Raw genomic sequence first — 56,392 nt, 5'->3', positions numbered from 1 at the left:
GGCAGGCGCTCCAGCGCGACCAGGTTGATTTCCTCGAGCAGCAGCCGGTGGATGCGCACGCGGGCATCGAGCACCTTGTTGGCGCTTTTTCCCGGTGTTGTCTCCGGCTTCGGCGGCAAGGCCTTGCGGTTCGTCGGGATGACCACGGCGTGATGCGCGACCGGCGCCGCCTCGGCCGGCTTCAGCGCGCGGACGTCACGGTTCTGCAGGGTCGAGAAGCGGCTGGTCATCCGGCTTTCCTCTTCAGGAGGCCCCTGCCGATGCCGAACAGCGAGCGCGATTTCTCCGGCGTCACCACGGCTTCTTCCGGCAGGATGATCCTCTTCAGATCGTTGACGACATTGGCGTTCGGGTCGATCTCATGCAGCGGCACGCCGCGGTCGACAGCTTCACGCACAAGCCGGTAATTGTTGGAGATGCCGCCGACGAAATGCTCGCCCAGGATTTCCTGGACATCGGCCTGCTTGATGCCGTTGTCGAACATCTTCTGCTCGAAACGGTTGACGATCACGTTCGGCTTCACTTCCTTGCCTGCCGTCTCGTAGACCGCCTGGATCAGCCGCTGCGTATGGCGCAGGCATGGCACCGTCATTTCGGCGACGATGTAGAGCTTGTTGGAGCCGAGCAGCACCGTCTCCGTCCACGGAAACCAGGTGCGCGGCATGTCGATGACGACGTTATCGAAATAGGCCGAGACGAGATCGAGCATGCGCACCACGACATCGGTCTTGAACGAGCGCATTTCCGACGGATGCGTTGGCGCCGCCAGCACGCAGAGCCCGCTCGCATGCTTGGACAGCATCACGTCCAGCAGCTGACGGTCGAGGCGCTCGGGCTGGTTCTCGATTTCGGTGATGTCGAAGCGCGGCTCGAGGTCGAGATATTCGGCGCAGGCGCCTTGCTGGAAGTTGAGGTCGACCACGCAGGTCGACGCGCCGCGCGTCACCGAATGATGCAGCTGGAAAGCGGTCTGCAGCGCCAGCGTCGTGGTGCCGACGCCGCCGGCGGCCGGCATGAAGGTATAGATCTGCGACTCGGTGTTTTCCTCGCGCCCCGGCCCTTGCAGCGCGCGCACGACCGACCGCACCAGATCGGCGGTGGTGATCGGCTTGACCAGGAAATCGGCGACCTGGAGCTGCACCAGGATGCGCACCGCGGCGGCGTTGAATTCCTGGGTGACGACGACCACCGGAACGCGGCCTTCAAGCCGGCGCATGATGCGCTGCAGCGACTCGATCTCTTCCAGCTTTGCCGCATCCATGTCGACGATGAGCGCGCCGAAATCGGCTTCCTGGACCTCGCCGCGCAGTTCGGCAATGTTCTTCTCGACGGTCGAAAGCTGGATCACCTCCGAGGCCGCGAACGCGGTGCGCGTATCCTGCACAAAGGTCCGGTCGCTGGACACCAGCAGGATCTTCTTGGTCTTGATGCCGCTTGCCATTTTGTCAGCCTGTCAGGTCATTCCCGGTCAAATCACCGGGCAAATCAATCGGTTGTCGCTGTCGGTTGCACGGCCTTGGCAGCAGCAGCCTGGTCGGCGGCGTTGACTGCCGCCTCACTGCGCTGCGCCGGCACCAGCAGCCTGGTGTTCTGGACGCCGTATTTCCAGGGATCGACCATCTGCATGGCCGTATTGGCGGCCTGTGCGTTGCCGGCGGCAATCGTCGGCCCCTCGGAGCGGATATAGTCGTCGCTGGTGCAGCCGCTGGCGAGGCCGGCGAGCAGCAGGGCGATGCATGGTCGCAAGCGCATGGCTTCAATCCTTCGGCAGGTCGAGGAAATGCCCGACGGTGGTGACCGCAGCCGGCTGTGCCGTGCTGCCGCTGGCCATTGCCACCGCACGATTGGCGTCGGACGATTTCACTTCCTCGGTGTTGTTTAGGAAATAATCGACATTGCTGGCCGGCTGCGTGCCGTCGGTCGGCTCGAGCAGCTTCTTCGACGGATCGACCGGCTTGACCAGATAGGGGGTGACGATGATCACCAGATCGGTCTCGCGCCGCTGATATGATTTGGAGGAGAACAGCGAGCCGAGCACCGGCAGCTTGCCGAGGCCGGGAAGACGCGACGTGGTGATGTCGTTTTGCGACTGCAGCAGGCCGGCGATCATGAAGCTCTGGCCGTTCTTCAGGTCGACCGATGTCCTGGCGCGGCGCACGATAAAGCCCGGCACCGAGATATTGCCGATATTGTAGGAGGCCGAAGCATCGATCGAGGACACTTCCGGCGCGATGTCGAGGCTGACCAGCCCGTCCTTGAGAACCGTCGGCGTGAAGTCGAGGCTGACGCCGTATTTCTTGTAGCTGACGGAAATCTTGCCATTGTCCTCGGAGACCGGGATCGGGAACTCGCCGCCGGCGAGGAAGCTTGCCGTCTGGCCCGAGCGGGCGATCAGGTTCGGCTCTGCCAGCCGCCGGGCAAGGCCACGTTCCTCCAGCGCCTTGATGGCGACGTCGATCGACAGGCCGTTGGACAGCAGCCGGCCGATGATCTCGCCATTGCCGGCTCCCGGCACCGAGCCCGGCTCGATGGTGACGTCGCGCCCGCCAATGCCGTAAGCAAAATTGGCGCTGTATTTGGCGCCGAGATCCTGTCCGGCCTGGCGATTGATCTCGACGAAGCGGACGTTGAGCTGAACCTGCTGCGAGGACGAGATGTTGACCGAATTGATCACTTCCTCATTGCCGGAGAAACGGCTGGCGATCTTGCTTGCCTTCTCGGCGGCGACCGCGTCATCGGCCTCGCCCGACAGCACGACGCGGCCATTGGCCGAGCCGACCTTGATCTTGGCGTCCGGCACGCTGGCGCGAATGGTGCTGGCCAGCTGGTCGGTGTCCAGCGTCACCTCGATGTCGACGGTGCCGACCAACTGCTTGTTCTCGTCGAACAGTGCGATGCCGGTGGTGCCGAGATTGTTGCCCAGCACATAGAAGGATTTGTCGGTCAGCGGATTGACGTTGGCGATCTCCGGATCGCCGATGACGATCTGGTAGAAGGCGGCATTGGTCATGACCGTCTTCGGCTTGCCCTTGGCTACCTTGATCGACGCATTCGTTGTCGACGAGACATGGACGATATCGTTGTCGGCCTTGGCTGGCGCACTGAGGCCGAGCATTGCGGCCGCGGCGAGGCAAGCCCCCACCGCAAGCGCCCGCATTGTGCGCAGCCCTTTCGTCGTCTGAAATGCATGAAGTCCCGACATCTGTCCCGTCCCTCGCCCGGTCCCCACCGGCAGTTATTGCTGGTCCCGCGCAGGAACCTGGTATTCTTCGACCTGCGTGCCGCGCGTCACGATGATCGTCTTGAATTTCGGCTTCTCAGGCTCCTTGGTCGCGGCAGTGAACAGCGCGCCGGCAGCGGCCTGGACGCCGGAGGCGACCGATCCGCCGAAGGACGAGATGGTGGTGACGCCGTCCTTGGCGGCACCACCGTCGGCGGCCGAGCGGAGCGACAGCGACAAGGTGCCGACGGTGCGGGCAAGCGCCACTTTCTGCGCGCCTTCGGTCGTCACCTCGATGGTCACGGAATTGGCGATCTGCGGTGTGGTCTGGCGCTCGTCGGCGCCCTGCCCCACGGTCAGCACCTTGGCGTCGGAGACGACGATCTCGGAGGTAACGGTCGATCCGGCAGCGCCCTGCGCGTTCTTGGCCACTTCCTGGATTTCGCCCGCATCGCGTGTCAGCACCACGTCGACCCGGTCGCCCGGCATGACGAAGCCGCCGACACCGGCGATCTCGTCGGTGCGGATTGTCACCGCCCGCATGCCGGGCGTCATCATGTTGGACAGCGTCGCGCGGCCGTTCGGCCCCGACAATTTGCTGATCAGCACCGGCTCGTTGATCTCGATCGGCGACAATACCACGCGGCTGCCTTCGGCGAGCAATGCATTGACTGTGGTGAACGCGCCCTGCGGCACCGAATCCTCGGACCATGGGATTTCGCTGAGCTGCGCCCGGTCAAGCTCCATGCCGTAACGCAGCGGCGCGTTGGCCACCACGATGGTCTTGAAGACAACCTTGGGGACGGCGGGCGCCGGGATCGACGCCGTTTTCTCTTCGGCATCGGCCTTGGCCTGGCTTTTCACCCAGAAATCCGCGGCAAAGATTGAAAACGCGCCGAAGACGGCAGCGATGCCAATCATCGTTATGGCCTTGCCCCTCACAACCAACCCCTGACTCTCGTGGTCTTTTGTTTTGTTGGGGCGACGCTAGGCCGCTTTGTTAAAGATTCAGGAATCCCAGCGGCTCCGCACGGACCTATTTCCGCCGGCTTGGTTATCGAAAGGTTTTAGGATAAGAAGGGGTTAATCCCCGAACGTAACAGGAACTTCCGTCGCTTGGCGCCGAAAAGCGTGGCAGTATCGACGGGTGATTCGCGGCACCGGATTCTATGGCAGGCATGGACGACAACAACGATCTTTTCGGCAATCTGGAAAAGCAGCCGCAACCGGCTCGGACACCTTCGCGCCCGGCCGACCCGCTGGTGCAGGCCACGAAGCGTCCTGCCGCGACCAAGGACGGCAGCGAGGGCTATAGCGCCGCCGACATCGAGGTGCTGGAGGGGCTGGAGCCGGTGCGGCGCCGTCCCGGCATGTATATTGGCGGCACCGACGACAAGGCGATGCACCATCTGTTTGCCGAGGTCATCGATAATTCGATGGACGAGGCGGTCGCCGGCCATGCCACCTTCATCGATGTCGAGCTGTCGGCCGACGGGTTTCTGACCGTTACCGACAATGGCCGCGGCATCCCGGTCGATCCGCATCCGAAATTCAAGAAGCCGGCGCTCGAAGTCATCATGACGACGCTGCATTCGGGCGGCAAGTTCGATAGCAAGGTCTATGAGACCTCAGGCGGTCTGCACGGTGTCGGCGTCTCGGTCGTCAATGCGCTGTCGGACCATCTTGAAGTCGAAGTCGCGCGCGGTCGCCAGCTTTACCGCCAAAGGTTCTCGCGCGGCGTTCCGGTGAGCGGGCTGGAGCAGCTCGGCGAAGTGCACAACCGGCGCGGCACCAAAATCCGCTTCCATCCCGACGAGCAGATTTTCGGCAAGGGCGCCGCCTTCGAGCCGGCGCGGCTCTATCGCATGACCCGCTCGAAAGCCTATCTGTTCGGCGGCGTCGAGATCCGCTGGAGCTGCGACCCATCGCTGATCAAGGAAAAGGACCAGACGCCGGCCAAGGCGGAGTTCCATTTCCCCGGCGGCTTGAAGGACTATCTCAAGGCATCGCTCGGCGATGATTTCCAGGTGACCCGCGAAATCTTCGCCGGCAAGAGCGAGAAGCAGGGCGGCCACGGTTCGCTGGAATGGGCGGTGACCTGGTTCGGCGGTGACGGCTTCGTCAACTCCTACTGCAACACCATCCCGACCGGCGAAGGCGGCACGCATGAGGCCGGCTTTCGCAATGTGCTGACGCGCGGGCTTCGGGCCTATGCCGACCTGGTCGGCAACAAGCGCGCCTCGATCGTCACCTCCGAAGACGTGATGATCTCGGCGGCAGGCATGCTGTCGGTGTTTATTCGCGAGCCGGAATTCGTCGGCCAGACCAAGGACAGGCTGGCAACGATCGAAGCCATTCGCATTGTGGAGACCGCCATCCGCGATCCCTTCGACCACTGGCTGGCCGACAATCCGCAGGAAGCCTCCAAGCTGCTGGAATGGGTGATTGCGCGCGCCGACGAGCGGGTGCGCCGGCGCCAGGAAAAGGAGGTGTCGCGCAAGAGCGCGGTGCGCAAGCTGCGCCTTCCCGGCAAGCTCGCCGACTGCACGCAGAACGCCGCCGCGGGCGCCGAACTGTTCATCGTCGAAGGCGACTCGGCCGGCGGCTCGGCCAAGCAGGCGCGCGACCGTGCGAGTCAGGCGGTGCTGCCGCTGCGCGGAAAAATCCTCAACGTCGCCAGCGCCGGCAACGACAAGCTCGCCGCCAACCAGCAGATATCGGACCTGATTCAGGCGCTCGGTTGCGGCACGCGCTCGAAATACCGCGACGAGGATTTGCGCTACGACCGCGTGATCATCATGACCGACGCCGACGTCGACGGCGCTCACATAGCGTCGCTGCTGATCACCTTCTTCTACCAGGAAATGCCGAACCTGGTGAATGGCGGCCATCTGTATCTGGCGGTGCCGCCGCTCTATTCGATCCGGCAAGGCGGCAAGGTTGCCTATGCCAGGGACGATGCGCACAAGGACGAGCTGTTGCGCACCGAATTCACCGGCCGCGCCAAGGTCGAGATCGGCCGCTTCAAGGGCCTGGGCGAGATGATGGCCGCGCAGCTCAAGGAAACCACCATGGACCCGAGGAAGCGCACGCTGCTCAGGGTCGATGTTATCGACGCCGTGGCGGCGACCAAGGATGCTATCGACGCGCTGATGGGCACCAAGCCGGAAGCCCGCTTCCGCTTCATCCAGGAACGCGCCGAATTCGCCGCGACGGAAGTGCTGGATATCTGAGCGCCGGCCAACTCTTCGTTTTGACGCAGTTCCGGGCGGAAAACCGTTTCACACTTTTCCTGGAACTGCTCTAGCCTGCGCTTCCGATACGGAGACCAGCTTGTGATCTGGGCGCGGCTGAAGAGCGACTTCGAAACCAGTTTGGCGGGCCTGACGCAGCCGACGCGCTCGGATTGGATTTTCGCCCTGCGCACGGTTTCGGCCGGTCTGATCGCGCTTCTCGCTGCTTACGCGCTAAAACTCGACCACCCGCAATGGGCGATGATGACGGTCTTCATCGTCGCCCAGCCGGTCGCCGGCATGGTGCTGGCGAAAGGTTTTTACCGGCTGCTCGGCACGCTGGCCGGTGGACTTGCGGCGATCGGCATCACCTCGGTTTTCGGCACCAATCCCTGGCTGCTGGTCACGGCGCTATCCGTCTGGATTGGGCTGTGCACGCTGGTTTCGTCGCTGCTGCGCAATCCGGAAGCCTATGGCGCCGCACTTGCCGGCTATACCGCGATGATCATTGGGCTGCCGGCTTTCGGCCAGCCGCACGTGGTCGTCGATCTCGCTGTCGCGCGCTGCGCCGAGATCGTGCTCGGCATCGTCTGCGCCGGCCTGACCAGCCGGCTGATCCTGCCCAAGCTGGCCGCTGACGCCATCATCTCCAGGCTGAAGCGCAGCATCCTCGACCTTGCAACCTATGCGGGCGGCGCTTTTTCCGGCGGCGACCCGGCGAGACTGGCCGGCCTGCACGGCAAGCTGATCACGGACGCCCAGATGCTGGCCGAGATGCGCACCTATGCCCGGCTCGAAGCCCCGAGCTTCGCCACCCGCGCCCATCCGGTCCGCCTCACCATCGGTCAGCTTCTGTCGGCGCTGTCGGCGGCACGCGCGCTGCATTCTCACGCCGCGCCGAAAAACGCAGCGCTCATTCCGGTGCGCTCGGAACTGCAGTCGCTGGTCAGCGAACTGGCAGCCACGCCCGAGGCGCTGGAGGACACGTCGCCCTGGGTGACGCGGCTCGACGCGATTGCCGGCAAGGCCCGGCAAATGCCCGATGCCTCGACCGATCAGGACGACAGGGTCGGCACCATCACGCGCCTCACCATCGCCGCCGATTTCGCCGAAGCCTTCAAGCAGGTGCTGCGCGGCCTCGACGCCCTGCGCGCACCGGTGACGCGCCCGAGCCGGAGCAACAGGCAGCTGCCTGCGCTGGTGGTGCATCGCGATTATCCCGGGGCTTCGCGCAATGCCATACGCGCCGCCCTTGCCACGCTGGCGGTCGCCGCCTTCTGGCTGACGACGAAATGGTCCGACGCGGCCGGCACCGTTATCCTCGTTGCGGTCGTCTCCAGTCTTTTCGCCGCGCGGCCTGACCCGGTGCGGGTGTCCTGGGGCTTCTTCAAGGGTACGCTGCTGGCTTTGCCCTTTGCCTTCCTTGTTGGCCAGGTCGCGCTGCCTGCTTTGCCCGGCTTCGGCTGGTTCACGCTGTTTGTCGTGCCGATCCTGGTACCGACGGCGCTGGGCATGGCCAATCCGCGCACCGTCGGCGTGGCGACGGCCTTTGCAATCAATTTCCTCGCCTTCCTCAGCCCGCATCAAGCGATGGCCTATGCACCAGGCCCGTTCTTCGCCGGCTCGGCGTCGGTGCTGGTCGGCATCCTGCTGGCTATCTGCGTCTTCATCGTGGTGCTGCCGGTGGATCCATGGCGCGCGGCCAACCGCATCGTGCGCGCCATGCGCGAGGATCTGGCGCGGCTGTGCCTGCATGAGCGGGTGCCGCGGCGTTCGGCCTTCGAGAGTCTGGCCTATGACCGCATCAACCAGCTGATGCCGCTCTTGCAAAATGCCGGCAGGAAGGGCGATGCGATCCTGGGCGGCGGGGTCGCCGCCGTTACCGTCGGCCTCGAAATCCTGCGCCTGCGCGCCGCGCAGCAGAGGCCGTCCACTCCTACCGACACCGCGCTCTCGATCGCCAATTTCCTGCGCGGCCTCGCGCGTGAACTGCTCTTTCGCGCAACCGGCGATCCACAGACAGCAACTGTCACTGTGGCCCGGCAATATGCAGCCAGCCTTTCAGAGCGCAGCGGCGGTGCGGATATGCTGCAGATCGCAGCCTCGCTGCGCATCATCGCCGCCGCGATCGAGGATTTCCCGGATTTCTTCGCCAAGGACCGAGTTTAAGGCGTCAGGCCGCGGCTATCGCCAGCGCATGCCCGCGCGCGTTTTCCCGCAGCGCGTCGAGGTGGATCGACTTGACCAGGCCGGCGAGATCGCCCTCGGTGGCCGGACCGCCGAGCTCCTTCAGCATCAGCCAGCTGACCTCCTGCACGCCAGCGAGGCGCTTGCCGTTGGCGACTTCGCGCCAGATTTTGAGCGCGCGCAGGATGATGCCATGGGTGGAAGCGGCAAGGCCGGCGCCGCGGAACAGCGCCTGCAACGCAACGTCCTGGCCGCCTGCGAGCAAGGCCCGCACCCGCTGCTCCGACTGCTGGCTGAGCGCAACCAGGGCCGAGCCGAAAAAGTCGACCTTGCCGTGGGCAATGGCACGGATGATGAAACTTGCGGTCAGGTCGCCGCGCAGGCGCAGATGTTCGATAAGTGCCGCATGTTCCTCCGCGCGCGTGCCTTCGACCAGCCGCACCGAAGCCTTGACGCAAGCATCGCGCGTGACGCGCTCGGCTCTGGCCGCCCCCATCAGCGCCATCACCAGCGGCGAAGCCTTCAGCGTTTCGCCGAGCTTGACCAGTAGCATGTGCCGGCAGTCGGCCGGCAGCCGCACATCCGTGACCATTGCCTCGCGCAAATGAGCGATATGGCCATGCCGCTCGGCGATGCGGCGGAAGGAGAGCGAGGCTATGTCGGCGCCGTCATTGGCGAGCAGCGCCGCACACGCTTCCGGTTCGCCGATCTCGGCGATCGCCGCGGCAACCGCCATCGAAACGACCGGCCGGTCGGCGATCAGTTTTTGCGTCGCCTTGTGCCCGGCCGCGACGCGGTCGATCAGGTCGGCGTCCGTCAGCAGCGGGGAGCGCGCCAGCACCAGGGCTGCCACTTCCGGCTGATCGGAGGCAAGCGCGCTGATGATCTGCAGCGGCGCGTGATGGCTCATCGACAGCGCTTCGGCCATAGCCAGCCGCACCTTCGACGAGGCGTCGTCGAGCAGCAGCGTCAGCGCCGCTTCGGCCGCGCAACGGTCTTCGAAAGGCAGGTCGGAATTGACGTAGGCGCGGGCCAGCGCGCTCGCCGCCGCGGCGCGCTCCGAAACTCTCGCGGTGTAGATCCATTTGAGAAAATGCGAGACAACCATACTGCCTGCTACGCCCCTTGCCGGAAAGCTTCCGGCCCCAGGAATGACCCTAGGCAGAAATGGTTTACGAACGGTTCACCATGTTTATTAACTGGCTTGCGGGTGGCATGGGCAGCGCCTATCAACCGTCAGGCAGCGGAGGAGAAAAACGATGCCCGGGCTTTATCTCGAAGAGTTCGTCGTCGGACATGTCTTTCGGCACACGCTGCGCAAGACCGTCACCGAAAGCGATAACATGCTGTTCTCGGTGATGACGCTGAACCCACAGCCGCTGCACATCGACTTCGACTTCGCCGCCAAGAGCGAATGGGGCAGACCGCTGGTCAATTCGCTGTTCACGCTCGGCCTGATGATCGGCATTTCCGTCAATGACATCACCGTCGGCACCACAATTGCCAATCTCGGCATGAAGGAGACGGTGTTTCCGCACCCGGTCTTCCACGGCGACACCATCCGTGTCGAAACGACGGTGCTCTCGGTCAGGGACTCGAAATCGAAGCCGGACCGCGGCATCGTCGAGTTCGAGCATCACGCCTACAATCAGAACGATGTGCTCGTTGCCAAATGCACGCGCCAGGCGATGATGATGAAAAAGGCGGCCTGATGCGCTCGCTGCTGTTTGTGCCCGGGGATTCCAAAAAGAAACTGGAGAAGGGTTTTGGCGCCGGCGCCGACGTGGTCATCGTCGACCTTGAGGATTCCGTGGCGCCACAAAACAAGCCGTCGGCACGCGACATCGCAGCACGCTTTATTGCCGGCAACAGGCAGCAGACAAGCTCCGCCATCTATATCAGAGTCAACGACCTATCGACCGGGTTGACCGACGATGATCTGGCCGCCCTGGTTCCGGTCAAACCCGACGGCATCATGCTGCCGAAGTCGAACAGCGGCCAGGATGTCCAGCAGCTATCCGTAAAGCTCCGCGTACATGAGGCCGAAAACGGATTGCCGGATGGCGCGATCAAGATCCTGCCGATCATTACCGAGACCGCTGCTGGGTTGCTGGCCGCCGCGACCTATGCCGGGGCAAGCGCCAGGCTTGCCGGCCTCACCTGGGGTGCCGAAGATCTGTCGGCGGCGATCGGCGCGCAGGCTGCGCGCGACGACAACGGCCGCTACACCGATGTCTTCCGCCTTGCCCGCACCATGACCATCCTTGCCGCCGGCGCAGCTGAAGTCGCGGCGATCGACACGGTTTTCCCTGCCTTTCGCGACATGGCCGCCTTCGAAGCCGAATGCACGGAGGCCGAGCGTGACGGCTTTGCCGGCAAGATGGCGATCCATCCGGCGCAAGTGCCGGTCATCAACGCCGCCTTCACGCCATCGGCGGAGGCAGTGCAACGCTCGCAGGCCATCGTCGCGGCCTTCGAGGCGGCCGGAAATCCCGGCGTGGTCGGCATTGACGGCAAGATGTATGACCGGCCGCATCTCAGGCTCGCCGAACGGCTTCTGGCTCGCGCCAAGGCAGTCGGGGTTTAGTCCCGCGCCAGCACGATGACCCGGTCCTCAGGCAGGTAGGCCAGCGCTTGCGACTTCAACGGGTTGACGGTGACGCCGCCCAGAGCCCGCTCATCACTCTGCGCAGCGCGAACGCGCCTATGTCCGATGGCGATCTCGCCGCGCAGCCGCGCCGATTCCGCGATCGTCCAGAACGTCACCGGCTGATCGATGGCGACATAGTGGCCGACCGGACGCATGTAGATTTCGGAGCCCTCCTCGTCGAGCAGGTCATCGAAGATCGCTGCGAGATGCTGGTTCTCCGATGCCTGCGCCAGCATCAGGCTGACCAGCCGGTTGCTGACGACGAAGTCATCGGCCTTGGTCACCGCCGCCAGCTCGCGGTTGCGCACGTCGATCATTTCGCTGACAATCGAGATATGCGTGCCGGCATCGTCTGCGATTTTGCGCAGATGCAGCAGCGTCACCAGCGTGCGCGTATCGGCGGGCTGCGCTGCCATGGTCTCGCTGTAGCCGAGGACGAGCACGTGGTCGTAGGAAGGCACGTCCAGGCTTGCCAGTGCTGTGCTGCTCGACGTGTCGGTGATCCGGCAGGAAACCGACAGATTGTCGCCGACGACCGGCAGCCCGGCAACTTCCTGTTCGAGGCCTGGCGTATCGGCGGCGATGGTCAGGATCGAACCAGGCGCGACATAGCGCGACAGTTCATAGGTTATGATCGGACCGCGCCGGTTCCAGCCAAGGATCAGCGTGCGCTCCGGCTTCGCCTCGATGGGCTGATGGCGAAGAATCGCCGCGGCATCGATCTTGGCTCCGGCGCTTCCCAGCTTGATGGCGGCATCGTCCTCGGCAATGATGATGGCGCGCATGTCCTTGCCGATTACCAGCTCCGACGGCGGGTTGAGATTGACGCGCCCCTGCTGGTCGCAGAGCCCGATCAGCGTGCAATGCTCATACGCCATCACTGCCTCGCCGAAGGTCTTGCCGGTGAGATCAGGCTGCTCGGTCGTGTAGATTTCGCAGCCGTCGAAATCGAGCAGCTCCGAATAGACGCCGCTGAGACCCGACTGCCGGCTCGAATGCACGACAATGCGCGAGATCAGCTGGTCGGCCAGGACAAGCTGTACCTCGGCCCCGCCGACGACGCGGGCGACCTCGGCGTTCTTTCCGTCGCGGATCTCGGCGGCGATGTTATAGGGCGCCGTGCGCCGGTTCGGGTCGTTGGCCAGCGCCAGCACCGTCTTGATCACCTGCGAATCCGGGTCGTCGCCGTCCGGCGACAGCACGATGATCGAGCGCGAGGTCTGCGGGTTGACGATGGCCAGATCATATAGGTCGGTTGGGTCGCCGCTGCGGCAGATGATGCGTGTATTGCCCAGTCTGTCGACTTTGGCGGCGATCTCGTCCTCCATCGCCACCTTGTCCATATTGGCCATGACGACAATGCGCGGATGGCGGCGGCTGGCATTGGCAATGACGAGTTCGGAGATGACGTCGAAGACCGACGGCGACCAGTTGAGGATGATGGTGTGGTCGCTCTCCAGCACCCGCGAACGACCCTTGCGCAATTCATCGAGCTTGCTGTCGACGCCGGCGCTGAGCACGCCGATGAGGGCCGACACGACGAAGATGCCGGCAAGCGTGACAAACAGCATGACGAGACGGAAGGCCCAGCCGGTGTCGCCGCCCATCGTGCCGGAATCGAGCGTGCGCATCAGCGATTCCCAGAACGCTTCGAAGAAGTTCAGCGGTTCGCCGCCCTCCGGCGCGATGCGGGTCACCGCAAGGAAAGCCGCGGAGGCAATGATGATCAGCAGCGAAGCAACGGCGAGCCAGCCGATTAGCGCGATCGGGCCGGCGGCCATGCTCTTGTCGAACCCATAGCGCAGCCGGGTTCGCAGCGAGTCTCCTTTGTTCATGTCGCCAGCGACCCCCAATCCCCATGGTCGATGCGCCAACCCCCAACGCATCGCCGAAGCCGCTGTCTTAGCCTGTGTTTAAATAAAGGGGAATCGCTTTCGGGTGTCAGCCGTTCCACGGCCCCGCATAATCGGCATAGAGCTTTGCCGGATCGGGCCGCGGCCGTTCCGGCGCCGGTCCCTGCCAGGAGCCGATATGGATAAAGCCGACGACGCGCTCCTGCGGCGCCAACCCCAGGATCGCCCTGCCCTCGGCCACATCGGAATACCAGTTGCTGATCATGTTGGTGCCATAGCCCAGCGCATTGGCTGCAATCATCAGGTTCAGCGCCGCCATGCCGCCGGACAGGAACATTTCCCATTGCGGGATTTTTGGATTGTCCTTCGGAACCGACACCACGCCGATCACCAGCGGCGCGCGGGAAAACCGCGCAAGCTCCTGGTTGCGGCGGTTTTCCGGCAGCGGCCCTTCGCGCTGTTCGGCGAGCGCCGCCAGCTTCCTGCCGATCTCGAATCGCGCCTCGCCGCGATAAAGGATGAAGCGCCACGGCTCCAGTCGGCCGTGATCGGGCACACGGCTTGCAGCCGCGATCATGGTCGCGATATCGCCATCGCTGGGCGCCGGTTCCTTCAATTCAGGAATCGGTGCGGAGTTTCGGGTCAGCAGGAAGTCGATGATCGGCGACGCCATGGGGGCCAGGTCTCCTAAAGCACTCGATTTTGAGCTGAAGCGCGCCATTGCGGATCGGGGCGGCTCGGGCATTGGCGCGGGCGCGCCGGACGAAAGAACCTGTTGCCAAGGCGGTCGGACTCTTAAGCCTTGAAATTGCCACCGCCTTGGGCTTCAACGCAAGGCATGTTTGAGGGGAGATCGCGCCTTTTCCTGATTTGGCTCGCCGTAGCGCTGTTTGCGCCGGCCTCGATGGCCATGGCGCAGAATGCCGACGGCATCGGCAATCTGAAACTCCCCGATATTTCGAGCTATGCACCGCCCAAGGGCGAGACGCCGCTGGCACTCGGTGGCGGCGGTGCCATAACGCTGTCGGCGCAGTTGACCGACAAGGGCGCCGACATCACGCGCGGCATCGTCTGGCGCGTCTTCAAGCCCGAGGCCGCCGGCGACGGCAAGCTGCCGATGGTGGCTTCCGCGCATGGCGGCAGCGCCGTGTTCCAGCTCGAACCCGGCAGCTATCTGGTCCACGCCTCATACGGACGCGCCGGCGCCACCAAGCGCATCACCGTCGGCAAGGACGCCAGGCGCGAAAGCCTGGTGCTCGATGCCGGCGGCCTCAAGCTCGACGCGGTGCTGTCGGGCGGCGCGCGTATTCCGCCGAAAAAACTGCGCTTCTCCATTTATGAGGGCACCGCCGAGGCCAATGGCGACCGCGCTTTGATCATTCCCGATGTCGAGCCGAACAGCGTCGTGCGGCTCAACGCCGGCGTTTATCATGTCGTCTCCACCTATGGCGCGGTCAATGCCGTCATTCGCTCCGACATCCGTGTCGAAGCCGGCAAGCTGACCGAAGCCACCGTCGAGCATCGCGCGGCGGAGGAGACCATGAAGCTGGTGCGCGAGACCGGCGGCGAGGCTATCGCCGATACATCCTGGTCGCTGCTCAACGAATCCGGCGATCCGATCAAGGAGGCCGTCGGCGCCTTCGCCTCGATGGTGCTGGCCGAAGGCCAATACACCATCATCGCCAAGAACCGCGACCGCATCTACCAGAAGGATTTCACCGTGGTCGCTGGGCAGAACCAGGAGATCGAGGTGCTGGCCACTGATGCCTCTGCGATCGATCCGGAGGAAGGCGCCGACTGACCGGCGCGCCCATTGGCATCGGTTTGGCTGCTCAGTTGAAGTGGTAGTTCAGGGCTACGTCAGGCGGCCTTGCACAGGCGGCGCTGCAGGAAGTGGACCCGGCCGCGCGGCGCGTCGGGCGCTAGGTCGAAGACACCGCGATGAAGACGGTCGAGCAGCGTCTTGCGGTCGCGCAATGGCTCCAACTCATCCCAGCTCAGCACATCGCCGACGCGCACGTCGATCGCCTTGCCGGACAGCCGCGCAAATTCGCGGATGAGCATTGAAAGGCGCAACGTCAGCGACGCCTTGCCGACGAATTTCGCCAGCCTTCCTTCGCGCTCGGCCATGTTCATCGGACCGCTGACCAGATGGAACAGCCGGCCGTTCTGACCTGAAAAATGCATCGGCACCACCGACGCCTTGGCGTCCTGCACGAGGCGCGCCGGAAACATCTTCCACGGCAGGTCGCGCGCCCGGCCAAAGCCTTTCGGCGCGGTGGCGACGCCGCCGGCCGGAAATACGACGATGGTGACGCCCTCTTTCAACAGCCGCACTGCCTCGTGGCGCACCGCCATGTTGTTCTTCACCGCGTCCTTGGTCTCGGAAAAGTCGATCGGCAGCGAGTACGGTTCCATCTCGCGGATCTTCAGCAGATCCTTGTGGATCATGACGCGGAACGGACGCCCGAGCTGCTCGACGAGCGACAGCACGGCAATGCCGTCGCCAATGCCGAACGGGTGGTTGGCGACGATCACCAGCGGCGTGTCGGGCAGCCCCGCCGGCGGCCACTGATCGGTGCTGCGCACCTTGACGTCGATCAGCTGCAGCATGCGGCTGAACACCCGCTCGCCGGTCGGCGCCACCTGGCGGCGCCAGAAATCATAGAGCGCGGCATACCGGTCGCGCCCCGACAGACCTTCAATGGAATGGATGAACCAGCGCGTCAGCGCCGGCTGGCTCGCATTGGCGTAGGAGAGTTCGGGAAACGGTCTTTCCCGTATCTTCAGCTTGAGCATGGGGGCTCGTTACAAGGTTGGCGTGACAGGCATGTGAAAATGGCGGTGGATCGCTCCACCGCCATTTCTCCGAAATATTGATTGCTCAGGCCGCGTTGCGCCTTCGGTCGGGCGAAACAGCCTCGTCGGAAAGCAGCTTCAGCGCGTCGGCCAGCTTGAGCGATTCCTGATCGCGCGAGCCAAGCCGGCGGATGTTGACCGTCTCCTCCTCCGCCTCGCGCTTGCCGCAGACGAGGATCACAGGAACCTTGGCCAGCGAATGCTCACGCACCTTGTAGTTGATCTTCTCGTTGCGCAGATCCGGTTCGGCCAAAAGTCCTGCCGCCTTCAACTGTGCGACAACCTTTCGCGCATAGTCGTCAGCATCCGAGGTGATCGTCGCCACAACCACCTGCAGCGGCGCGAACCACAGCGGGAAATGGCCGGAATAATGCTCGATCAGGATGCCGAGAAAGCGTTCCATCGAACCGCAGATAGCGCGATGCACCATCACCGGCTGCTTCTTTTCCGAATCCGAACCGATGTAGAAGGCGCCAAAGCGTTCCGGCAGATTGAAGTCGACCTGCGTGGTGCCGCACTGCCATTCGCGGCCGATGGCGTCCTTCAGCACATATTCGAATTTCGGCCCGTAGAAAGCGCCCTCGCCCGGATTGATCGAGGTCTTGATGCGGTTTCCCGAGCGCGTCCTGATTGTATCCAGCACGTTGCCCATGATCGCCTCGGCATGATCCCAGGCCTCGTCGGTGCCGACGCGCTTATCCGGCCGCGTCGACAGCTTCACGCTGACATCGTCGAAGCCGAAATCGGCGTAGGTCGACAGGATCAGATCGTTGATGCGCAGGCACTCCGCCGCCAGCTGCTCCTCGGTGCAGAAGATGTGCGCATCGTCCTGCGTGAAGCCGCGCACGCGCATCAGCCCGTGCAAGGCGCCGGACGGTTCGTAACGATGCACATTGCCGAATTCCGCAAGCTTTACGGGCAGATCGCGATAGGATTTCAACCCATGCTTGAATATCTGCACGTGACCCGGACAATTCATCGGCTTCAGCGCGAACACGCGGTCGTCGTCGGTGTCGTCGCCGGCCACCGTCACCTTGAACATGGCATCGCGATACCAGCCCCAGTGGCCCGACGTCTCCCACAGGCTCTTGTCGAGAACCTGCGGTGCGTTGACCTCCTGGTAGCCCTGCTCGTCGAGGCGGCGGCGCATGTAGTTGACCAGATTCTGGAACATCTTCCAGCCCTTGGCGTGCCAGAAGACGACGCCCGGCCCCTCTTCCTGGAAATGGAACAGGTCCATCTCGCGGCCGAGTTTGCGGTGGTCGCGCTTCTCTGCCTCTTCCAGCATCGTCTGGTAGGCATCGAGTTCAGCTTGCTCGGCCCAGGCCGTGCCGTAGATGCGGGTCAGCATGGGGTTGTTCGAATCGCCACGCCAATAGGCGCCGGCCACCTTCATCAGCTTGAAAGCGTTGCCGATCTGCCCGGTGGAGGCCATGTGTGGGCCGCGGCAGAGGTCGAACCAGTCACCCTGGGAATAGATCTTGAGATCCTGGTCTTCGGGAATGGCGTCGATCAGCTCGAGCTTGTAGCGCTCGCCCTTCTCGGCAAAGACCTTTTTCGCCTTGTCGCGCGACCAGACTTCCTTGGTGAACGGCTTGTTACGCGCAATGATCTCGCGCATCTTCTTTTCGATCACCGGGAAATCGTCAGGCGTGAACGGCTCGTTGCGGGCGAAGTCGTAATAGAATCCGTTCTCGATCACCGGCCCGATGGTCACTTGCGTTCCCGGCCACAGTTCCTGCACTGCCTCCGCCAGCACGTGTGCTGCATCATGACGGATGAGCTCCAGCGCGCGCGGATCGGTGCGGGTGATGATCTCGACCTTGCCGGACTTGCCAAGCGGGTCGGAAAGATCGCGAACGGTGCCGTCGATGGCATAGGCGACGGCTTTCTTGGCCAGCGACTTCGAGATCGATTCGGCGAGGCCCGCACCGGTCATCGCCGCGTCATAGTCGCGAACGGAGCCATCGGGAAATGTCAGGGAAACGGAATTCAGCATTTGTATCTCCTATCCAGTCCCGCAAACGAGCGCGGGTGGTCGTGGTGTGAAGCCGGAGGCATCCGGCAGCGGGCGGGTTTTAGAGGCCACGCGGCATCAGGTAAAGAGCCGTCGTTGGCGCAGCTGTCAGGAAATGGCGCGACAGATGTCGCAGGCCAGTCGCACAGGCTTGCGAATTTCCCCGACACGAGGCTGGAATCCCCGGCATGGAAGACGCAAAACCCAGCCGAACCGCCTTGGGCGTCGCGCGCATGCGGGCCCTCCACCAGTTCTCGCAGCAGGCGGCGCTGTTTCGCGACCCATATGCGAGTGCGATACTGGGCGATGCCGCACCGACGGTGCAGGAGCTCGAGCAGGAAGGTGAGCGCAGCCGGCGCATGCGCCTGTTCGTGGCAGCGCGCGCCCGCCTCGCCGAGGACTGGCTGGCTGCGGCGGTGCGCCGGGGCGTCCGGCAAGTGGTGGTGCTCGGCGCCGGCCTCGACACTTTCTCGCTGCGCAATCCGTACCCTGATGTCGCGGTGTTCGAAGTCGATCACCCGGCGACACAGGCCTGGAAACGGAAATGCATCGCCGATGCTGGTCTTGCCGAACCGCGGGCCACCATGTTCGTGCCGGTCAACTTCGAGCGCCAGCGCCCCGCGGATGAACTGGCATCGGCCGGTTTGCGGCAGACCGAGCCCAGTTTCTTCATCTGGCTGGGTGTCGTTCCGTATCTGAGCCAGGACGCAATCTTCAGCACCCTGTCCTGGATTGCCGGCATGCCCGGTTCGGAGGTCGTCTTCGACTACAGCGAGCCGGCCGAGAACCGCGATGCGGCTGGACAGGCTGCCCTCTCTTTCCATGCGGCGCGCGTCGCCGCTGCCGGAGAGCCCTGGATCAGCTTCTTCGTGCCCGCGGCACTGGCGCAATCGCTGCGCGAGCTCGGCTTCGATGAGATCGAAGATCTGGAAAGCAGCGACATCGCCGCCCGCTTCTCCAGGACGCCAAAGGCGGATACAAGGAATTCCGGCGGCCACATCCTTCGTGCCCGCCGGAGCACTTGAAGCTAAAGCAAGTTCACTTCACCAGTTGCGGCAACTCCCTCAGTAACGCCGCGCGTGTCGCCGGGCCTTTCGGCATGTCGATCGGCTTGGTGTCGACGACCAGCCGGGCGAAGACGATCCGGCGGCCGCCCTTTTCGGCCCAGCCGACGAACCAGCCCAGCGCGCGCTTGTCCTTGCTGTTTCCCAGCCTGGTGCTGCCGGTCTTGCCCCGCACCGTCCAGCCGCCGGCCTGGAAAGTCGGCAGGATGGCTCGGGTCATCTCATGCGCCTTGGCAGAAACCGGCATCTTGCCGGCGAGCAGCTGGCGCAGGAAGGCTGTCTGTTCGACCGGCGATATCTCAAGCGAGGAATTTATCCAGGATTGCGTGAGCCCGTTGTCCTTGTCGGCATCGCCCGAGACATCCATGTTGCCGTAGCCGAATTTCGAGACGTAGCCGGCAAAGCTTTTTGCGCCGAGCCGGCGCACGATCTCGCGCGAATACCATACGATCGAGTCGCGCTCCCAGATAGTCGGGTCGACGGCTTTGTGGTCGCGGCTCACGGCCCTGAATTCAGGCTTGTAGTCCCAGGTCGGCGTATGCGCATCGCTCAGGATACCGCTGTCGTAGCCGATCAGCGCCAGCGGCACCTTGAAGGTCGACGCCGGGCTGACGCGTTGGTCGCAGACGCCGCTTTGATAGAGCGTCTCGCCGCTCGCCGCGTCCTGGATAAGCGTGCAGGCGACATCGCCAAGCGGCGCCGATTGCGCCCGCATCGGAAATCCCAGAAACCAGGCCAGCAGGAAGAGGACCGCGGCAATGATGAAGGGATGGGTTTCGATCCGACGCATGTGGGCTCTCCTGGGAATGAACAGGAGGCGCTTAGCGAAGTGTCTTGGCTCGATTTTGACTCAAATGCGCAGTCTTTGTGCAGCGCGTTGTTAACCTTACCGGATTGTAAAGAAATGCCGCGCTGGCGATCTGGATCAGGGACCAGCGCGCCCGCCGTCAGGCCTCGCCGCGCTTCCTGCCGATCTGCCAATAACGCCATGGCATGAACCAGACATAGCGCTGATCGAGTACCTCCGGCACGCGGTCGACGCCGTGCGTTCCGAACGGCCCGCAGCGCAGCACCCGGAACAGCCCCATGAAGCCGCCGGCCCACAGGCCATGGCGGGCGATCGCCTCATGCGCGTATTCGGAACAGGTCGGCAGATGCCGGCAGGAATTGCCGACAAATCCGGACAGCGTCAGTTGATAGAGTCGCACCAGCGACGTGCCGAAAATGCGGCCGGGTGTTTTGTGCCAGGGACCGGGCCAGTTGCGCCCGCGCCGGGTCCGTCCGGCGGCATGCACATGCCGATGCTGGTCGCCCACTGCAGCCTCTTTCCGAACGCGACCCCGAAACCGGCTTCCGGGTCAGCTTGCGTTTCCAAACCGATAGATGTGAGCTTCGGCCGGCAAACGCAATCCTCTTCACTCGCCTCTTTGTCGGCTTCAGGGTCGCGAGCGGCGAAAGGGATGCCGCTCCGCTGGAGCCGCCCAGCGGGTGGCCGGCCTTTGCTCGGTGCGCTGCACATGATGCCGCCTGTCGCCATGCCACTGAAATGTCGCGATCCGCATCACATCGCAAAAGATCTTCAGTAACTGGATCATGGCGCATCTCCTTTGAGGCGGATTAGACGCCCGCTGGCCTTCGCCTTCAAACGAGTATAATTTCCGGTTCGGATAACTTCGGGTTATGCGAAATGAAGCGCGGACGGTTGCCCCTGACGGCGTTGCGAAGTTTCGAGGCAGCCGGCCGGCAATTGAGCTTTAGCCGGGCCGCCGAGGAGCTGTTCGTCTCGCAGGCCGCCATCAGTCGGCAGATCCGCGAACTCGAGCAGTTCCTGCACCAGCCCTTGTTCCACCGTCATCACCGCCGCGTCGAGTTGACCGAGGCCGGCCAGCGCCTGCTCGATCAGCTGGTCAGGAGTTTCGATGACATCGACAGGCTGCTTTCGGACCTGGTGGCTGTTCCGGCGCAGTCGGTGGTCCGCGTCAGTGTCGAGCCGTCGCTGGCCTCGGTATGGCTGTTGCCGCGGCTCAACCGCTTCAGCCAGTTGCGGCCCGATATCGACGTTTCCCTCGAAGTTGACCCAAGGCCGATCGAGTTCCGCAGCGATCAGCCCGAACTCGCCTTGCGCTTCAGCGCGCGCGCCACCTCATGGCCGCGCAGCGAGGCCGAATGGCTAGCCTCGACCGTCGATTCACCGGTCCTGTCGCCGGCCTTGCTGGGATCGGGCCCTGCCCTCGAAAAGCCGCTCGACCTTGCCCGCTACACGCTGTTGCACGAGGAAAATCGTCAGGGCTGGGCGCGCTGGTTCGAAGCGGCTGGCGTCGCCGCCGACGCCATTCCGGCGCGCGGCCCTATGCTGGCGGATGTGTCGCTGTCGAAGCAGGCCGCCCTGCTCGGCCACGGCGTGGCGCTGGGCGACCTCTTGCAGATCGGCGAGGAGATTGCGTCCGGCGCGCTGATCAAGCCGTTCGACATCGACGTCGCATCCGGCGCCTACTGGCTGGTGGCCAGGAGTTTGAAGGACCTGCCGGAGCCGGCTAAGGCCTTTGCCGACTGGGTGAGAAGCGAATTTGCCGAAAGCAGACGGGCGCAGGAACAGCAGACCTAAGCCGTCGTGCTTCTTAAGCCCTCGGTTCTATTTCTGCTGCGCGCCGGATGACATCACTCGGCCGTCGAAATTGACCGTCGTCTCGCGCCAAGCCTGGTAGCTATCGGCATAAATCGCAAGGCCAATGAAGGGCGCACAACGGGTAATCGCCCGAACTGCGCTGTCATCGAACTTCTTGCCCTGTGGTTCTGTTGCAAGATTGAGTACCTTCGGCGGCGCCGCCAGCGAACCATCCCGGTTAAAGCTGATTTTGACGCGTGTGGCCACAAGTTCGTCGCCGACGGGGATAATCCAGCAGCCAGCCAGCTTGTCAGCGAGGTAGGCGGCAGCCTTCTGCTGCGAGGCGTTTTCTGCGCCGGCAGCATAGCCACTCGTGACCAGCGAAACCACAAGGCCCGAAGCCACCATCAACCAATGCAAACACTTCCTCCGTCATGTCCTGCGCGAAGCCCGCGCTATGTCACGCTGCTTCTTCTGCGCGTTTCTTCTCGATTTGACCGATGGCATCGACGACCGCATCGAAGGTCAGCATGGTCGAGGCATGGCGCGCCTTGTAGTCGCGCACCGGCTCCAGATATCTCAGATCGGCAAAGCGGCCTTGCGGCGGCGCGCCGTTTTCCTTGAGCATCTTCAGCATGGTGTCGCGCACCGCCCGCAATTCGTCGGCGCTGGCGCCGATGACATGTTGAGCCATGATCGAGGACGAGGCCTGGCCGAGCGCGCAGGCCTTCACGTCATGCGCGAAATCGGTGACGACGCCATTGTCCATCTTGAGGTCGATGGTCACCGTCGAGCCGCACAATTTGGAATGGGCCTTGGCCGTCGCATCCGGATGATCGAGCCGGCCGACGCGGGCGATGTTTCCGGCAAATCCCAGAATTTTCGCATTGTAGACGTCGTCAATCATATTTTTCCAATCCGTCGCCGCCAAGCGAACAGCGAATGCCGTTGTACCGTCTTTCATTCGCTGCGTACGACCATATATAATGGTGGCAGTCGGGTATCGACAAGGCAACGCAAAGCCATCGTCCTTGCCCATTTCGTTCACGCCGCTTGCGGGCTGGAAACCGGGCGAGTTTTCAGCACCCGAAAGGTCGTGGTCCGTTCAACTCGTTCCTCCTGAGAGAGGAACTACGGGAGACGCCTTTATGGATGCCGTCATCAAGAAAATAATGCCCCCTTCCGACTATCTGGACAAGCCGGTCACCGACAGGCCGAGCGAAGCCGAGGTCGAGGCCGCCGTGCGCACGCTGTTGCGCTGGACCGGCGACAATCCGGACCGCGAGGGCCTGATCGACACGCCCAAGCGCGTCACCAAGGCCTTTCTCGAAATGTTCAACGGCTATGACATGTGCCCGGCCGAAGAGCTCGGCCGCACTTTCGAGGAAGTCGCCGGCTATGACGATCTCGTCATCGTCAGGGACATCCAGTTCCACTCGCATTGCGAGCACCACATGGTGCCGATCATCGGCAAGGCGCATGTCGGCTACCTCCCGGATGGCAAGGTCGTCGGCCTGTCCAAGATCGCCCGTGTGGTCGATATCTTCGCCCATCGCCTGCAGACTCAGGAGGCCATGACCGCACAGATCGCCGGCGTCATCCAGGACGTGCTCAATCCGCGCGGTGTCGCCGTCATGATCGAGGCCGAGCATATGTGCATGGCCATGCGCGGCATCCGCAAGCAGGGCTCCACCACGCTGACCTCGACCTTCACCGGCGTGTTCAAGGACACGCCCGAGGAACAGGTCCGTTTCGTCACCATGGTGCGCGGCCTCGGGGCGTAAGCCTCTCGCCGGCATCGCTAGATCAAGGACCGGCGATGTCGGCACTAACATTTCCCAAGGCTCCATCAGACAAGAAGGCTCTCGAAGAAGGCGCGGTGTTTTCCCCGCGCTTCGATGCTGCCGGGCTGGTCACCGTCGTCGTCACCGACGCCGCTGACGGTATGCTGCTGATGGTCGCGCATATGAATGCCGAGGCGCTGGCGCTGACGCTCGAAACCGGCATCGCGCACTACTGGTCGCGCTCGCGCAGCACGCTGTGGAAGAAGGGCGAAACATCAGGCAATTTTCAGACCGTCGTCGAGATGCTCACGGATTGTGACCAGGACGCCATATGGTTGCGCGTCAAAGTGTTGGGCCACGACGCAACTTGTCACACCGGCCGGCGTTCATGTTTTTATCGGACGGTGGGGCTAATCGGCGGCAAGGCAACGCTTGCCGACGATGGCAGCACGCCGCTGTTCGATGCGGAAAAAACCTATCGGAAGCCCGCGTGAACCATTCAACAGTCGCAAACCACTCATATTCACTATTCTCAAACGTCCTTCCTGTAGAACGGACGCGGGACAAGGGAGATCATGATGCTCGAGTGGGCGTCATTGCGTAGCAGACCGGACGTGCGGGAGGCCAATGGCCCCTCATCGTCCGGCGGGGTGCCTGACCCGCAACCCGCGGGCAAGACAGGCATTTCGCTCGCGCTGGGCGGCGGCTGCGCACGCGGCTGGGCGCACATTGGCGTGCTGCGCGCGCTCGACGAAGCCGGCATCGAAGTCTCGATGATCGCCGGCACCTCGATCGGCGCGCTGGTTGGCGGCTGCTATCTCGCCGGCAAGCTGGACGAACTCGAGGAGTTCGCCCGCAGCCTGACCAAGCGGCGCATCTTCGGCCTGCTCGATCTCAATCTGCGCGGCAGCGGCCTGTTCGGCGGCATGAAACTGGACGTCAGGCTGCGCGAGCACATGGCAGGCATCCGCTTCGAGGATCTCACGAAACCCTTCGTCGCCGTTGGCGCCGAAATTCGCACCGGCCATGAGATCTGGCTGTCCAGCGGTTCGCTGATCACCGCGATGCGGGCTTCCTATGCGCTGCCCGGCGTGTTCGAACCGGTGAATTGCAACGGCCGCATTCTGGTCGACGGCGCGCTGGTCAACCCGGTTCCGGTTTCGGTCTGCCGCGCCTACGAGCAGCCGCTGGTCGTCGCGGTCAACCTTCACTACGATCTGTTCGGCCGCGCCGCCGTCATCAAGCACAGCGCCGGCGAACTGCTCATCGAGAAGGACGCGCCCCGGCCAGGCCAGGCCAGCCCCGACCACCAGCCGCACCAGAGCCGTCTCGGCATCACCGGCGTCATGGTCGAAGCCTTTAACATCATCCAGGACCGGATTTCACGCGCAAGGCTGGCGGGCGATCCGCCCGACATGTCGCTGCAACCGAAACTCAGCCATATCGGCTTGACCGAATTCCACCGCGCGGATGAGGCGATCAGCGTCGGTTACCAGGCGACGATGGCGCAGATCAGCGAGTTGAAGCGGCTGCAGACGGTTCTCGCTTAAACCAGTTCGGCAATGTCAGGCTTTGGCCGCATCGGTGATGCGGAACTGCACCGTGCGGTTGCCGTTCCAATAATTCCCCGACAGCGAGCCGGCTACATGGATCGTGTTGCCCCTGTTCTTGAACAGGAATTCGCCCAGCGCGGTATCGACGGATCGAAAGGCGATGCCCTGGATGCGGCCGCCGCTTTCCGACTGCAGATCAGCCCGGATGTGGTTGGTGCCGACAGCCCGCGCGTCGGCCAGCCGATGGCGCGGCAGCGCGAACACCGGCGCGACATGGCCGGCGCCGAAAGGCCCGGCCTTTTCCAATGCATCGAGCAAAGCAATCGTCGCGCCCTCGGCGGCGAGCGCGCCGTCGACGGCCAGACTTTCTTCGTCCTGCAGCCGGAACACTTCGGCCGCCGCGCGCTCCTCGAAGAAAGCACGGAGTTCGCCGAGCTTGGCGCGTTCCACCGTGATGCCGGCGGCCATGCCGTGGCCGCCGCCCTTGACGATCAGCCCGGCATCGGCGGCTGCGCGCACCAGCCGTCCGAGATCGAAGCCCGACACCGAACGGCCAGAGCCGGTGCCGATGCCATTGGCGTTGAAGGCGATGGCGAAGGCCGGCCGCCGCGCATGGTCCTTCAGCCGCGAGGCGATCAAGCCGACAATGCCGGGATGCCAATTGGTGCTGGCGGTGACGATGATGGCCGGCCCGTTGCCGCCGGCAAGTTCGGCGTCAGCCTCGGCGCGCGCCGCTGCCAGCATCTCCAGCTCCATCTGCTGGCGTTCCTGGTTGAGCCGGTCGAGTGTCTCGGCAATGGTCCCGGCCTCAACCGGATCGTCGGTGGCGAGCAGCCGGCTGCCAAGTGCTGCATCGCCGATGCGGCCGCCGGCATTGATGCGCGGCCCAATCAGATAGGCGAGATGAAAGGTGCTTATCGGCTCACCGATGCGGGACACCCGCGCCAGTGCGGCGAGCCCCTCATTCTTCTGCTGCCGCGCCATCTGCAGTCCCTTGACGACGAAAGCGCGGTTCACGCCGATGAGCGGCACCACATCGCAAACCGTGGCCAGCGCCGCCAAGTCGAGCAACGACAACAGGTCCGGTGGCGCTGCGTCGGGCAATCGGCTGCGCAGGACCCTCGCCGTCTGCACCAGAGTGAGGAAGACGACACCGGCGGCGCACAGATGGCCTTGCCCGGAAAGGTCGTCCTCGCGATTGGGATTGACGACCGCGGTCGCCTCCGGCAGCGGGCCGCCGACCTGATGGTGGTCGAGCACCACCACATCGGCGCCTGCGGCCTTGACGGCATCGATGGAGACAGCGCTGTTGGTGCCGCAATCGACGGTGACGATCAGCGTCGCGCCGCGCGAGACCAGTTCGCGCATAGCCTCCGGATTGGGGCCGTAGCCCTCGAAGATGCGGTCGGGAATGTAGATCTCCGAAGGCACCGAGAAATGCGTCAGGAAGCGCTTGAGCAACGCCGAAGAGGCGGCGCCGTCGACATCGTAGTCGCCGAAGATTGCCACCTTCTCCTTGGCCATGACCGCTTCGGCGATGCGGGTCGCAGCCTTGCCCATGTCGGTCAGCGAAGCCGGATCCGGCAACAGATTGCGGATCGTCGGATCGAGGAAGCGCTCGGCCTGGTCCGCGGTGACGCCGCGCCCGGCGAGCACGCGAGCCACAATGTCGGGCACGCCGTGGCCCTGCGCTATGGCCAGCGCAGTCATGTCCTGCCGCTCGCTCAACCGGTGTTCCCAGGAAACACCGGTCGCCGACTGCCTGACGTCGAGGAAGAAGCGTTTGTCGCCCGTCATAGGAGGCGTAGTCTACAGATTGTCATTTCCGGCAATATGCGACGGCTAAACAGGAAAGTCTCAACTTTTCCACCTCCTGGTGACGCGCCTTGATCTCGCGGCTCACGCCTCCGCCAGAACCCGATGATGACTGGTGGGTTCGACCTGAAATCTCAATCCGGCTCCAAATCAAAGAGAGAGAGCATTATGGCGTCCGAAACCATTTTCAGCAGCAGCATCAATCGGTTAAAGGAGAAAAATGACTTGGCCTAGCCCGCACGCTCGATGCGGATAACCTGCGGCTTGTCTGTGAGGTGGCCGTCCTTGGTGATGCCGTCGACAGCCTTGCGCACCGCTGCTTCCGTCGTCTCGTGGGTGACCAGGATCACCGTCTTTTGCGCGTCCGTCTCGCCGCTGACGGCATGCTGGACGATCGATTCCAGCGAAATGTCGTTGTCCGCCATGCGCTTGGCGATCGCGGCGAAGACGCCGATGCGGTCGTGCACGGTCAGCCGGATGAAATAGCCGCCGGCATGGCTGCGCATCTGCGCCTTCTTGTAGGGGCGCAGTTCCTTGGCCGGCAGGCCGAACACCGGACCGTGCTGGAAGCCCGGCCGGCTCTTTGCGATGTCGGCGATATCGCCGACCACGGCGGACGCGGTGGCGTTGCCGCCGGCGCCCGGGCCGGAGAGCAGCAGTTCGCCCAGAATGTCGGTTTCGATGGCCACCGCATTGGTAACGCCATGCACCTGTGCGATCACCGACGCGGTCGGCACCATGGTCGGGTGCACACGCTGCTCGATGCCGCTGTCGGTGCGCTGCGCGACGCCGAGCAGTTTTATCCGGTAGCCAAGGTCGCCCGCGGCGCGGATATCGGCCTGGCTGATATTGGAAATGCCTTCCATGTAGATGTCGTTGGCGGCGATCCTGGTGCCGAAGGCCAGGCTGGTCAGGATCGACAATTTATGCGCCGTGTCATGGCCCTCGATATCGAAAGTCGGATCGGCTTCGGCGTAGCCCAGCCGTTGCGCGTCCTTCAGGCACTCGTCGAAGGAGATGCCCTCGGCCTCCATGCGGGTCAGGATGTAGTTGCAGGTGCCGTTGAGGATGCCGAAAACGCGGGTGACCGAATTGCCGGCCATCGCCTCGCGCATCGTCTTGATGACCGGGATGCCGCCGGCAACTGCCGCCTCGTAGTTGAGCAGCACGCCCCTCTTCTCGGCGATTTCGGCAAGCGCCACGCCGTGCTTGGCCAACAGCGCCTTGTTGGCGGTGACGACATGACGTCCGGCTTCAAGTGCTGCCTTGACCGACGCGCGCGCTGCCCCTTCGTCGCCGCCGATCAGTTCGACGAAGACGTCGATATCGGCGGCCTGCGCCATCTTGATCGGATCGTCGAACCATTTGGCGGCGCTGAGGTCGACGCCACGGTCGCGCTTGGGATCGCGCGCGGAAACGGTCGTGACGATGACATCGCGTCCGCACTGGCGCGTCAGCTCCGCTGCCTTGTCGCGCAGCACGCGCGCCACCGAGGCGCCGACCGTACCCAGACCCGCAATTCCAACACGCAACGCTTCAGCCATGCCCGGCGACGCCCCTCAAAAAATCTGCTCGAATAAGATGTGCGGCGACTTTAGCGATGCGCGGCGAGCGGCACCACATTGTTCGGCTGCTTGGCGCTGGACGCCAGGAAGCGCTTGATGTTGCGCGCCGCCTGCCGGATCCGGTGCTCGTTCTCGACCAGCGCGATGCGGACGTGATCGTCGCCATGCTCGCCAAAGCCGATGCCCGGCGCCACCGCCACGTCGGCGTGCTCGATCAGGAGCTTGGAAAACTCAAGCGAGCCGAGATGCTTGAACGGCTCCGGGATCGGCGCCCAGGCGAACATCGAGGCAGCCGGTGCCGGAATGGTCCAGCCGGCGCGGCTGAAGGCATCGACCATGACGTCGCGGCGCTTCAAATAGACCTCGCGCACTTCGGCGATGTCGGCGCCGTCGCCATTCAGCGCATGCGCCGCCGCCACCTGGATCGGCGTGAAGGCGCCGTAATCGAGATAGGACTTCACCCGCGTCAACGCCGAGATCAGCCGCTCGTTGCCGACGGCAAAGCCCATGCGCCAGCCGGGCATGGAGAAGGTCTTCGACATCGAGGTGAACTCGACGCAGACATCGATGGCGCCCGGCACTTGCAGCACCGAAGGCGGCGGATTGCCGTCGAAATAGATCTCCGAATAGGCAAGGTCCGACAGGATGATGATGTCGTTCTTCTTGGCGAAGGCGACCACGTCCTTGTAGAAATCGAGCGAGGCGACCAGCGCCGTCGGGTTAGACGGATAGTTGAGGATCAATGCCAGTGGCTTCGGGATCGAATGACGGACACCGCGCTCGAGCGCCGGGATGAAGCCGTCATCCGGCTCGACCTGCAGCGAACGGATGACGCCGCCCGACATGATGAAGCCGAAAGCATGGATCGGATAGGTCGGGTTGGGGCACAGGATCACGTCGCCCGGCGCGGTGATCGCCTGCGCCATATTGGCGAAGCCTTCCTTCGAACCGAGCGTCGCCACCACCTGCGTGTCGGGATTGAGCTTCACGCCGAAACGGCGCTGATAATAGGCGGCCTGGGCGCGGCGCAGACCTGGGATGCCGCGCGAGGAGGAATAGCGATGCGTGCGCGGATCGCGCACCACTTCGCACAATTTGTCGACGATCGCCTTCGGAGTCGGCAGGTCGGGATTGCCCATGCCAAGGTCGATAATGTCGGCGCCGCGCGAACGGGCGCTGGCCTTCAGCCGGTTGACCTGCTCGAACACGTAGGGCGGAAGCCGGCGGACCTTGTGAAATTCTTCCATGTCAGTTCCAGACGATTTAAGATTGGCTTCAGCACAGTTGGCTTGGCTAGGCGCCCTTGGCAAAGACCGCTTTCGGCGCGCGATATAGCCTTATTTGCAGGTAGGGTCGAGGGCGGGATCGCATTTGGCTTCGATCTGCTTCAGCGTGTCCTTGCCATGGTTCTTCGCCAGCGAATTCAGCGCCGCCGGGCTGGTGGACGGGGCACCGCCGCCGCCCTTGGCCACTTGCCCCTGCTGTTCGCCCTTCAACTGGGCAAGCTTGGCCTGCGTCTCCTCAGGGGTGAGTTGCTTTGCCGCCACCTGCGGTGGGATGTTGAGATTGGGATAAGAGCCGGTGTCCTGCGCGCCCTGGGTCAGGCCGACATTCATCCCGTTGCCGGTGTTGGCGCTCGTGCAGCCACTTGCCGCCAGCAGCCCTGGCGCCAGACAGGCGATTGCAACCGCGATGCGGCAAAAGCGGCCTGCCCCCGAAAAAATGGTCTCGCCGGTGTTAATCGTCATATTGTTTTCCTGGCAGCCGGGGTACAGCGCATTGGACCCGGTCAGATGTCCCATGATAATATGTCAAGAAAACGCCTCGGGAGGAACCCCGCGAGCCATGTCCAAAACACCTGATTCGAGCAAAGCGGAAGATGATCAATCTTCGACCGTCGAGCAATATCTGGTGAAAGACCCGGAACGCTTCGCGTTGAACATGGCGCGCATGGTCGAGCAGGCCGGCAAAGCCGCCTCCGCCTGGGCCGAGCCGCGCGAAAAGGGCGAGGTGCGCGATCATGTCGCCGAACCCGTGGTCGACATGGTAAAAACCTTTTCCAAGCTCAGCGAATATTGGCTGGCCGACCCGCAACGCGCGCTGGAAGCGCAGACGCGACTGTTCGCCGGCTACATGACGGTCTGGGGCAACACCATCCAGAAGGTTAGCCCGAATGCCGAGGCGCCCGAAGATGCGGTCAAGCCCGAGCGCGGCGACAAGCGTTTTCAAGACCCCGAATGGGGTCGCAACGCTTTCTTCGATTTCCTCAAACAGGCCTATCTCGTCACCTCGCGCTGGGCGGCCGACCTGGTCGAGCACGCCGAAGGCCTCGACGATCACACCCGCCATAAGGCCAGCTTCTACGTCAAGCAGGTGTCCAATGCCATCTCGCCGTCGAACTTCATCCTGACCAATCCGGAGCTGTTTCGAGAAACCGTTGCCTCGAATGGCGAAAACCTGGTGCGCGGCATGAAGATGCTGGCCGAAGACATCGCCGCCGGCAAGGGCGACCTGAAGCTGAGACAAGCTGACTATTCGCCCTTCGAGATCGGCAAGAACGTCGCGACATCTCCCGGCAAGGTGGTCGGGCGCAGCGATGTCGCCGAAATCATCCAGTACGATCCGACGACGGAGACGGTGCTCAAGCGCCCGCTGCTGATCTGCCCGCCCTGGATCAACAAGTTCTACATCCTCGATCTCAACCCGCAAAAGTCCTTCATCCGCTGGGCGATCGAGCAAGGCCATACCGTGTTCGTCATCTCCTGGATCAATCCCGACGAGCGGCACGGCGCCAAGGGCTGGGAAGCTTACATACGGGAAGGCCTGCAATACGGCCTCGACACGATCGAGAAGGCGACCGGCGAGAAAGAGGTCAACGCCATCGGCTATTGCGTCGGCGGCACGCTGCTGGCGGCCGCACTCGCACTGCTGGCACAGGAAGGCGACAACCGCATCAAATCGGCGACCTTCTTCACCACGCAGGTCGACTTCACCCATGCCGGCGACCTGAAAGTCTTCGTCGACGAGGACCAGGTGGCAGCGGTCGAGAAATCGATGAACGAAAAGGGCTACCTCGACGGCACCAAGATGGCGACCGCCTTCAACATGCTGCGCTCGGGCGACCTGATCTGGCCTTATGTCATCAACAATTACATGCGCGGCAAGGATCCCCTTCCCTTCGACCTGCTCTACTGGAACGCCGATTCCACCCGCATGGCGGCCGCCAACCACTCCTTCTACCTGCGCAACTGTTATCTCGAGAACAATCTGACTCGTGGCGTGATGGAACTCGCCGGCCGCACTGTGTCGCTGGCCGACGTCACCATCCCGGTTTACAACCTGGCGTCGAAGGAAGATCACATCGCGCCGGCCCTTTCGGTGTTTCTCGGCTCGCAATATTTCGGCGGCGACGTCGAGTTTGTGATGGCTGGTTCCGGCCACATTGCCGGTGTGGTCAACCCGCCGGCAGCCAAGAAATACCAGTACTGGACCGGCGGCAAACCGACAGGCGATTTTGGCCAGTGGCTCGCCTCCGCGGTGGAGCATCCCGGCTCCTGGTGGACGCACTGGCAGCACTGGATCGAAACCCAGGACGACACCCTCGTTCCGGCCCGCAAACCGGGCAAGCATATGAAAACCCTGGGTGATGCCCCCGGCACCTATGTGAAGGTGCGCGTGTAACGGCCGGCACCTTTTGCAGGTGCCTGTGTGTAACGGAATGTAATGTCTGGTGAGTTGACGAGCCGGCAAAACGGGGCGAAATGGTGTCGTCAACCTTCAAGAAGCCTCAATTGGCCTCCAACGAGCAAATAATTCAGAGGCTTGCAGAATTGACACAAGTCTCGTTTCCGGTTTGGGAACACAAGGTTATTGGATGTGAACGTTTCGACGCCGCACCAATAGCAGGCCGACCGGACACCGAGGGGGAATTTAGTTTTGAAATCAGCAGGATCGCGTCTCGCGGGGAGAGAAGGTCGCACTATAGCGGCAGCGCTTTTCTCCGTGCTTCTGGCGTCCTGCACCTCCGCCGGCGACCCCACAATGTCCGTCGGCATGCCTGGCTACAACGCGACCGCTTCTGACATCGCCGCGGCTTCCGGCGCCAGCCCTGCGGCGCCGGGCGATTCGACCGTGCAGGTCACATCCACCGGGCCGCAGATGATGATGACGGCAGCGGGCGATGCGACACTGCCCGAGCAGGTCGCCTATGTGCCGGTGGCCAAGCCCGGCACCGGCTTCCCGGTCAATGTTCCCGCCGGCTCCGAAACCATTGTCGGCCAGACGCCGCAGTCGCTGCAGCAGTCAGCACAGACCGCGGCCGCAACGGACGCCGTGGCGCAGAAGATCGCCGCCGCCGATGCCGGCGTGACCGCACCGAAAGCGACGGCAGCGGCACCCGCGACCAACGAGGTCTACGTGACCGCCGCGCCCCAGCAGATCGACACGCCGAAGAAGGGCTTCCTGGCCTCACTGTTCAGCACCACGCCAACCTCGGCGGCACCTGCTCCGCTGGTCAACTCGCGCTCGGGCGAACAGCCTGCGGTTGCTTCCCAGAAGGCCGTCCCGGCAAAGCCGATCATCACGCTAGCGTCAGCCAATTCCGCCGACAAGCCCTTGCAGCTTGCCTCGCTTGGCAACGAGAGCAACCACATCACCGGCAGCGATGCCTTGCCCGGGGTGCGCCAGACGGCGCTGTTCGAGATCAAGCGCAAATCCGGCCTCGACGACGAAAGCGACGTCGACCTGAACGAGGACGAGGGTTCGGGCGGCGCCTATCAGGTGGCCTCCGCCGCCGGCCTCGCCCGGCTGGCGCCCAATGGCCTGTTGAAGCAAAACGAGAGCGTCGACGTCGCCTGCCTGAAGCCGTCGCTGGTGCGTGTGCTGAAGACCATCGAAGGCCATTACGGCCGCAAGATGATGGTCACATCAGGCTACCGCGACCCGGCCCGCAACCGGCGCGCCAACGGCGCCAAGAATTCGCTGCACATGTATTGCGCCGCCGCCGACATCCAGGTTCCCGGCGTCTCCAAATGGGAACTGGCAAGCTACATCCGAACCATGCCCGGCCGCGGCGGCGTCGGCACCTACTGCCATACCGAATCCGTTCACGTCGACGTCGGCCCCGAGCGCGACTGGAATTGGCGCTGCCGCCGGCGGGGTTAGCATCCCCATTCGGCAAACGGGCCGAGGGGCCGTTAGCAGCCTGCCGTTTTTCCCGATTAGCTATCAGCGACGTTCGAGATTAGCCGAGGCACCCGCGACTTCGTCATCCTATGGCGAAGCAAGGCGCGCAGCGACGCAGCGCAGACCATAGGATGACGACTGCGCGGGGCGTTCAGGCTAATCTCCAAAGATGTGCAATGACGCGAGGGCAGAAAACCTGGGCTGGCTCACAAACTGGCCCTTTTCGCCCCTCTTGAAAAAAGTTTCCGCATCTGGCGGCTGATGGGTTGCCGGTTGGCAACAACGCAATTATAAGCCGCTTCGTCTGAGCGCGCCCATCGTCTAGCGGTTAGGACACCGCCCTTTCACGGCGGTAACAGGGGTTCGATTCCCCTTGGGCGTACCAGATCTTTCAGGAAAACAGGAAGCCTCGCGGCCGCCGCCGTACTAGCAGCGGCTGGAACGGTGGCGCGGCGAATCGGTTGAGACGGCGAACAGCGGCTGCCGTGCCGAGGTTTCCCTCGGCGCCTGCTCGCGGCAATCTCCGGCCACTCACCCTTGGTCGTGGGCTACCTGCGGCCAGCGCTGCAACGCCGCATGGCCGCCTTCGGTCAGCGCGTAGACGCCGCGCTCGGCCCTCGCGAACCAGCCATAGACATTGTCCAAGAGGATGCTGGGCGCGCGTGGCGAAATCGCTTTCAGATCGCGCGGGCGTTTCGGCCCGTCGGTCATGGCTGCGGCGCAGGCCAGCGCATCCTGCCGGTAGGCGGTCATGATCGGGGCGCGCGAGCCACCGCCGACCACCGGATCGCCGCGCCGGCGACGGTGTTCCTCCATCAGTCGGGAGCGGCGCTTCGGATCGCGACGCGGCGGCAGAGCCGCCGGGCTGAGCAGCACTTCGACCTCCCCCTTGCCGCTGACAGCCAGAAGCCCGAAGCCGAGCCGCCGGCACAGCGCGCGAAAACGGCGGTCGTGCTCGCGGCCCTTGCCACGCGCCGACATGCGCGCCGCCAGCCACACTTCGTCGCATGCCGCGGCGCGATCGACACCTTGCAGCACCAGTTCGAGGTTGAACTGCAATTTCAGTTCGCAGATGACCAGCACAGGCGGCTCGCCGTCGCGCACCGCCACGATATCGCAGTGGCCGACTTCGCCCTTGACCGTGAATTCCAGGCTCTCGAGAAACCGCTTCACCGGGATATAGAGAGACGTTTCCTGCATCGCGCAGGCATAGCCGATTCGGACCGGACCGGCACAGGGATCGCCGAGAGGCCGACGCCTGCGCTAAACCGCCTCGATCCCACCATCTGCAAAAGCCATCCGTCAGGCAGGTTCTCCGGCGTGACGGTCCGCGTTCAACAAGGCGCTCGCCGTGGCTGGGACGGCACGATCGACAGCGCAAGGCCCGAGATTCGTCGACGCCAAGACCGGTCCACGGTTGGCCACACAATGATGAGCGCGTGTGTGCTCTGTTTGAGGCTAGGGGCGGGTGCGCGTCCGGCGCTGCCCCGGTGCGGCATCGTCCGCCTTGAAATGCATCTCGTCCTGGACCGCGGCAAAAAACCGGCGGACATCGTTGGCCGCCGAAGCTGCATCGCTGCCGGCTGCGACCGCCTTGTCGAGGAGTTCGCGCGCCGTGGCCTTCCAGAACGACGTGGCCGTGTCGCCGTGCAGTCTGCCCAGCCTTGCGGCGACCTCGCGCACCAGCACGGTCTGCCGATCTAGCGGGAAGGTACGCACATTGGCTGAAGACATGTTCTGCACCATGAAACCGACGCAACGAATCAGACGCTGCTCTATGGCTCATGCCTAGCTGTGAAGTCGGAAACGGAACCTTAACGCCGCGGAGTCCGCGCCGATTGGAACGAGTCGGTTGGCCGGCCTCCAGGCCAAGCAGAACTCTAGACCCTCAGGCCCCTCGCCTCGCCGGCGCGCTTGGCCGTAACCATCATATCCCTGGCCAGCAGCCCACTGACCCGGCAAAACGCCATGAAGGCGCGCCAGGCGTCCTCAGTCTTGACCACATCCACCGTGGCCCCGAAGCAGGCATTGAACGCCGCTTCATAGACCTTGCCCTGTCGCTTCTTTGGCCAGTCATGCAGGATATCCAGCGCCTGTTCGACGCTGTATATTTCCTCTACCGGCAGCCCGGGCGCGGGCGCGATGCGCACCGGCACCTCGAATTGCAATCTGTCCATTCTATATCTCCCGAACTGGCGTCGACCACAGCAACGCCGTTCGTGGTCAAAAGTTGCTTTGGCTGCTTTTGCGCGAAAATGTGTCGTCAGTGCGATCTCGGCATTCGGAGGAGATCGCGCACCTGGATGTCATCTGAGCGGCCGCGCAAGCCAGGAATATCGCCAGTATCAGTCCATTGCCGGCAGTTCTTCCTTGAACCTTGCGGCTTGCAGTGCCAAATCTGGGGAAATTTTCTAACGGGCTGGTATGCGCCGCCCGCTTACAGGCAAACGGACACTATGGTCACCTATCTCGACGCCACCACGGCACCCCTCAGGAATACCGGCCAGATCCGCCTCTATGGCCAGGAAGGATTTGCCGGCATGCGCAAGGCCTGCGATCTCACCGCGCGCTGCCTCGATGAACTGGTGCCGATGGTCCAGCCGGGTGTCACCACCGAGACCATCGACCGTTTCGTCTTCGAATTCGGCATGGACCAAGGCGCGCTGCCGGCGACGCTCAATTATCGCGGCTACACCAAATCGTCCTGCACCTCGATCAACCACGTCGTTTGCCACGGCATTCCAGACAGCAAGCCGTTGAAGGACGGCGACATCGTCAACATCGATGTCACCTACATCCTCGACGGCTGGCACGGCGATTCCTCGCGCATGTATCCCGTCGGCACCATCAAGCGCGCCGCCGAACGCCTGCTCGAAGTCACCCACGGGTGCCTGATGCGCGGCATCGCGGCGGTCCGGCCCGGCGCCCGCACCGGCGCCATCGGCGCCGCCATCCAGACCTATGCCGAGGCAGAGCGCTGCTCGGTGGTGCGCGATTTCTGCGGCCACGGCGTTGGCCAGCTGTTCCACGACGCACCCAACATCCTGCACTATGGCACCGCCTCGGAAGGCGTCGAGATGCGGCCGGGCATGATCTTCACCATCGAGCCCATGATCAATCTTGGCCGGCCGCATGTGAAAGTGCTGTCGGACGGCTGGACGGCGGTGACGCGCGACCGCTCGCTGTCGGCGCAGTACGAACACACGATCGGCGTCACCGAAACTGGCTGCGAGATTTTCACCCTGTCGCCAAACAAGCTCGACCGCCCCGGCCTGCCGCCGGTCAGCTGAAAACAAGATCGCCTCAAAGCCGCAGCTTTGAGGCGCCGTCGCCGAAAAAACTCGACCGCGCGCTGCTTACCGCTCTAATCTGCCGTCGAAGCCTTCGGGGAGTGTGGGGGATGGATGGGGAACAGCGGTGACGACGAACGGGGGTTCTTCTCCGAGCGGTGGCTTGAACCACCGGCGAAGGACAAGGCACCAAGAGACAAATCGACGGAGAAGCCACACTATCACGGCCATCGCGACCGTTTGCGCGAGCGCTTCGTTGCCGGCGGCGCGGACGCCCTGCCCGACTACGAACTTCTCGAACTGCTGCTGTTTCGCCTGATCCCGCGCGTCGACACCAAGCCGATCGCCAAGGCGCTCTTGGCGCGCTTCGGCACTTTTGGCGAAGTGCTTGGCGCACCGATAGCGCTGCTGCAGGAGGTGAAGGGCATCGGCCCCGCCGTGGCGGTCGACCTGAAGGTGATTGCCGCTGCCGCGCAGCGCATGGCGCGGACCGAGGTTCGCGACCGCGAGGTGCTGTCCAACTGGACGCAGCTTCTTGCGTACTGCCGCTCGGCGATGGCGTTCGAGAACCGCGAACATTTCCGCATCTTGTTTCTCGACAAGAAGAACGTGCTGATCGCCGACGAGGTACAGCAGGTCGGCACCGTGGACCACACGCCGGTCTATCCGCGCGAAGTGATCAAGCGCGCGCTGGAACTATCGGCCAGCGCCGTCATCCTGGTGCATAACCATCCAAAAGTGCCTATTTCGATCCCGCAGGATCACGCTCTATCCCGCTGATTCATCTGTATTTTCTGACTTGTCGTAGGCCCGGCTAGTGTGGCAGATTCGGGGTGGTTTTCGGGGGATCAAAACCCCTTCAGACCCCAGTTGCCGGCCCTTCTTTTTTTGGTGGGTATAAACCCCACTCCTCATCCGTCGGCAAAGCCCACTCTCAACCCAAGGGAGAACAAGCATGCCGAATATTTCAGACGGAGAAATACGCGCCGCAATCAGGCGGATCGAACAAAGTGGAAAGCAGGAAACGCTTGTTGATGGCGACGGGCACGGCACCGGCCGGCTCATACTCATTCTCAAGCCCATGCCGACTCGCGTGACGGCCGATTGGATGGCGCAACAATGGCGGGACAAGAAGCGCGTCAAAAAGAAGATCGGATCCTACCCGTCGATGTCCCTCGCCACGGCGCGCGAGATTTTCGACCGCGATTTTGCAAGACTTATTCAGAAGGGCCGGAGCATTAAGATCGCGACCGACGCACGGGCCGGGACTGTCCAAGACCTTTTCTCAGGCTATGTCGCCGCCCTCAAGAGCGCGGGCAAGCCCTCCTGGAAAGAGACGGAAAAGGGTCTCAACAAAATAGCCAACACGCTCGGCCGCCACCGGCTTGCCCGCGAAATTGATCCTGAGGAAATTGTGGAGGTGATCCGGCCGATCTATGAGCGCGGCGCCCGCGCCATGGCGGACCACGTCAGAAGCTATGTCCACGCCGCCTATAGCTGGGGCATGAAATCCGAACACGATTATCGGAACTCATCACCGCGCAGGTTCCGGATTCCGTTCAATCCCGCTTCCGCGATTCCGACCGAGCCGAAGGTGCGGGGCACACGCTGGCTCGGTGAGGCCGAATTCGCCCGTCTCTATTGGTGGCTCGACTGCCCTGACGTCCCGGTCCACCCCTCCTATCCGCGCGCAATCCAACTCATCATGCTCACCGGGCAACGCGTTGAAGAGATCGCACGTCTCCATGTGGAACAATGGGATGCGGCCGAAAAGATAATAGACTGGTCGAAGACGAAAAACGATCAGCCGCACGCCGCGCCCGTACCGTCCCTGGCTGCAGAACTCATCGAGTCCATCACTCCGAACGAATATGGCTGGTACTTCCCATCGGCAAACGATCCATTCCGGCCGGTCAGCCACGGCTCGCTCTACAGTTTCGTATGGCGGCAACGGGACCGCGGGGTCATACCTTTCGCGACCAACCGAGACCTACGGCGGACCTTCAAAACCCTCGCAGGCAAAGCCGGCATCTCGAAGGAAATCCGCGACCGCCTGCAGAACCATGCGCTACAGGATATCAGTTCGAAGAGCTACGATCGCTGGACCTACATGCCTGAGAAGCGCGCAGCGATGAAGAAATGGGACGCATATGTCAGAAAGATGCTGGCACGGAACACATTCACGCTGGCGGCATGAATGCGTATCCTCTCGGATGACTGGGACGTCATGCTCAGCGCGCTTTTTCGAAGGCCCCAGCGACGGCGCCACATCTGGAGCCGTTGGCAGGGCGATGCCCGACGGTTGATCGACGGAGACGGGCCTCGTGCTTACTATTCCGCGGCACGCAGCCGAAAGCAGGCGATCGTATAGGCTTCTGGCATTGGACCAAAGTCGCCTCGGAAATCGCAAGGCTCTCCACCATTTGCCGAGATAGACCGGCTGTCCTTCAGCGCATTACGATGAGGAGCCACCGACCGATCGAAGTCGCGCCGAAGGCCGGGCTCGTTCCTTCATGGAATTGAAATCTGCGCAGTAGAAAGGCAACTCGGCCGGAGCGCACGGTGCGTCAGCAGGCGAGGAACCGACAATGGCGATCCGTCCAATCCATCATCGGGGCCACGGCCACTCTATGGTCTTGATTTTTGCATTTTTTCTTTAACATCAAATCGTTAGAACCTGACGAGTGCACACGAATTTACGCCAGAATACGACCCTTTTCGCCACGTTTCGATCTCTCAGTGCACACGGAGCGCACACGAAAAAATGGCCACCTACACAAAGCTCTCGTCCGGTTCCTGGCGTGTCCAAGTCCGTCGCAAAGGTCGCTACGTCAGCGAGACCTTCCTGCGCCGAGACGACGCCCGGCGTTGGGCCACCGAAACCGAGCGCCAGGTCGATCGAGGTGAGACGCCGACCAAGTCCCGCATAGCGCGCCTTAAAACCTTCGGCGAACTGATAAACCTTCATATCGACGACATGTGCGATGTAGGCAAGTCCCCGCGCCGCTCCAAGGCCGCGGCCCTCGATATGCTCCAACGGCATTTGGGGAAGTGCAACCTAGCAGCGCTCGACCGCGAACGGCTCATTCGTTTTGGTCGTGAGCGCGCCGCCCAAGGTGCCGGACCGATGACCCTCGGTATCGACATCGGCTTTATAAAACTTGTTCTTACTCACGCCGCTGCGGTCCACGGCCTGCCCGTCAAGGTCGAACCGGTTGATTTCGCGCGTGTCGCCCTCACGAGGCTCGGTCTCGTTGGCAAAGGCCTTCAGCGAGATAGACGACCGACACAGGATGAACTCGACAAGCTCATCGCTCACTTCGAGGCAAACGCTCGCCATAAGAGGTCTCGCACATTGCATCGAACACCGTCTGTGGATCACCCTTTCTTGTGCGCAGATGCGGCGAGGGGCAACGGTCAGTCCCCACTGCGTACCAAAGCGCTCTTGGCGTCACTCTCAGTAAAGTGTCTGTTATCACCACCCCTTGCTTGCCGCGTCGCTTGCAAGGTCGCTTGCTCCCGGAAGGCCAGCATTGCGAAAACCCTCAACCAGACGCTTCTGCAACCGTTGATCTTCAAAGGGCTGGGTGGTGGCGAAAGTACTGATCAGCCAATTGGGGTCGATGCGAAGGATGTTCGTGGCGGCGGACTGAGCGGCATCTATCTGTCCAAGTTCTGCATTCGCGACAGCCAACACGTGGTAGCTGTAGATGTAATCGGGATCCATCTTCGTCGCCTCGATGGCGGTTTTGATAGCATCGTCGTGCCGGTCCATCAGCAGATAGGCATAGGCCATGTCGCCGACGTACCACGCTGGACAAATCGGGCAGAGCCTTCGAGCCCTTTGCAACAGCGGCAGCGCGTCATGTGGTTTGTTTGAGAACAGTGCAACGTTGGCCGCAACTGCCGTAGCGAAACTGTGATTGGGACCGAGCAGCATTGCCTTTTCGGCCAACAAAAAGGCCTCGTCCAGCTTCCTTAGCGAAATGTGGAGAAAAGCTAGCAGCGCCAGCGTATCTGGGTTCGTGCCGTCAATCGAGCGTGCTTTCTCAAGGGCATCCGACGCCTGCGCAAGTGCCGTGTCTGGGTCATCGGTCCAACCGTTGAACGCCTCGTTCCAATAAGACCAACCAAGCAGCGCCCAGGCGACGGCGTAGTTTGCGTCATGCTGCAAGGCGCGTTGCGCCAGCCGACGCGCCGGAAGAACATCCTCCCGGCGGTGGCTTTCAAGGAGTTCTGGGGCCTGAATGGCGGCTTCCCAAGCTTCTAGATTGGCCGTCCCACTGGCCCACAGTCGGGCTCGCTCTCCCTCGGTCAACTCGACCTGAAGAGCTGCCGTGACCTGGCGTGTGATCTCGTCCTGGAGATCGAAGACGTCCTGTACCTGCCGATCATAACGGTCGGCCCAGATGTGGTTACTCGTCGTCGCATCGATCAGCTGCGCGGTGATACGAAGTCGATTGCCGGCTCGGCGGACACTACCTTCTAGAACATAGCGCACACCTTGTTCGCGCCCCACCTGCTTCACATCAACGGGGTGTCCTTTGTAAGTAAACGTCGAATTTCGGGCGACGACAAACAGCTTCGAAAGCTTCGAGAGGGCGGTAATAATATCCTCACTAATGCCGTCAGAAAGGTGCTCCTGCTCCGGATCACCCGACATGTTCGTGAAAGCGAGAACCGCAATCGATGGCTTGTCCGGCATTGCCGGCGCCGGATGTGCAGTACGCTCTTCAGTCCTGTCTGCTCCGGCGCGATAAACCCGCACCGGCTTCACGATGTTCTTGAGTGCGTGATCGCCGAGGTCGTGGAACCTCAGTGCCAATTTGCCGGCGATATGATCATGCACAGTGCCCGAGACGTAGATGCCGCCAGGCTCTGCCAGACCCTCCAGCCGTGCGGCGATGTTGACGCCGTCGCCATAGATATCCTGACCCTCGACGATAACGTCACCCAAGTTTACGCCGATCCGCAGGATGATGCGCCGGGCCTCCGACCCGCCCTGATTAGCTGCGGCGAAACCCTTCTGCAGTGCGACCGCGCACTGCACCGCATCGACCGCGCTGGCGAACTCCACTAAGACGCCGTCTCCCATCAGTTTGACGATCCGCCCATGATGCTGGGTTACCAGCGGTGCCAGCACATCCCGCCGCCGCGCCTTCAAGGCCGCCAGGGTTCCGGCCTCATCCTGCTCCATGAGCCGCGAGTAGCCGACGACATCGGCGGCGAGGATCGCGGCAAGGCGGCGTTGGACGCGTTCTTCGGCCATAGGCTAGTTTGCCCGTCAAAACTGGAGGACGGGGAATTGTACGGGCCATCCGCCGATATGTCCACGAGAGACGGCCAGCAGGTCGGGCCGTAGTTCAGGAGAGCGACCGCGCGACGGTTCTCGACCTGTCAGATCAGGAACAGGCGCCGAACTCGTCGGGGTATCAAGCCTCGGGTTAGACCATTCTTGGTCACACCCGTTTGCGCAAATGGCCGCCTCGATTGTGACGCCCCCGTTCGATGAGCATTTCGACTAATGAGCTCTGGGACCAAAGGTGCTGGCCGCTGTCCAGTGAAATTGTCGGATGGATGCGGGAGGCCATCGGATCGCTTGATGGCTGGGGGTTCACCCGGAATGGCAGCGAGAGACAAAGTATGTCTTTCCGGTGAGAAATTCTTCGACGACCTGCATGGTGATATTAGACAATCCGGCTCGGCACGACTTTCCTGTGGGTCGATTAAGTGATTCAAATCGCGTATTTATCGACAGTTACCTTCAAGGACGAAATGGCGAACGCTGGCGACAATCTAAATAGGCTTACCGCACCAATGTGATTCAGAATACCTCTCCGAGCTCTACTCTGCGGTGTCAAGTTTGGTGCACCGACGCGACGATCTCTGGGCTACTTAGAGAACCATCGGTCTCGATTGGACCCACTGGCATTGATGGTGACACCCAGTAGCAGACCCATTGCAGCGCCGATTATGAAGGCTGTCGACACAGTGCCCGGATTGTCCTGGACGGCCCCCGAAACAGATTGAGCCCCGCTCCGAAGCGCCTGAGCTGTACGGCCGGTCCGATCGGCAGCGCTGTCATACCAGGCTGTGGCTTCCTCGACGACCTCTTCTGCGCGCTCAGCAAGCGTCCGATTGATCTTGTTAATCTCGCGCTTCAACTGAGCAACCTGCTTCTCCAAGGCTTCCTGAGCTTCACGCTGCGTCGGCCTGGATGTCGCGGCTTCATTTGGGTCATCAGCCATCTTCAGACTCCTTGATTGTGAATCCTCAACGGCCAACGGCTGCGTAAGGTTCCTAAGGGGACTGCCGTCCGGTTCAGCACGCTTTCTGTGCAGCCTCCAGCGAGCGGCGCCGGCTTTTCCAAGCGGCAGGAAGTAAAAATGAGCGGTCAGATCAGCAGTAGACGAATGCCGACTGGCGCCCCCGGCAGGGCGCGGCGATTCAGATTTGGTGGTTACTCAGGGGTGTGGAGTGCGAACGGGCTTTGGAACCTTAGTGGTTGTGGACTGTTGAAATAGTTATTCGGATGCCGCTTCTTCCACGCAAGCCGGCCTTTCATGGCACTTCCGGAAATGTTGAGCATATATCCGCAGAGCAACTCCCCGAAAGCGACCATAAGGGCGCTCTGGCTGGATCTTATCGACCCCGATACGGGCGAGGTGAAAGAGGTCGAGGGGGTGGCCGGCGTTGCCCTCCCCAGCCGGGAAAATCTCAGCGAGATCGAAAGCTCCAGCCGACTAAAAGCCCGCGACGGCGTGCTTACCATGAGCGTTCCGATAGTCACCCATGTCGAAGGCGGCCCGCCGCTGGTTGCTCCCCTCGGCTTTGTGCTGTCGCGCGACCGCTTGATCACCGTGCGCTTCTCGGCTTTGCCGGCCTTTGACGCGGTTGCCAGGCGCTTCACCGATTCCGGCGAGCCGCCGACCTCGAGCCTTGAGGTGTTCCTCGATCTCTGTGATGAGCTTGTCGACCGCCTCGCCGACGGCCTTGAGCAGGCAGCGACTGACCTGCGCACCCTCTCTGCAACCGCCTTTCATGTCCCCGATAGCCAAGGCCGTAAGGCGATCCGCTCAAACAATGTCATTCGCGCCCAACTCCGCCATGTTGGCAGGCTGGGTGACGCTCTCTCGGAAAAGCGCGATGCGTTACTTGCCCTTGGACGCGCTATCGACTTCGCGTGCGGGATGACCGCAGGCTGGAGCGATGGAGAACTCGCGTCGCGTATGGACGGCCTCCAGCTCGACGTAGCGTCGCTCGACAATTATGAGGTTCATCTCTCTGACAAGGTCCAGTTCCTGCTGGACGCCATGGTTGGACTGATCGGCATTGCGCAAAACGACATCTTCAAGATCCTGACCATCGTCTCGATCGTCGGCATTCCTCCAACCTTGATGGCGAGCATCTATGGCATGAATTTCAAGAACATACCTGAATTCGACTGGGCTTTCGGCTATCCCTATGGTTTGGGGATGATCGGTCTCAGCGCAATTATTCCGCTGGTGTGGTTCAAGTGGCGGGGTTGGTTCTAGGGGTCCTTAGGCACCCACTACGATCTGACGCCAGATGCGTACCGCGCGAAATGGGGCCTGCCCTCCGATTATCCCATGGTTGCGCCGAACTATCCTGCGGCCCGATCGGCGATGGCGAAGGCGATCGGCCTGGGACGGAAGGCCGTAGCGCCAGAGCCTGAAGCGGCAGCGAAGCGCCGCAAGATCGGCATCAAGACCAGCTGACGTCGGGCTATTTTGCTCAAAAGGCCCGCGTTCTGTTGCAGGGGCGCGGACTGATCGTTTTCTGACAGGATGAACCCTTACCTCCTGTTCAAAGGCAGCCGCTGTCGAGGACACCATCTCTCAAGAGATGATCAACCTCTCGCAGGCGGCTCCGTGGAAAAAGCAGCGATGATCGCCTCGAGCGATACCTTCAACGCGTTGGAAAAGGTCCTGCCCTTCTGCCAAATCGCGACGTAGTGATAGAGCGCGGAAGGTTCCACTGGCTTTATTCCTAGGTGAAACGCCTCGTACTCACGCGCAATGATCTCGTTGGTGATCGAAATGCCCAGGCCAGCCGAGACGTATCCGGCTTCGTGACCGTTGCAATCGAATTCCACCAGTATGTCCGGCTCAACGCCGGCGAAGCGCATGGCATTGAAGTTCATTTGGTGGGCGGAGAACTGGGGATCGATATCGACGATCGTTTCGCCTGCCAGGTCTTGAGCCTCGATACAGGTTCGTTTTGAGAAACGGTGATCGGGATGAAAGATGCATACGTTTTGTGCCGACCCAAGCGGCGCCCATTCAAACAGACTTGCGTCCAGCGGCAGTCTCGAGATTCCAAGATCCGCCCGACCTGCCAGGATGTGCTCACCGATCTGCTCGTAGCTTCCTGAAATCGACCGGACGTTCGAAGCGGTCTTTGAGTGGATGATCGCCACGACCTTGGGCAAGGTCACGAAACCGAAAACAGAAGGCGCGGCAATCGCGATCCGTTGCTTTTCCTCGTTCTTCATTGCGAAGATCGACGCTTCCAGCCGATCCAGGGACGTCAGGGCAAGTTCTACGTTTCGCAGGAGTTCCCAGGCTTCCTGCAAGGGGACGATGCGGTTGGCTGATCGCTTGAACAGTGTGATGCCGAGCGTGGCCTCGAGCTGCTTCACATGTTGACTGACGGCCGGCTGGCTTATCCCGAGCCCAACCGCTGCTCGCCGTGTCGAACCGGCCCGCAACACTTCCCGGAAGACCTTCAACTGACGGAGCTTGAGGTCGCTCTGCAGAAGCTCCATCCCCGCGCACCTTTCCCTGACAACGAAGCGGATCACGCCAACCTAGGAGCAACGAACCGCCTTAGTATATAACGGTTGGTTATAGATGAAATAATAAAAATTATAGATTGAGTGTGCAATTTCAGACGTTAGAATTGGCCAATAGCTTAAATTAACTCCAAATTACAAATATAACAACTCGCAACCTAGGGTTATACGGCTTGGTCTGTGTGGGAAAAGCCTGCGTATCTTGCTGCATTGCGAGTCGAGGAAAGCGCCCCATGGGTGGTTTTACTACTCAGTTTGTTGTCGCACTCACCGTGACCATCAGCCTGGCCCTTATCAGCGGCTGCCTTGGTACGGCATTCGGGTTGTTTTTGGCGATTTCGAAGGGCACGGCAAAACCGCGCCTCATCAGCGTCGTAACGGCCTACACGACGGTTGTCCGCGGCGTACCAGAACTTCTCATTATCCTGCTCATCTACTTCGGCGGAACCACGCTCGCCAGCAAGGTCGCCGGCCGGTATGTGGAGGTGAACGCATTCACCGCAGGCGTTATCGCCCTGTCGGTCGTCTTCAGCGGTTATGCGACCGAAGTGTTCCGCGGAGCGATAGCGGCGGTGCCAGCGGGTCAAACCGAGGCGGCAAAGTCGCTTGGGCTGAATGCCTGGCAGCGCTGGGTGTTCGTCATCGGGCCGCAGATGCTGCGCCTGGCGCTGCCGGCCTATGGCAATCTCTGGATTTCGCTCTTCAAGGATACGGCGCTGGTCTCGATCGTCGGCCTGACCGACATCATGCGCGTTGCCTATGTGGGGGCCGGGTCCTTGCGCGCACCATTGACCTTCTACCTTGCGGCCTCCGCTCTCTATCTCTCGCTGACCACCGTCACGCTGCTGTCGATCCGGCTGGCTGAGCGGCGCTATCCGGCACTCGGCCGGTAGGAGGGAGCGACCCATGAACCTCGGCTTGATGTTTGACGCACTGGTTGTTCTGCCGTCGGGCGTTGGTCTCACATTGACCCTGACGGTCTTGTCGCTGACGGCCGGATTTCTTTTGTCCGTGCCGCTGGCCTTCATCCGCGCGTTCGGACGTCCCGGCCTCTCGCTCGCCGTGCTCTCATACACCTATGTGATCCGCGGAACGCCGATGCTCGTTCAGCTCTTCTTGCTTTATTACGGCCTCGCTCAGATCGAGGCGGTGCGGGACAGCATCTTCTGGGTGATCCTGCGCGACCCTTTCTGGTGCGCCCTTCTGACATTTTCGCTGAACAGCGCGGCACACACCACCGAGATCCTGTGCCGTGGTCTCCAGTCCGTGCCTAAGGGTGTCGCCGAGGCGGCCACGTCTCTGGGCTTGAAACGCTTCCAGATCGCTCGGCTGGTCACCTTCCCGATCGCTTTCCGGATATCGCTCCCGGCCTACGGCAATGAGATCGTCGGGATGATCAAGGGCTCGTCGCTCGCGAGCACCGTGACGCTGCTTGAGATCACCGGCATGGCGAGACAGATGGTGTCGACCACGTTCGCGCCGTACGAGATATTCATCGTCGCTGGAGCGATCTACCTATCGCTTACCTCGATCGCGGTGAAAGCGATCCAGTTGCTGGAGCGGTGGCTTTCGACCGATGGCCATCCGGTGCGTCGACGAAAGGCGCGAGTGCGCTCAGTCCTACCTGACCCAGAGATCACGACGCCCCTGCCCTGACGCCGCAGGTTCTGAACTCCCGTTCCATCCAAACCAACGAAGAGGTGCATCATGCGCATACCCCTGGCTATTGCTGTTTCTATCGCATCCCTGATGACGGCATTCCCGGCCGGCGCGCAAAGCGGGCGCGTCATATCGATTGCCACCGAAGGTGCTTCGCCGCCTTGGGACTCTACCGACGCGAACGGTCAACTTTACGGTTACGATATCGATGTTGGACAGGAGTTGTGCCGTCGCATCCAGATCAAATGTACCTTCGTCCCGCAGGATTGGGACGGGATCATTCCGGCACTGCTTGTCGGCAAGTTCGACGTCATCATGTCCGGCATGGCGATCACGGAAAAACGCAAGCAGAAGATCGCGTTCTCAGTTCCCTACGCCACCGGCTTCAACCAGTTCGTTGTGCGCAAGGACCTGGGTCTCGATCCTGGCGACATCAAGCAGAAGGTCAACCTCTCGAGCATCGGGGACAAGGAGAAGGCGACCATCGAACGCCTCAGATCGACACTCGCCGGCAGGGCGATCGGGGCCCTGCGCTCGTCGAATTCGGAGGCAGTCGTGAAGGAAATGCTGGGCGATGTCGTGACCATCCGCAGTTATGACAGCCAGGACAACATGAAGCTCGATCTTGCTGCAGGTCGCATCGACGGCGGTCTGGCCGACTATTTCACGTGGCGAGATTTTCTGGAGACGCCTTCCGGCTCGGATGTGGTGTTTTTCGGCCCTGAACTGAATGGCGGGCTCTGGGGTCCGGGCGTCGGCGCAGGTCTGCGCAAAGACGATACGGAGTTGCTCGCCAAGTTCAACGCGGCCATCGACGCGGCCACCAAGGATGGAACGATCAAGGCGCTGAGCCTGAAATGGTTCAAAAGCGATATCTCGCCAGCCATCTCGCAATAGAGGCAACCGACTTCGACATTGACGAGGTGCCGGCCGGAACGCCAGCGCCCTCCCCTCCTTCAAGGCGAGCTCCATGAAAGACCAGTTCTGCGCGGTCGTTACCGGCCAATCCCTGATCAAGCACGACATCCGTGACCTCAAAGACGAACGCTTCATCGCGGTTACGGACTTCCTGCGCCAAGGCGACGTCGTCTTCACCAACTTCGAGTCGACGATCCTCGGCAAGCATGGCGGGTGGCCTACCAAGGGCAAATACTTCGGCTATTCCAGGGCTGAAGTGCTCGACGCATTGCAGGCCATCGGTTTCAACGCGCTTGCGCTCGCGAACAACCACGCCTTCGATCTCGGAGCTGGCGGCATCCTCTCGACGCTGGAGGAGGTGGAAGCGCGCGGTTTCCTGCATGCCGGCATCGGGGCCAACGAAGCGGGCGCGAGGAAACCGGGCCGCCGCCGGCTGGGCGCGCGCGAGGTGGCCCTTCTTGCGATGGATGCAGGCCCCGGCCCGACCAATATGTATGCCGAAGACCGCACGGCCTTCCGCCCGGCTCGGCCCGGCGTCAATCGCCTGCACACGGTTCGCAAGATGGGGGTGCCGGATGGGCATTTCAGCAGACTGGCAAGGCTGGGCGCGCATTTGCAAAGCTCCCCCTTTGAACTGGCCAACTATGCGCAGCCGGAGGACCCGGTGGCGGTGTCGGCGGGCACGGAGATTAATTTCTACGGAACCGTCTTCACGCAAGCCGCCGACTTCGGCCGTCTGATCGAAGTCGATCAGCAGAGTGCAAGTGTACATCTGGCCGCCATCCGGCACGCCGCGGCACAAGGCGATTTCGTGATCGCCTATCTGCACCATCATCATTGGGAACCAGGTTGGCAGGACGTTCCGCGCTGGGTGCAGACCTTTGCCAGGATGTGCATCGACGCCGGCGCGAACCTCTTCGTCAGCCACGGCGCGCCGGTGCTGCAAGCCGTGGAAATCTACAAGGACTCGCCGATCTTCTACGGCCTCGGAAACTTCCTATTCCACGTCCACCCCGACGAAACCGAATGGGACCCACCGGAAGTCTGGCAAAGCATTGTGGCCGCGTGCCGCTATGATGCGGGCGGACGCCTGGAAGGAATAGACCTCCTGCCCGTCGTCATCGGGGCGGAAGCTCAGTCCCTTGGATCAGCAACAGGCAGATTGGTGCCCGTCGCCGTCACGGGAAGCGCGGCGCGAGAAATCCTCGAAGGATTCGCGACCCGCTCGCGGGCGTTCGGCGTCGAAATCGAAGTGTCCTCGGCTAGCGGCCGCATCGCCCTGCCCGCTGCACGAAAATTCGGCTGACGGCCCCAACCGGCCGTCAGACGGTCTTGCATTCGGCTGGCGCGGATTCGCCGGCCGTCTCGCTATCCGCCTTTGTGTCCAGCAGGGCCAGTTCTTCACCTAACGCTGCGATCAGGGACGAAACGCGACCGCGCACACGCGGCGGAAGATTCACCAGCCCCTCAATCAGGCGCCGACCCTCCGCGCTGGCAATGAAATCCAGGCGCTCATCGACCGGCAGGGGCCGCGCCTCGACGCGGGTCTCATGGTTTCCCGGCAGGCCTTCAAAGAAGCGGCCAACAGGAACGCCGAGCGAGATGGCTATCTCGTAGAGCATCGACGCGCTCACACGATTCCGCGCGTTCTCGTATTTCTGAAGCTGCTGGAAGCTGATGCCTATGGACCGGGCAAGCTGGGCTTGCGAGACGTCCGATTGGACGCGAACCGTTGCGACCTGCCTGCCGACATGCTGGTCGGCGGGATGCGGCTCGCTTTCGATCTTCGGCTTTGGCCCCGTCCGAAAGTGGACGGAGCGTTGCGGTTTCAACAAGGCCTTTTGATCCTCCACAAGTCAGTCGCATAGATAGTCTGTCGCGTACGTGCGGGCTCCTCGCACCGATGTTATCTGCAGGTCGGCTCGCCATTTTATACACCTTAGACGGTTCAAAATAACCCTATCAGTGGCAAAGAAAATCTGCCTGCCGATTGTGGACGCATGGTCAGTCCACGACAGATTCGAGCCGCACGGGCTTTGCTTGGTTGGTCGCAGCAGGAGCTTGCTGACAAGGCAATTGTGTCGCTGAATGCGTTGGTCCGGTTGGAAAACGGCAAGGTGGATTCCCGGATCAGCACTTTGCAGGCCATTGAAGCGGCTCTCACAAAAGCAGGTGTCGAATTCTTGTCCGCTGGTCAAAAGGGGGAAGGTGTTCGGCTCTTAGATCCTCTGGTTTGAATGTTCAGTTAGGGAAAGAAGGGGTCCGGCCGCACGGGGCTGTGATCTAGCCATTGCAATTGACGCTCGCCTAGATCCCTCCTGCGCGTGACGAAAGGTAAAGTCGTGTTATTGTCGGAATCAGTCATGATCCGAGCTCCAGATAGCTTGGGTTGTGGTTAGGTCGAACGATGTGTTGGAGCACGTCGTTCGGCTGCGATAAGCGAACCACAAATTACGTACATACCGTACATTACGGACACCATCATTGTCAAACACTCCTGATCCTGTCGATACCAAAACCGAACGCTTCGAGTTGCGACTCTCGACTGACTTGCTTACTCGCGTTGACGAATGGCGTCGCACTCAGCCAGATCTGCCAACTAGATCGGAAGCGTTCCGCCGATTGGTGGAGGCTGGTCTAGCTTCAAAATAGTTTTCGCCCTGATAAAAGCATCTCGCTTACAAATTCGAGCGTTTCAGGGGTGCTCATGCGACCGACGGGACTTTCGATTTTATTGGATTCGAAATCGCGCACCCAAACCAGTGGGAAGCAGGTCTGAGAAATCTGTGCCTCCCGGAGCGAACACGTTTATGACGTTGGTGCAGCATCGAGCCATCCAATCGCCCCTAGCGCGATTGCAGATGTGACATTCGTTTGACGATTTACAGCCACACTGGTTGGGCGGTCGCTATCCCGACCGCGAGGTCACACTGGGCGTCTGCAAACCACATTGGCTTCCCAGCGGCTTTTGGGGCCGAAGCGGACCAGCTGCTTTGAAAGCAACTTGAGCGATTCCAGTCGCTCAGCTAGCTTGCGTAAGCTGCTCCGTCGGGTTGATCTCGCATTCGAACCGACTGTGATGATCGCGATATTTCATAGTCTTACACTTGCCTCGGCACTTTGTAGCCGAAGGAGACAAGGCGGCGACGGCGCGGAGCGCACGGGCCATCTTGCAAGGACGCAAATACGGTCTCGGCTGCCTGCTCATCACGCAACGCACGGCCAATGTAACGAAAACTATTCTGAATCAATGCAATACCATCTTCGCCATGCGGACGTTCGACGACACGGGCAAAGAATTCCTCTCTAATTATATCGGCCGCGACTATGCTGGCGTGCTTCCGAGCCTCGAAGCGCGTCACGCCGTAATTTTTGGTAAAGCTTCGTCCTGTGAAAACCCGGTGCTGGTGCGACTGAACGATCGCCAGCCCTTTCTTGAGGCGTTTCGGGCGGCACATCCGGTCCAGCCACTTCCTGCTGCGGAAATTCAAGCAGCGTTGGCACCTGCCGTGCAGGAAAATGAAGTCGGCGACCAAGTTCAGTTCTGAGCTGGACGCATGCTTGGGTTGTTTCCAACATAGGGATGGACTCGGTGGAAAGCGGAAGGCCGTTAGAGTTTCATCATCAGTCATATTCATGCTGCCACCCTAATCAACAAGCGAGGCATTAGTGGCGTTCAAGCTCTCCGTTTCAGCGCTTGAGAAAGCAATCAAGCATCTATGCAAATACGGTGACACTGATGTGTTCCCGCATTTACCGGAGCTTGCGTTCTTTCGGGACGAGAGCGCGGCCGTCGTTGCTGAGCTCAAAGAGCTTGACCTTGATTCCTATAACCCTGGAGGAGCGTTCGAGGCTCTCGCGCCGAAGAGTCGTTTCGGCTTCAGGATTACTCACCAATTAAGCGCTGTAGACACCGTCCTGCTTCTCGCCGCGGTCATAGAGATCGGCTCTCTGATCGAAGCTAGGCGACCTCATGCGAATGGTCTTGAGGCGTTTTCGTATCGTTTCGACGGGACGACTGACGGATCGGTATTCCTGCCGAACCGCACATTTAAGGATTGGCTCCATGCGCAGCAGAATCGCATTCAGCGCAGCCTCAAGATCAAGCAGGTGGTACTGACGGACATCTCGGACTTCTATGCTCGCATCAATTTTCACCGCTTGGAAAATCTGCTCGACGAGGCCGCCCCGGCGAACGGCGCGGCAAGGTATATCAAGAAGGTCATCAAGGTCATTCGGGCAAAGCAATCGTTTGGACTTCCGGTTGGCGGCACTGCGGCGAGACTGCTAGGCGGAGTTGGCACTTTCCGACACTGACAAGGCGCTCGTAGACCACGGCATCATAGTCACGCGGTTTGTCGACGACTTCCGCATCTTTCTGAACGCTGGCGATAATCCGTACGACGTCTTGAGCTTTCTTGCGCAACAACTCAGCATAAACGAGGGCCTATCACTCAACGCCGCAAAGACGAGGGTCATGACGCGGGCGGCGTATTTGGAAACGCTCAAGGGACTGACGAGCGACATATCAGAGGAAGCGCAGGGAGAGGCGCTCGAAACTTTAACCGCAGACATCTACTTCGAAGAGTCGCCGGACCCTGAGGATTTAGAGGCCCTCAAAGCCCTTAATTTGCTTGGTTTCCTTCAGGAGGAAATAGGCAAAGAGGACTATGACGTTGGCCGGATCAAAGTGATTTTCCGTGCTCTTAAAATTGCGAAGCCCTCGGACGCCATCGAATACATTATAGCGAACTTCTCCGAACTTGTGGTGTTTGCTAAGGAGGTCAGCCTCTTGATGCAGGCGCTAGAGGAGGATTCCCCTGGTTGCTTCAACGGTCTCACGGATGGCGTTGTTGCGGCGATCTTGGAACCTCCGGCCTCCAGCGTCCAACTGATCCGGACCTGGCTGCTAGAGCTGTTCGTTCGCGGCACCGTCCCTATCGCCGCAGTCCAATTCAAGCAGATCGAAAGCCTTCCGTCTCTATTGGACAAGAGGCAGCTTCACATCATCCGGAGCAGGACGAATAACAAGCATTTTTTTCGCATGAACAAAGCCGCTGTTGGACAAATTCCGCCCTTCGAGCAGCCAGCATTCATTTCTGGCGCGGTTTGCTTACCGAAGGACGAATATGAAAACTGGCTCGTCACGCTCAAACCGATCTTTTCAGGACCGACCTGCCACCTATTCCTTAAATGGACGAAGTCCAACAAGGAAAAGTTGATTGCAAAGCTAGGCGCTTCAGTGGATGACCCAGTGGAATAGCGCATATCTAATCGCAATACCTGTCACGCTACACTCATCGCCTCGCGATCTCCAACAGCCGGCTGATCGCGCTCGAGGTCGGCGTGATGTTCCGATACAAGGACTGCCGCCGCAACGGGAAAGAGTGCTACTGGACCATGACGTTCGATCCGGGTGGGTTCATTCGCCGCTTCCTGCTGAAACACGGACTTCGCAATATCCAGACCGATTGTCGTAACGTTGCTCATCATAGCGCTCCTCCAACTCTATCCCGCGATCATACCGCAGGAAGGGAGGAGAGCCGTCCACCGCATCAGAAGCGGACTGGCAGGTTTCGGGCTGCCGACAAAAGATGTCTGCCGATCATTTGCGCTGCGGAGCGCGGAAACGAGAAACCGATGAAAGCATTCACGCACGGCACTACGGGCACCTAAGCCTCAGTTGCCTTCGTGAGCGCTTTGCGCTGTACTTCCATCTAAGACGATCCAGTCTGCCGTCCGTCGGGATGGAAAGGGGCACTCCGGTTTGCTAAGCAACCTGTTCAGGCTAGATGGCACGCCGACCATCCTCGCGGCAGGAGAAATGCCGTCGATGTCGCCTGGCGACACGGTTGCCAATATTGTCTTTCCGGCCGGCGCCTGGATCCCACCCACTCGAAAAATAAAGAACGTAACCTTCCGAAATGTCGCCTTCTCCAAGAATACAATCTCAAGGGTAACGTTTACCGATTGCACGTTCGAGGACTGCCTATTCACCGGCGCCAATCTTGACGAGGTCGAGTTTCATGGCTGCGACCTCGTTAACTGCACTCTCTGGAAAATTCGCCTGACCCGGGTGTACCTGCGCCCCGAACGGGTGAAGTTTGCCCGCAGATTTCGGGTGGAGGCGGCAAATGTCGGCATTTCGGTTTTCCAAGCCATGCTCTCAAACTTCGCCGAGGAGCGCCAGGACCTCTTCTTCATGCAGGCCGACATCAGGTTCCGACGCTGGGCACGATATCAAATTTGGCATGATTTGCGAGAAGAGAAGAAGACGACGCGAGAGGCTTGGTGGGGGTGGATATGCAGCACTATGCATGAAGGCCTAACTGGCTTTGGCTATCGCCCACTGCGCTTTTTCGGATGGACCTTGCTTCTCTTCCTCGCCGTCTCTTACATGAACTACGTCCTGATCGGCGACGCTATTCAAGTCGCCCGCGCGGCGGGCACGTCGGTCGCATCCGGTGTTGGTGAAGCAATGACGCAGGGGGCGCCTCCGCACGCATCCTTCATCGATTCGGTTTTCTACACGTTCTCAGTGCTAACAGTTCTCGGGTTCTCGTCCGTGACCCCGTCGTCGGATGGCGCTAAGATTCTTACAGTGCTTGAAGCATTAGCCTCGATTGGTTGGCTCGGGATTTTTACTGCAGTCTTGGTGAAGAGGTTCCTCCGTTGACGCCCCGGAAGACATCGATTCGACCCGCATCGGCCGAGGCGTTGTTTGGTTCCGCGGCACGCGGTGACGCGGACGCGCTAAGCGACCGCGACGTTCTTATCGTCGACGACGATGTCGAGTCGCTCGCCATTCGATCGGCGGACCTCGAGTCGCAGGGCGCATCTGTCGCTTCCTACACATTCGCGAAGTTGATGGCGCTCGTGGCTTGCGGTGCGCTCTTCGTTCAGCACCTCAAACTCGAGGCGCAGGTTACCAGGGACGTAGGCGGCCGCCTAACTAAGCTTCTCGCAGATTTTTCCCCCCGCGCGGACTATTCAACGGAAATCGCCGATAATGCGGCGCTCTCCGCTCTCGCAGGGACTGTGCCGACCGGTGCCAGAGGCTTGCTATTCGCCGCCGACATCCTCTATGTCGGTGTGCGCAACCACGGGGTATTAAGCCTCGCTGAACGCGGAGTCCACGTTTACGGGTTCGACGCGGTGACAGCTGGCCTCGAGTCTGAAGGCCTTGTTGCCCCAGGCGGTGCACGCTCGCTGGCCGCACTCAGGTTCCTCAAGTGTCTTTACCGAAGTGGCGAGGCGGGTCGCGGCAACGCTGTCCACGACACGGTGGAGACTGCTCTGAGCGTACTCCCACCGGAGTTCTTCCCAAGGCACATAAGGGTGCTCGCCCCCCGTGGCATAATCAGCTCGCCCCATCCAATTGGCGCCCCCGCGTATCTCGTTCTTCGAGATTTGGAGCGCCGGCTTGTTGCGCTGCAGGAGTTGGGACACGATCCTTCCTTGAACGCCGATCTAGCGCGCCTCGCTCGCTGGATCACCAACCCCAGGGCGTATGCATTGATTTCGCATCGGATCGCCCCTCGCATTCATGCCACAATAGAGCAGTTCGCGGACGAGTGCGCCCCAACCCGATCTGCAGCGGGCTAGGCGGCTACGTTGGGTTTTGGCGTTCGCCGGGCGCTGCCGATAGCCAGCCATGGCAAGTGTACGGCAGGATTTGGAACCGGCGTGGCCAGTATGTTTGGGCTCGGCACGCTTTGCCTAGCGTCCGAACCGAGCCGGGAGCTGAGCCATAGCTTTTCAGCAGCAACCGTGAGGATAGCAGCCGTTCGCTGGAGGCTCCTTCGGCAGCGACGGTCTCGGAGGCCCCCTCTTCTTGGACTCTGCCATACACTCGGCCCGAATCTGCAATTATTGATCTTGAAACCGATTGAAGCTCCCTAGCCGATGGCGCGGCCCTATCTTGTGCGCTTGGTTCAGGCATGCAAAGTACTCCATTCGTTGGTGCTTCCGGTGTCCGCAGTTTACTGCGGCTGACACCATCTTTACATGGTTGTGTGCGTCAAGTTCTGCAAAAAGGGGCGGCCATGATGCTGGTCATGCGGCTTGGCGCAGAGCGAGCTTCTTGTGCTCGCGCAGGTCGTCCATGTTGATGTATCGGTT

At 61.8% G+C, this 56,392-nt stretch carries 52 protein-coding genes, 1 tRNA gene and 2 pseudogenes (1 of these 55 cut by a window edge); 29 read left to right on the top strand and 26 right to left on the bottom strand.

Annotation, left to right across the window (positions count from 1 at the left end):
• The 5 genes in view from NKI46_RS07625 to cpaB are tightly spaced (at most 44 nt apart) and all read right to left on the bottom strand, a layout consistent with a single transcriptional unit that may run on beyond the window.
• Positions 1-230, bottom strand: the beginning of a protein-coding gene (locus NKI46_RS07625; RefSeq protein ID WP_023667600.1) for a TadA family conjugal transfer-associated ATPase. 1,192 nt of this gene lie to the left of the window's left edge; only the first 230 of its 1,422 coding nucleotides appear in the window; its start codon is at positions 228-230; the stop codon falls past the left edge of the window.
• Positions 227-1,441, bottom strand: coding sequence for a CpaE/TadZ family protein (locus NKI46_RS07620; RefSeq protein WP_023738979.1), 1,215 nt, complete (start codon positions 1,439-1,441; stop codon positions 227-229). The genes NKI46_RS07625 and NKI46_RS07620 overlap by 4 nt, the downstream gene beginning before the upstream one ends.
• Before the next feature lie 44 nt (positions 1,442-1,485).
• Entirely contained in the window at positions 1,486-1,752 is a 267-nt protein-coding gene (locus NKI46_RS07615) for a hypothetical protein (RefSeq protein ID WP_023738980.1), read from the bottom strand.
• A 4-nt stretch (positions 1,753-1,756) separates the two neighbouring features.
• Positions 1,757-3,202: a type II and III secretion system protein family protein gene (locus NKI46_RS07610; RefSeq protein WP_502896808.1), complete on the bottom strand. Its 1,446-nt coding sequence runs from the start codon at positions 3,200-3,202 to the stop codon at positions 1,757-1,759.
• A gap of 33 nt (positions 3,203-3,235) precedes the next feature.
• Positions 3,236-4,141 (bottom strand): Flp pilus assembly protein CpaB, encoded by a 906-nt coding sequence (gene cpaB / locus NKI46_RS07605; RefSeq protein ID WP_352745600.1) that lies wholly within the window; start codon positions 4,139-4,141, stop codon positions 3,236-3,238.
• A 257-nt stretch (positions 4,142-4,398) separates the two neighbouring features.
• Here cpaB and parE point away from each other — a divergent pair, with 257 nt between their 5' ends.
• The gene (gene parE / locus NKI46_RS07600) at positions 4,399-6,453 is read left to right on the top strand and encodes a DNA topoisomerase IV subunit B (RefSeq protein WP_352459095.1); all 2,055 of its coding nucleotides are present in this window, start codon (positions 4,399-4,401) and stop codon (positions 6,451-6,453) included.
• A gap of 102 nt (positions 6,454-6,555) precedes the next feature.
• Entirely contained in the window at positions 6,556-8,622 is a 2,067-nt protein-coding gene (locus tag NKI46_RS07595; RefSeq protein WP_352745597.1) for an FUSC family protein, read from the top strand.
• Between the two features lie 4 nt (positions 8,623-8,626).
• Here NKI46_RS07595 and NKI46_RS07590 read toward each other — a convergent pair whose 3' ends face one another.
• Positions 8,627-9,748 carry a DUF2336 domain-containing protein gene (locus NKI46_RS07590; RefSeq protein ID WP_023701210.1) on the bottom strand — a complete coding sequence of 374 codons (1,122 nt, stop codon included), beginning with the start codon at positions 9,746-9,748 and terminating at the stop codon, positions 8,627-8,629.
• 91 nt (positions 9,749-9,839) lie between these two features.
• Here NKI46_RS07590 and NKI46_RS07585 point away from each other — a divergent pair, with 91 nt between their 5' ends.
• Together NKI46_RS07585 and NKI46_RS07580 are read left to right on the top strand one after the other, a co-directional pair.
• A complete protein-coding gene (locus NKI46_RS07585) occupies positions 9,840-10,352 on the top strand; it encodes a MaoC family dehydratase (RefSeq protein WP_444848965.1) in 513 nt (170 codons plus the stop codon).
• Entirely contained in the window at positions 10,352-11,227 is an 876-nt protein-coding gene (locus tag NKI46_RS07580) for an HpcH/HpaI aldolase/citrate lyase family protein (RefSeq protein ID WP_023701211.1), read from the top strand. Before NKI46_RS07585 ends, NKI46_RS07580 begins: the two co-directional genes overlap by 1 nt.
• Here the strand turns inward: NKI46_RS07580 and NKI46_RS07575 are convergent.
• Together NKI46_RS07575 and NKI46_RS07570 are read right to left on the bottom strand one after the other, a co-directional pair.
• On the bottom strand, positions 11,224-13,125 hold the full coding sequence (locus NKI46_RS07575; RefSeq protein ID WP_352745593.1) for a CASTOR/POLLUX-related putative ion channel: 1,902 nt from the start codon (positions 13,123-13,125) through the stop codon (positions 11,224-11,226). The two genes, NKI46_RS07580 and NKI46_RS07575, sit on opposite strands and share 4 nt — an antisense overlap.
• Before the next feature lie 106 nt (positions 13,126-13,231).
• Positions 13,232-13,816, bottom strand: a complete 585-nt coding sequence (locus NKI46_RS07570; protein ID WP_352745590.1) for a nitroreductase family protein — start codon at positions 13,814-13,816, stop codon at positions 13,232-13,234.
• A 165-nt stretch (positions 13,817-13,981) separates the two neighbouring features.
• Between NKI46_RS07570 and NKI46_RS07565 the strand changes: the two genes are divergently transcribed.
• Positions 13,982-14,944, top strand: a complete 963-nt coding sequence (locus NKI46_RS07565; RefSeq protein ID WP_023701214.1) for an RgsD C-terminal domain-containing protein — start codon at positions 13,982-13,984, stop codon at positions 14,942-14,944.
• A gap of 59 nt (positions 14,945-15,003) precedes the next feature.
• On the opposite strand, the gene NKI46_RS07560 is transcribed toward NKI46_RS07565, so the two are convergent.
• Entirely contained in the window at positions 15,004-15,942 is a 939-nt protein-coding gene (locus NKI46_RS07560; RefSeq protein WP_352745587.1) for a lysophospholipid acyltransferase family protein, read from the bottom strand.
• 85 nt (positions 15,943-16,027) lie between these two features.
• Positions 16,028-18,001, bottom strand: coding sequence for a threonine--tRNA ligase (thrS, locus tag NKI46_RS07555; protein ID WP_352745584.1), 1,974 nt, complete (start codon positions 17,999-18,001; stop codon positions 16,028-16,030).
• A 206-nt stretch (positions 18,002-18,207) separates the two neighbouring features.
• Between thrS and NKI46_RS07550 the strand changes: the two genes are divergently transcribed.
• Positions 18,208-19,044 (top strand): SAM-dependent methyltransferase, encoded by an 837-nt coding sequence (locus NKI46_RS07550; RefSeq protein WP_352745582.1) that lies wholly within the window; start codon positions 18,208-18,210, stop codon positions 19,042-19,044.
• A 13-nt stretch (positions 19,045-19,057) separates the two neighbouring features.
• Here NKI46_RS07550 and blaOXA read toward each other — a convergent pair whose 3' ends face one another.
• Both blaOXA and yidD read right to left on the bottom strand, forming a co-directional pair.
• Complete coding sequence (blaOXA, locus tag NKI46_RS07545; protein WP_023667616.1) at positions 19,058-19,873, bottom strand: class D beta-lactamase; 816 nt, start codon at positions 19,871-19,873, stop codon at positions 19,058-19,060.
• Between the two features lie 157 nt (positions 19,874-20,030).
• On the bottom strand, positions 20,031-20,399 hold the full coding sequence (gene yidD, locus NKI46_RS07540; RefSeq protein WP_352745579.1) for a membrane protein insertion efficiency factor YidD: 369 nt from the start codon (positions 20,397-20,399) through the stop codon (positions 20,031-20,033).
• Positions 20,400-20,770: 371 nt separating this feature from the next.
• Here yidD and NKI46_RS07535 point away from each other — a divergent pair, with 371 nt between their 5' ends.
• Entirely contained in the window at positions 20,771-21,688 is a 918-nt protein-coding gene (locus tag NKI46_RS07535; RefSeq protein ID WP_023667619.1) for a LysR substrate-binding domain-containing protein, read from the top strand.
• 27 nt (positions 21,689-21,715) lie between these two features.
• Here NKI46_RS07535 and tolA read toward each other — a convergent pair whose 3' ends face one another.
• Positions 21,716-22,108, bottom strand: coding sequence for a cell envelope integrity protein TolA (gene tolA, locus NKI46_RS07530; protein ID WP_155923149.1), 393 nt, complete (start codon positions 22,106-22,108; stop codon positions 21,716-21,718).
• A gap of 40 nt (positions 22,109-22,148) precedes the next feature.
• The gene (locus NKI46_RS07525; protein WP_023691130.1) at positions 22,149-22,595 is read right to left on the bottom strand and encodes an iron-sulfur cluster assembly scaffold protein; all 447 of its coding nucleotides are present in this window, start codon (positions 22,593-22,595) and stop codon (positions 22,149-22,151) included.
• Between the two features lie 241 nt (positions 22,596-22,836).
• On the opposite strand from NKI46_RS07525, the gene folE reads away from it, so the two are divergent.
• From folE to NKI46_RS07510, 3 genes are all read left to right on the top strand, one after another.
• On the top strand, positions 22,837-23,472 hold the full coding sequence (gene folE, locus NKI46_RS07520; RefSeq protein WP_023667622.1) for a GTP cyclohydrolase I FolE: 636 nt from the start codon (positions 22,837-22,839) through the stop codon (positions 23,470-23,472).
• 35 nt (positions 23,473-23,507) lie between these two features.
• Complete coding sequence (gene hisI / locus NKI46_RS07515) at positions 23,508-23,966, top strand: phosphoribosyl-AMP cyclohydrolase (RefSeq protein ID WP_023695458.1); 459 nt, start codon at positions 23,508-23,510, stop codon at positions 23,964-23,966.
• Between the two features lie 84 nt (positions 23,967-24,050).
• Positions 24,051-25,022: a patatin family protein gene (locus NKI46_RS07510; RefSeq protein ID WP_023667624.1), complete on the top strand. Its 972-nt coding sequence runs from the start codon at positions 24,051-24,053 to the stop codon at positions 25,020-25,022.
• Between the two features lie 15 nt (positions 25,023-25,037).
• Here the strand turns inward: NKI46_RS07510 and recJ are convergent, their stop codons facing one another.
• The 4 genes from recJ to NKI46_RS07490 form a co-directional block, all read right to left on the bottom strand.
• Positions 25,038-26,822, bottom strand: coding sequence for a single-stranded-DNA-specific exonuclease RecJ (gene recJ, locus NKI46_RS07505; protein ID WP_023695459.1), 1,785 nt, complete (start codon positions 26,820-26,822; stop codon positions 25,038-25,040).
• 248 nt (positions 26,823-27,070) lie between these two features.
• Complete coding sequence (locus NKI46_RS07500; protein ID WP_023695460.1) at positions 27,071-28,384, bottom strand: homoserine dehydrogenase; 1,314 nt, start codon at positions 28,382-28,384, stop codon at positions 27,071-27,073.
• A gap of 50 nt (positions 28,385-28,434) precedes the next feature.
• Positions 28,435-29,652, bottom strand: coding sequence for an LL-diaminopimelate aminotransferase (locus NKI46_RS07495; protein ID WP_023681615.1), 1,218 nt, complete (start codon positions 29,650-29,652; stop codon positions 28,435-28,437).
• Positions 29,653-29,742: 90 nt separating this feature from the next.
• Complete coding sequence (locus NKI46_RS07490; RefSeq protein WP_023667627.1) at positions 29,743-30,153, bottom strand: hypothetical protein; 411 nt, start codon at positions 30,151-30,153, stop codon at positions 29,743-29,745.
• Positions 30,154-30,250: 97 nt separating this feature from the next.
• Between NKI46_RS07490 and phaC the strand changes: the two genes are divergently transcribed.
• The 3 genes from phaC (at position 30,251) to NKI46_RS07475 (ending at position 33,974) form a co-directional block, all read left to right on the top strand.
• Positions 30,251-32,086, top strand: coding sequence for a class I poly(R)-hydroxyalkanoic acid synthase (gene phaC / locus NKI46_RS07485; protein WP_352745573.1), 1,836 nt, complete (start codon positions 30,251-30,253; stop codon positions 32,084-32,086).
• A 360-nt stretch (positions 32,087-32,446) separates the two neighbouring features.
• Entirely contained in the window at positions 32,447-33,568 is a 1,122-nt protein-coding gene (locus NKI46_RS07480; RefSeq protein WP_245259993.1) for a D-Ala-D-Ala carboxypeptidase family metallohydrolase, read from the top strand.
• A gap of 331 nt (positions 33,569-33,899) precedes the next feature.
• A tRNA-Glu gene (locus NKI46_RS07475) sits at positions 33,900-33,974 on the top strand.
• Positions 33,975-34,120: 146 nt separating this feature from the next.
• Here NKI46_RS07475 and NKI46_RS07470 read toward each other — a convergent pair.
• From NKI46_RS07470 to NKI46_RS07460, 3 genes are all read right to left on the bottom strand, one after another.
• Complete coding sequence (locus NKI46_RS07470) at positions 34,121-34,789, bottom strand: DUF2161 domain-containing phosphodiesterase (protein ID WP_023667651.1); 669 nt, start codon at positions 34,787-34,789, stop codon at positions 34,121-34,123.
• Between the two features lie 258 nt (positions 34,790-35,047).
• The gene (locus tag NKI46_RS07465) at positions 35,048-35,323 is read right to left on the bottom strand and encodes a DUF6074 family protein (protein WP_023725693.1); all 276 of its coding nucleotides are present in this window, start codon (positions 35,321-35,323) and stop codon (positions 35,048-35,050) included.
• Positions 35,324-35,469: 146 nt separating this feature from the next.
• Positions 35,470-35,766 (bottom strand): DUF982 domain-containing protein, encoded by a 297-nt coding sequence (locus NKI46_RS07460; RefSeq protein WP_023667653.1) that lies wholly within the window; start codon positions 35,764-35,766, stop codon positions 35,470-35,472.
• Positions 35,767-36,045: 279 nt separating this feature from the next.
• Between NKI46_RS07460 and map the strand changes: the two genes are divergently transcribed.
• The 3 genes from map to NKI46_RS07445 all read left to right on the top strand — a co-directional run bounded on the left by map (position 36,046) and on the right by NKI46_RS07445 (position 39,076).
• Positions 36,046-36,879 carry a type I methionyl aminopeptidase gene (map, locus tag NKI46_RS07455; protein WP_352745570.1) on the top strand — a complete coding sequence of 278 codons (834 nt, stop codon included), beginning with the start codon at positions 36,046-36,048 and terminating at the stop codon, positions 36,877-36,879.
• A 114-nt stretch (positions 36,880-36,993) separates the two neighbouring features.
• Positions 36,994-37,659, top strand: a complete 666-nt coding sequence (locus NKI46_RS07450) for a JAB domain-containing protein (protein WP_352745568.1) — start codon at positions 36,994-36,996, stop codon at positions 37,657-37,659.
• A 175-nt stretch (positions 37,660-37,834) separates the two neighbouring features.
• Positions 37,835-39,076 (top strand): tyrosine-type recombinase/integrase, encoded by a 1,242-nt coding sequence (locus NKI46_RS07445; RefSeq protein ID WP_352745565.1) that lies wholly within the window; start codon positions 37,835-37,837, stop codon positions 39,074-39,076.
• An 861-nt stretch (positions 39,077-39,937) separates the two neighbouring features.
• Here NKI46_RS07445 and NKI46_RS07440 read toward each other — a convergent pair.
• The 3 genes from NKI46_RS07440 to NKI46_RS07430 form a co-directional block, all read right to left on the bottom strand.
• Positions 39,938-40,219 carry a hypothetical protein gene (locus NKI46_RS07440; RefSeq protein WP_352745564.1) on the bottom strand — a complete coding sequence of 94 codons (282 nt, stop codon included), beginning with the start codon at positions 40,217-40,219 and terminating at the stop codon, positions 39,938-39,940.
• A gap of 135 nt (positions 40,220-40,354) precedes the next feature.
• Positions 40,355-42,148, bottom strand: a complete 1,794-nt coding sequence (locus NKI46_RS07435) for an adenylate/guanylate cyclase domain-containing protein (protein WP_352745561.1) — start codon at positions 42,146-42,148, stop codon at positions 40,355-40,357.
• A 622-nt stretch (positions 42,149-42,770) separates the two neighbouring features.
• Positions 42,771-43,127, bottom strand: a complete 357-nt coding sequence (locus tag NKI46_RS07430; protein WP_352745559.1) for a hypothetical protein — start codon at positions 43,125-43,127, stop codon at positions 42,771-42,773.
• Positions 43,128-43,442: 315 nt separating this feature from the next.
• Between NKI46_RS07430 and NKI46_RS07425 the strand changes: the two genes are divergently transcribed.
• Together NKI46_RS07425 and NKI46_RS07420 are read left to right on the top strand one after the other, a co-directional pair.
• Complete coding sequence (locus tag NKI46_RS07425) at positions 43,443-44,414, top strand: magnesium transporter CorA family protein (protein ID WP_352745557.1); 972 nt, start codon at positions 43,443-43,445, stop codon at positions 44,412-44,414.
• Positions 44,415-44,420: 6 nt separating this feature from the next.
• A pseudogene (locus NKI46_RS07420) lies at positions 44,421-44,618 on the top strand (MucR family transcriptional regulator); the annotation flags it as partial.
• Positions 44,619-44,749: 131 nt separating this feature from the next.
• On the opposite strand, the gene NKI46_RS07415 reads toward NKI46_RS07420, so the two are convergent.
• Positions 44,750-45,667 (bottom strand): LysR family transcriptional regulator, encoded by a 918-nt coding sequence (locus NKI46_RS07415; RefSeq protein ID WP_352745554.1) that lies wholly within the window; start codon positions 45,665-45,667, stop codon positions 44,750-44,752.
• Between the two features lie 260 nt (positions 45,668-45,927).
• Here NKI46_RS07415 and NKI46_RS07410 point away from each other — a divergent pair, with 260 nt between their 5' ends.
• From NKI46_RS07410 to NKI46_RS07395, 4 genes are all read left to right on the top strand, one after another.
• Entirely contained in the window at positions 45,928-46,587 is a 660-nt protein-coding gene (locus NKI46_RS07410; protein WP_352745551.1) for an ABC transporter permease, read from the top strand.
• Positions 46,588-46,600: 13 nt separating this feature from the next.
• Positions 46,601-47,350 carry an ABC transporter permease gene (locus NKI46_RS07405; RefSeq protein WP_352745548.1) on the top strand — a complete coding sequence of 250 codons (750 nt, stop codon included), beginning with the start codon at positions 46,601-46,603 and terminating at the stop codon, positions 47,348-47,350.
• A 51-nt stretch (positions 47,351-47,401) separates the two neighbouring features.
• Entirely contained in the window at positions 47,402-48,250 is an 849-nt protein-coding gene (locus NKI46_RS07400; protein WP_352745545.1) for a transporter substrate-binding domain-containing protein, read from the top strand.
• Between the two features lie 73 nt (positions 48,251-48,323).
• The gene (locus tag NKI46_RS07395) at positions 48,324-49,577 is read left to right on the top strand and encodes a CapA family protein (protein WP_352745542.1); all 1,254 of its coding nucleotides are present in this window, start codon (positions 48,324-48,326) and stop codon (positions 49,575-49,577) included.
• Positions 49,578-49,593: 16 nt separating this feature from the next.
• On the opposite strand, the gene NKI46_RS07390 is transcribed toward NKI46_RS07395, so the two are convergent.
• A complete protein-coding gene (locus NKI46_RS07390) occupies positions 49,594-50,106 on the bottom strand; it encodes a helix-turn-helix domain-containing protein (protein WP_352745540.1) in 513 nt (170 codons plus the stop codon).
• Between the two features lie 165 nt (positions 50,107-50,271).
• Here NKI46_RS07390 and NKI46_RS07385 point away from each other — a divergent pair, with 165 nt between their 5' ends.
• The 7 genes and pseudogenes from NKI46_RS07385 (at position 50,272) to NKI46_RS07355 (ending at position 55,876) form a co-directional block, all read left to right on the top strand.
• The gene (locus tag NKI46_RS07385; RefSeq protein ID WP_352745537.1) at positions 50,272-50,508 is read left to right on the top strand and encodes a helix-turn-helix domain-containing protein; all 237 of its coding nucleotides are present in this window, start codon (positions 50,272-50,274) and stop codon (positions 50,506-50,508) included.
• Positions 50,509-51,441: 933 nt separating this feature from the next.
• Positions 51,442-51,819 (top strand): ATP-binding protein, encoded by a 378-nt coding sequence (locus NKI46_RS07380; protein WP_352745535.1) that lies wholly within the window; start codon positions 51,442-51,444, stop codon positions 51,817-51,819.
• A 121-nt stretch (positions 51,820-51,940) separates the two neighbouring features.
• Positions 51,941-52,588, top strand: coding sequence for an RNA-dependent RNA polymerase family protein (locus tag NKI46_RS07375; protein WP_352745532.1), 648 nt, complete (start codon positions 51,941-51,943; stop codon positions 52,586-52,588).
• Positions 52,569-53,534 carry an RNA-dependent RNA polymerase family protein gene (locus NKI46_RS07370; RefSeq protein ID WP_352745529.1) on the top strand — a complete coding sequence of 322 codons (966 nt, stop codon included), beginning with the start codon at positions 52,569-52,571 and terminating at the stop codon, positions 53,532-53,534. Before NKI46_RS07375 ends, NKI46_RS07370 begins: the two co-directional genes overlap by 20 nt.
• A gap of 17 nt (positions 53,535-53,551) precedes the next feature.
• Positions 53,552-53,713, top strand: a pseudogene (locus tag NKI46_RS07365) (transposase); the annotation flags it as partial.
• A gap of 391 nt (positions 53,714-54,104) precedes the next feature.
• Entirely contained in the window at positions 54,105-54,947 is an 843-nt protein-coding gene (locus NKI46_RS07360) for a pentapeptide repeat-containing protein (RefSeq protein WP_352745526.1), read from the top strand.
• Positions 54,944-55,876: a nucleotidyltransferase domain-containing protein gene (locus tag NKI46_RS07355; protein WP_352745520.1), complete on the top strand. Its 933-nt coding sequence runs from the start codon at positions 54,944-54,946 to the stop codon at positions 55,874-55,876. The genes NKI46_RS07360 and NKI46_RS07355 overlap by 4 nt, the downstream gene beginning before the upstream one ends.
• Positions 55,877-56,392 lie beyond the last annotated feature (516 nt).

It is taken from the genome of Mesorhizobium sp. M0615 (genome assembly GCF_040320805.1).
In the GTDB taxonomy this organism is placed as follows: domain Bacteria; phylum Pseudomonadota; class Alphaproteobacteria; order Rhizobiales; family Rhizobiaceae; genus Mesorhizobium.
The sequence above is the reverse complement of the archived record's forward strand: the minus strand, read 5'-3'. Positions and strand labels throughout refer to the sequence as shown.

Bases quoted from the DNA above. Each gene is read 5' to 3' on its own strand.
- NKI46_RS07465 (WP_023725693.1), bottom strand. From the start codon at position 35,323: ATGTCTTCAGCCAATGTGCGTACCTTCCCGCTAGATCGGCAGACCGTG.
- recJ (WP_023695459.1), bottom strand. From the start codon at position 26,822: ATGACGGGCGACAAACGCTTCTTCCTCGACGTCAGGCAGTCGGCGACC.
- NKI46_RS07565 (WP_023701214.1), top strand. From the start codon at position 13,982: ATGTTTGAGGGGAGATCGCGCCTTTTCCTGATTTGGCTCGCCGTAGCG.
- NKI46_RS07615 (WP_023738980.1), bottom strand. From the start codon at position 1,752: ATGCGCTTGCGACCATGCATCGCCCTGCTGCTCGCCGGCCTCGCCAGC.
- NKI46_RS07580 (WP_023701211.1), top strand. From the start codon at position 10,352: ATGCGCTCGCTGCTGTTTGTGCCCGGGGATTCCAAAAAGAAACTGGAG.
- NKI46_RS07385 (WP_352745537.1), top strand. From the start codon at position 50,272: ATGGTCAGTCCACGACAGATTCGAGCCGCACGGGCTTTGCTTGGTTGG.
- NKI46_RS07560 (WP_352745587.1), bottom strand. From the start codon at position 15,942: ATGCTCAAGCTGAAGATACGGGAAAGACCGTTTCCCGAACTCTCCTAC.
- NKI46_RS07430 (WP_352745559.1), bottom strand. From the start codon at position 43,127: ATGGCTGATGACCCAAATGAAGCCGCGACATCCAGGCCGACGCAGCGT.
- NKI46_RS07535 (WP_023667619.1), top strand. From the start codon at position 20,771: ATGAAGCGCGGACGGTTGCCCCTGACGGCGTTGCGAAGTTTCGAGGCA.
- NKI46_RS07620 (WP_023738979.1), bottom strand. From the start codon at position 1,441: ATGGCAAGCGGCATCAAGACCAAGAAGATCCTGCTGGTGTCCAGCGAC.
- blaOXA (WP_023667616.1), bottom strand. From the start codon at position 19,873: ATGCGTCGGATCGAAACCCATCCCTTCATCATTGCCGCGGTCCTCTTC.
- NKI46_RS07590 (WP_023701210.1), bottom strand. From the start codon at position 9,748: ATGGTTGTCTCGCATTTTCTCAAATGGATCTACACCGCGAGAGTTTCG.
- NKI46_RS07395 (WP_352745542.1), top strand. From the start codon at position 48,324: ATGAAAGACCAGTTCTGCGCGGTCGTTACCGGCCAATCCCTGATCAAG.
- map (WP_352745570.1), top strand. From the start codon at position 36,046: ATGGTCACCTATCTCGACGCCACCACGGCACCCCTCAGGAATACCGGC.
- NKI46_RS07525 (WP_023691130.1), bottom strand. From the start codon at position 22,595: ATGATTGACGACGTCTACAATGCGAAAATTCTGGGATTTGCCGGAAAC.
- NKI46_RS07405 (WP_352745548.1), top strand. From the start codon at position 46,601: ATGAACCTCGGCTTGATGTTTGACGCACTGGTTGTTCTGCCGTCGGGC.
- NKI46_RS07440 (WP_352745564.1), bottom strand. From the start codon at position 40,219: ATGGCGAGCGTTTGCCTCGAAGTGAGCGATGAGCTTGTCGAGTTCATC.
- NKI46_RS07510 (WP_023667624.1), top strand. From the start codon at position 24,051: ATGCTCGAGTGGGCGTCATTGCGTAGCAGACCGGACGTGCGGGAGGCC.
- NKI46_RS07460 (WP_023667653.1), bottom strand. From the start codon at position 35,766: ATGGACAGATTGCAATTCGAGGTGCCGGTGCGCATCGCGCCCGCGCCC.
- hisI (WP_023695458.1), top strand. From the start codon at position 23,508: ATGTCGGCACTAACATTTCCCAAGGCTCCATCAGACAAGAAGGCTCTC.
- NKI46_RS07480 (WP_245259993.1), top strand. From the start codon at position 32,447: ATGTCCGTCGGCATGCCTGGCTACAACGCGACCGCTTCTGACATCGCC.
- NKI46_RS07360 (WP_352745526.1), top strand. From the start codon at position 54,105: ATGTCGCCTGGCGACACGGTTGCCAATATTGTCTTTCCGGCCGGCGCC.
- NKI46_RS07500 (WP_023695460.1), bottom strand. From the start codon at position 28,384: ATGGCTGAAGCGTTGCGTGTTGGAATTGCGGGTCTGGGTACGGTCGGC.
- NKI46_RS07450 (WP_352745568.1), top strand. From the start codon at position 36,994: ATGGGGAACAGCGGTGACGACGAACGGGGGTTCTTCTCCGAGCGGTGG.
- NKI46_RS07570 (WP_352745590.1), bottom strand. From the start codon at position 13,816: ATGGCGTCGCCGATCATCGACTTCCTGCTGACCCGAAACTCCGCACCG.
- NKI46_RS07495 (WP_023681615.1), bottom strand. From the start codon at position 29,652: ATGGAAGAATTTCACAAGGTCCGCCGGCTTCCGCCCTACGTGTTCGAG.
- NKI46_RS07610 (WP_502896808.1), bottom strand. From the start codon at position 3,202: ATGTCGGGACTTCATGCATTTCAGACGACGAAAGGGCTGCGCACAATG.
- NKI46_RS07435 (WP_352745561.1), bottom strand. From the start codon at position 42,148: ATGGCCGAAGAACGCGTCCAACGCCGCCTTGCCGCGATCCTCGCCGCC.
- NKI46_RS07415 (WP_352745554.1), bottom strand. From the start codon at position 45,667: ATGGAGCTTCTGCAGAGCGACCTCAAGCTCCGTCAGTTGAAGGTCTTC.
- thrS (WP_352745584.1), bottom strand. From the start codon at position 18,001: ATGCTGAATTCCGTTTCCCTGACATTTCCCGATGGCTCCGTTCGCGAC.
- NKI46_RS07410 (WP_352745551.1), top strand. From the start codon at position 45,928: ATGGGTGGTTTTACTACTCAGTTTGTTGTCGCACTCACCGTGACCATC.
- NKI46_RS07550 (WP_352745582.1), top strand. From the start codon at position 18,208: ATGGAAGACGCAAAACCCAGCCGAACCGCCTTGGGCGTCGCGCGCATG.
- NKI46_RS07575 (WP_352745593.1), bottom strand. From the start codon at position 13,125: ATGAACAAAGGAGACTCGCTGCGAACCCGGCTGCGCTATGGGTTCGAC.
- phaC (WP_352745573.1), top strand. From the start codon at position 30,251: ATGTCCAAAACACCTGATTCGAGCAAAGCGGAAGATGATCAATCTTCG.
- NKI46_RS07425 (WP_352745557.1), top strand. From the start codon at position 43,443: ATGGCACTTCCGGAAATGTTGAGCATATATCCGCAGAGCAACTCCCCG.
- NKI46_RS07400 (WP_352745545.1), top strand. From the start codon at position 47,402: ATGCGCATACCCCTGGCTATTGCTGTTTCTATCGCATCCCTGATGACG.
- cpaB (WP_352745600.1), bottom strand. From the start codon at position 4,141: ATGATTGGCATCGCTGCCGTCTTCGGCGCGTTTTCAATCTTTGCCGCG.
- NKI46_RS07490 (WP_023667627.1), bottom strand. From the start codon at position 30,153: ATGACGATTAACACCGGCGAGACCATTTTTTCGGGGGCAGGCCGCTTT.
- folE (WP_023667622.1), top strand. From the start codon at position 22,837: ATGGATGCCGTCATCAAGAAAATAATGCCCCCTTCCGACTATCTGGAC.
- parE (WP_352459095.1), top strand. From the start codon at position 4,399: ATGGACGACAACAACGATCTTTTCGGCAATCTGGAAAAGCAGCCGCAA.
- NKI46_RS07445 (WP_352745565.1), top strand. From the start codon at position 37,835: ATGCCGAATATTTCAGACGGAGAAATACGCGCCGCAATCAGGCGGATC.
- NKI46_RS07470 (WP_023667651.1), bottom strand. From the start codon at position 34,789: ATGCAGGAAACGTCTCTCTATATCCCGGTGAAGCGGTTTCTCGAGAGC.